Below are 57,671 nucleotides of genomic sequence, written 5' to 3'. Positions count from 1 at the left end.
TGGTAGGCGTGCGTCAGTGACTGGCCGTCCGGCAGGTGCATCTCCATCTCGTAGCTGGTCCCGTAGACGAACTCTCCGGTCAGCAACGGCAGGGTCCCGCAGAACATCACCGTGTCCGCCGTGAGCTTCGTGCCACTGGCCTCCAACTTGCCGAGCAGTTGCTGGGGCGTCAGCATCGCCGCCAGGCGGCCCTGCTGGTACGGCTGGCGATCGGTCCGGCACGTCACAACGATGTCGTCCCATCGCTCTTCGATGGACACCATCGGCACCACTGCGGCGCCCATCGGTTTGGGCGCCGCTGCCTTTGACTTGGCGATGCTCTGGGTTTCGAGTTCGCGGTCCGTGTGGTCACTGCCAATACCGAGGTAGAAGCGGCCCCCGTGGAACACCAGAACCGGTTCCACCTCCCCAGAGGTCTTGTCACCGGCCACGTCGACGGAGGCGTCCGTCGTTAGGAGGTCAGCGTTCAGCTCGTAGAACATCGGGACGCGTGGTGGCGGTGTGACGCCGATGTGGGCCAGTTCGTCAATGTGCGCTTGGACCGCTTGGCGGTCACGGCCGGTGTAGCCCGCCACGACGAGTCTGGGATCGGAGAGGTGGATCTGGTCGGCTGTGCCGGCGACTGTCAGAGTGATCAGGGGTGTGTCAGGCACGAAATGTCCTTCCCTCTGGGTTCGTGTAGACGAGATGGAAAGCTGTTCAGCCGAAGGTCGCCTGATTGCGTAGCCGGCGGTCTTCAAGCACGGGGAACTCGCGCCGTATTTCCGTGACTGCGGCACGGTCGATTTCGGTGTAGAGGACCTCCTCACCGGCGCCTGCTTCGGCCAGCACGCGTCCCCAGGGATCGACCACGACGCTGTGGCCGGCCAGCTCGACCTCGCCCTGCTTCCCGGCGGCGTTGCACGCCAGCAAGAACAGCTGATTCTCCACGGCACGGGTTCGGGTGAAGAGCTTCCAGTGCTCAAGGCGTGCGGCCGGCCAGGCGGCCGGCACGATGATGAGCTCCGCACCCTGGTCGACGAGGTGCCGGTACAGCTCCGGGAAGCGGAGGTCGTAGCAGGTCGTCATGCCGACCTGGCCGATGGCGGTGTCCGCCACGTCCGCCCGCTGACCGGCGCTGAGGAGTTTCGACTCGAGGGACTGATAGCCGAACACGTGGATCTTTCGGTAGTCCAACAGCACCTCACCGGTCGGATCGACGAGCACGGCGGTGTTGTGAAGGCGACCGGTTGGGTCCCGTTCGAGCACGCTGCCGGCGTGCAGGTGGGCCCCGAGCGCTCGGGCCCAGCCCCTGATCGTGGAGAGGAGCGGTCCGTCGAGGTACTGCGCAAGTTCGTCATAGCGGTCGAATGCGAAGTAGCCAGGGGCCCACAACTCGGGGAGGACCACCAGGTCGACGTCGGTGAGGCCGGCAACAAGGTCGCCGACACGCTCGATGCGGCCTTCGACCGGCTCGGTGAAAGGGCTGGCGACCTGCACCAAAGCTGTTTTCATGACCATCCACTCCGTTCGTCGTCGGCTGTTCTCATCGGAAACACCGTTCTTTGGCGCCGCGTCAGGCGGCGAGCTTCACGTGGACGCTCTTGGTTTGCAGGTAGCTCAACAACTCCTCCATGCACTCCTCCCGTCCAAGGCCGCTGTTCTTCCATCCGCCGAAGGGCGTGCCCCAGTAGTGGGTCGTGCTGTCGTTGACCCAGACGTAACCCGCTTCCACGTCATCGGCCAGTCGGAGCGCTTTGCGCACGTCATTCGTCCAGACGCTTGCGGTGAGTCCGTACTCGACGCTGTTCACGTCGCGCAACATCGTCGAGTAGTCGCTCCAGCGGAACACGGACACCACCGGACCGAAGACCTCCTCCTGCGCGATGCTCGAATCCGGCGCGACGTCAGTGAAGATGGCCGGAGCGACGAAGAATCCCTCCTGCGGAACCCGGGGGTCATCGAGTCCGCCCGAGACCAGGGTCGCGCCTTCCGCGGCAGCTCCCCTGATGAAGTCGCGTGTTCTGTCGGCGTGACGGGCGCTGATCAAAGGGCCCATGTCGACGGCGGGGTCGTACGCCGGGCCCAGCGTCAGGGCGGAGAACTCACTGGCCAACGCCTCGACGAACGCGCCGTGCACGTCGGCGTGGACGAACAGCCGTGACGTCGAGCCGCACGACTGGCCGGCGTTGGCGCGCAGATTCATCGCCTTCACGACCTCACGGGCGGTGCGCGCCACGTCAACGTCAGCGAAGACGATCATCGGGTTCTTTCCGCCCAGCTCCAGCGACACCGATCGCACGGCGTCTTCGGCGGCACGGCGCTGGATGAGGCGGCCTGTCGCTGGGCTGCCGGTGAAACCGATGCGGCGGACGTCAGGATGCGTCACCAGCGCGTCGCCGGTGTGCGCGTCGCCGGTGATGATGTTGAACACCCCTGGAGGGAAGATCTCCCGGACCAGGTCTCCGAGAAGCAGCGCCGACATGGGCGTTTGGTCGGCGACCTTCAGCACTACGGCGTTGCCCGCGGTGAGCGCTGCCAGGCTGCCTTTGACCGCGAACAGGAAAGGGTGGTTGTAGGCCACGATCTTGGCCACGACCCCGTAAGGCTTGTAGCGCGTGTAGTGCAGGGTGTCATCGTCGGGCAGGACATCACCTCGTAGCGCGCCCGCGAGCCCTGGCCAACCTCGCAGCGACCTCGTCGCCCCGGCGATATCGCCGAACATTCGCTGGACGGGCAGCCCGGCGTCGATCGCGTCCACCAACGCGATCTCGTGGGCGCGGTCCTCGATGGCCAGCGCGAGGCGCTCGAAGCAGCGACCTCGTTCACCGAGCGTCGTGCGGGCCCAGGATCGCTGGGCGTCCCTGGCCGCGTCGACCGCGGCGGCAACGTCGACCGGACCAGCGACGGCGTAACTGGCGAACTCGGTGCCGGTGGACGGGTTCAGTGTGCGACGCACGACTCCGGAGGAGGGCGTGACCCACTCGTTGTCGATCAGGAGACGCGGGGCCCGCGCCGCCAGCGAGCCAAGGACGTTCGACAGGTCGGGGTGCTGCGTCGGGTCGTGCATGCGTGCCCTCTCCGCCAGGACGTCGTACGGAGCGGGCCAGTGGGCCGGAAGTCCGTTGCGGCTGTATCCGCCGAAGTCCTTGACTCTAGGTACCGTACCTAGATTAACTAAATCACAACCGACCGAGGAGCGCGAGATGCGACTGGCTGTTCCCGACCTGATCTCGAACTCGTACTTTCCTGCTGTTGCGGCGGTGGAGCTTGGCCTCATGCGCGAGGAAGGCCTCGACGTCACGCTGGAGCTGCTCTTCCCGGTCACCGACGCGGCCGCCGCGCTGCGCGATGGCGAGATCGACTTCCTGGCGGGTGCCGCGCATGCACCGCTGTACGACGTGCGAGCGTGGGACGACACGACGCTCGTCGCCGCGCTGTCGAGCAACATGTACTGGTACCTCGTCGTGGCGGCGGACTCGCACATTGACGCCGGCTCGTGGACATCGCTGCGCGACGTGCGGATCGGCGCGGCACCCGGCCCTGACACAGGGCTCCGCCAGCTCCTGGTCGGTGCCGGCCTCGATCTCGACGAGGCTCGGATCGACATCGCTCCGGTTCCGGGCGCTGACGCCCCCAGCGTCTCGTTCGGCCTCACCGCCGCGCAGGCGCTCGAGCAAGGCCGCATCGACGCGTTCTGGGCCAACGGCATGGGCGCCGAGGTCGCGGTTCGCGACGGCATCGGCAAGGTCATTTTCGACGCACGGCGCTGCGACGGAGAAGCCGCTGGCTTCACGTTTCCTGCCCTCATGACGTCGCGGAGGCTGGCTGCCACGTCGCCAGAGGTCGTGTCCGCCGCCGTCCGCGCGATCGTCCGCGCACAGCGGGCCCTCCGGGAGGATCCGTCTCTGGCCGAGAAGGTCGCCGACGGCCTCTTCCCGCCAATGGAGACAGGGCTGATCGCGAACCTCGTAGAGCGAGACCTTCCCTTCTACAACCCCGCCATCAACGACAGCGCCGTCGCGAGCCTGCAGGACTTCGGGTGGCGCGCTGCCCTGCCAGGGGCCGGTGGCTCCTTCGCGCGAGCGGTCGCCAGGGAGTTCGCCCCCCTGTGGTCCTCATGAGGAGGCACCGCGCTGCTCCGCGGCGTTCCTGACCATCGCCCACCGTAGATACGGCCGAGAGGAAGACATGCCGAAGCCCGAGCTGGAGTTCGTCTCCATTGAAAAGACCGCGTTCACACCGTGTGAGGGCGTGGTACCCCAGCTGACCGAAAGAGTCCTCGCCCGCGACCCGGAGCGCGGCGTGGCGACGCGGATCCTCCGCTTCGAACCGCAGACGGACACGACGCCGAACGGTGTGCAGTCTCATGACTTCTGGGAGGAGGTCTACATCCTGGAGGGCTCCATCACCGACCTGCGGTTGGGGCAAACGTTCACCGCAGGGGACTACGCGTGTCGCCCGCCCGGCATGAAGCACGGCCCGTGGAAGTCCGAGGAGGGCTGCCTCACCTTCGAGGTCAGGTACGAGGCGTGAGCCGCGCCGGTGCCGAGGAGCGGCTGGACGCCCGAGGACGCCACCACTCCGTCCCCACGCCACCGAACAGCGTTGTCGTTCCCGGATCGCCAAAGTAGGTCACGAAAAATTCAACCGAAATAAGTTACCTGGCTTAACCACCCCCTAGGGAGTCCCCCGATGAAGCTGAGAGCCATCCCCCGCCTCGCAGCTGTCTTCGCCCTCAGTGCGGCCACGATGCTCAGTGGATGCAGTGCTGGAGCCGGCAAGGGCAGCGCGTCGAACGACACCACCTGGAAGGTGGGTGTCATGCCCTGTACCAGCGACTGCGGCTTCTTGCGCATGGCGCAGGCAAAGGGCTTTTACAAGGAGCAGGGCGTCAACGTCGAGTTCGTCGAGCTCAAGAGCGCGGAGCAGGTCTACCCGGCGCTGGCTTCCGGCGAGGTGGATGCCATCGAGCAGAGCCCCGGCGGACTCTACATCGCCGCGCAGCAAGGAGGTCTCAACGCAAAGGTGATCGGTTCCTCAATGGAGGGCAACCCTTTCGCAATCTTCGCTAACAAGAAGTACGACTCGATTTCGGACCTCAAGGGCAAGAGTGTGGGCATCTCGTCGCCGACAGGACTTCCAGCCCTCGTTGCCAAGCTGATGCTAAAAAACGCCGGCGTCGACTGGACGTCGGTCCAGAAGGTGAACGCGGGCGGCAACCCCGACCGGTACCGGGCCGTGGTGGCGGGCACGGTCGACGCGACGGCCGACGCCACGGACTACGTCCCGCGGGCCGAGAAGGACGGCGTGAACGTCCTCGGCCTCTCCGCCGACATCATCCCCGACTATCCGCGCTACATGATCATCGCTCGCGAGGACAGCCTCAAGAAGAAGGACGACCTGGCCACGGGGTACCTGGCCGGCCTGATCCAGGGTCTGCGGTACGCGTACGACCACCCGGACGAGGCCAGGAAGATCTCCGCGGAGGCGCTGAAGGTGAGCCCGGACGACCCCATGGTCACCTTCACCCACGACGTCATCGTCGAGAAGAAGCTGGTCGATCCCGACGGCGGCATCGACATGACCAAGCTCGAGTACCTGGAAAAGGTGCTGCAGGAGTCCGGTGATCTCAAGAAGTCGATCGATGTGAAGTCCCTCGTCGATGACTCGTACCAGCAAGCCGCGCTGAAGCGTTTGGAGGACTGAGACCATGCAGGCAAGCAGCACCGCCGGGAAGACGCAGGCGAGCCCTCCGACGACTCCACCGGCCCAGTCGCAGCCGAGGGTCGTCATCGACCGCGTCTCCAAGGACTTCACCGTCTCGGATCGCAAGGGAAGTCAGCCTCTGAAGGCCCTGGACCGGGTGTCGTTGTCGATCAACGACGGCGAGATCGTCGCCCTGACCGGCTTGAGCGGCTGCGGCAAGACCACCTTGCTGCGCATCATCATGGGGTTGGAGCGGGCGACCAGCGGCACCGTGACCGTGGGCGACAAAGTGGTCACTGGATGCGGTTTTGACCGCGGTCTGGTGTTCCAGCACGCCGAGCTCTTCCCGTGGCGGACGGCTCTTCAGAATGTGGAGTTCGGGCTCGAGGTGAAGGGCGTGCCGAAGGCGGAGCGTCGCCGGATCGCCCGCGAGAAGCTCGAACTCGTGGGCCTGGGCGCCGCGATGGACAGGCGTCCCAACCAGCTTTCCGGTGGCATGAAGCAGCGTGTCGGTCTGGCCCGCGCGCTCAGCATCGAACCGCAGGTGCTCCTCATGGACGAGCCCTTCGGAGCGCTCGACGCGCAGACTCGCGAGGGTCTTCAGCTCGAGGTGCTGCGCGTTCACCGCGAGACCGGCAAGACAATCATCTTCGTCACGCACGACCTGGACGAAGCCGTTCTGCTCGCGGACCGGGTCGTGCTGATGTCCCCGAACCCGGGCCGCGTGGATCACATCTTCGACATCCCGATCTCCGGGCCGCGCGAGGACCTGTTCGCGATCCGCGGTCTCGACGAGTTCGCTCACACGAGGTACGAGATCTGGCGCCGGCTCATGGCGCGGGTCCACGAGAACAGCGAAGCGGCGCACGGCATCGACCCGCAGGGCCGCGATCGAGGAGGGGACCGATGACTTCCCTAGCGCAGGAACGAACTTCCACCCGTCAGGGACCAGACCCCACCGCTGTCGCGAAGCGGCGCCGGGTCCTGCGCGGCCGACACACCTACACGCTGGTGACCATCGCCTCCCTGTTGGTCCTGCTCGTGGCCTGGGAGATCTTCGGGCGACGGATGAACCCCATCTTCGCCTCGTACCCGACGGCCATCGCCGTCTCGTTCCGCGACCAACTCGCCGACGGGACGCTCGTCACGGCACTGCTCGACAGCCTCAAGCCGCTGCTGCTCGGCTACCTGATCGCTGCTGTCGCAGGCATCCCCATCGGCCTGCTGTTGGGCCGGTACCGGGCCGTCGAGGCAGCCCTCGGCATCTACGTGACGGGCGGCTACGCCATGCCGATGGTGGCGTTCATCCCCCTGCTGATCCTCTGGTTCGGACTCGGCTTCGCCGTCAAGGTGGCGGTGGTCGTGGTCATGACGGTCTTCCCGATCGTGATCAGTACGTGGGCGGGGGTCAACGCCGTCTCGAAGCCCCTCCTCGAGGTCGGCAAGTCCTTCATGGCCAGTGAAACCGCCATCATGCGGAAGATCATCCTGCCCGCGACAGTGCCACACATCATGACGGGTCTGCGCCTGGGTATCGGACGCGCTGTCATCGGCATCGTGATCGCCGAGTTCTTCACCTCGATCGGTGGCCTCGGCGGCTTGATCATCAACGCGGGCCAGCGGTTTGACACGTCGGCGCTGTTCGTCCCGGTCGTCGTACTGATGGTGCTCGGCATCGGTCTGACGCGGGGGGTCGGCTGGCTGGAGTCGCGGGTTGCCCCTTGGTACGCCGGCGTCAGCGGCGGGCGGGACCCGGAGTGACCGCCGCGATCCACGTCGACGTGCTCGAAGGCCTGCTCGACGAGCATGAGCGCGCGGTCTTCGAGGCGGCGGGCTACGGGCAGCGCGCCGGCTTCGGTGAACGCCCGGTCCTGCTGGTCGTGGACGTCAACTACAACTTCTGTGGCGACCGCCCCGAGCCGATCCTGGACTCCATCAGGTCGTGGCGGAACAGCTGTGGCGAGCATGCCTGGGACGCGCTGCCGGACATCGGCAGGCTCACCGCTGCCGCTCGACGGCGCGGGATTCCGGTCATCTACAGCACGGGCCAGGATCCCCGTCCCGACGGACTCGACTCCGGACGCTGGGCGGACAAGAACCGCCGGCGAGCTGAGGACGCAGTCGTCACACGGGGGCGCGGCAATCAGATCGTGGAGCAGATTGCTCCTGAGGATCCCGACATCGTCATCTCGAAGCCGAAGCCCAGCGCCTTCTTCGCCACACAGCTCAACAGCCTCCTGGTGGAGCTGAAGGCCGACTCCGTCCTGGTGTGCGGCGCCACGACCAGTGGCTGCGTGCGGGCCACCGTCATTGACGGCTTCTCCAACAACTACCGGATGGCCGTGGTCGCCGACTGCACCTTCGACCGCGTGCAGCTGTCGCACCGGGTGAACCTGCTGGACATGCAGCAAAAGTACGCCGACGTGGTGACCCTCGACGAGACCCTCGAGTTCCTGGACTCGCTCCCGGACAGTCTCTTCCCGTGGTTCTCTCCGGCACGAACGAAAGAGTGTGGATGACATGGGGCACGTGATCGTCGTCGGTGGGGGACCGGTCGGTGTCGTCGCCGCCCTCGCCGCTGCACGAAGCGGCTTCGAGGTAACCGTGCTGGAGGCTGCGGAGCAGGTTCAGGACGACCCGCGAGCCTCCACCCTGCACCCCTCGACCCTCGAGATGCTCGACGACCTGGGCCTGGTCGACGAGTTGATCAGCGTCGGTCTGGTCGCCCGTCACTTCGACTTCTGGGACAAGCCGAGCCGGAGTCTCGTTGCACGGCTCGACCACGACGTCCTGCGTCACGAGACGAGGTTCCCCTTCGTCGTACAGACCGAGCAGCACAAGCTCGCCCGCATCGGCCTGCGCAGGCTCGCCGAGATGTCGAATGTCGAAGTACGGCTAGGGTGCACGTTCACGAGTCTGGAGCAGTCTGCCGACTCTGTCGTCGTCCATGGGCAGACCGCCGACGGGCCGGTCCGGCTCACGGGCGACTGGGTCATCGGGTGCGACGGCGGCCGCAGCGCCGTTCGCAAGGGGCTCGGCATCGAGTTCGAGGGCTACACCTGGCCGGAGCGGTTCGTGGTGCTGACCTCCCTCTTCGACTTCGCCGATGCCATGTCCTGCAGCTACCGCAGCTACTTCGCGGATCCGTTCGAGTGGTCCAACCTGTTCAAGGTCGCAGGTGAGGACCTGAAGGGGCGCTGGCGGGTGGTGCTTCCCACATCAGTCGGGGAGTCCGACGAACAGGCCCTGAGCGACGAGGCGTCCATGCAGCGGCTCGAGCGCATTTGCCCCGGCGCGTCGCAGGGGGAGATCTTGCACCGCAAGATCTACCGGGTGCATCAGCGCGTGGCGGCCCGGTTCAGGGTAGGCCGGGCCTTCCTTGCCGGCGATGCGGCCCACGTGAACAACCCGATCGGCGGCCTCGGGCTCAATTGCGGAATCCACGACGCCGTCGAGCTCCTTGAGGCGTTGGACGACTTCCGCGGCTCCCGAAACGAGGACGTGCTCGACGCCTACGAACGCCGCCGGCGGGACCTCAACATCCGCTATGTACAGCAGCAGACTGTGAGCAACAAGAAGCGGCTCGAGGAGAAGGACCCGGTCGTGCGAGCCCAGCGGCTCGACGAGCTACGTGCCATCGCGAGCAGCGAGGAGTCGCAGCGGGTGTTCCTGCGCAGGACGTCCTTGCTCGAGAGCGTGCGAGAGCCGCACGCGAGCGCATGAGAGGGCACGGCGGCAATCCGTCGACCGCCTATGAGCCGCTCCTCGCCGGATACCTCGCGCTGGGCATGGGGGTCGGTCCGCTGACGCACTATGCCTTGAGTGCACTGGGTCCCTTGGTCGTCTCCGACCTCGGGTTGTCGGCGACCGAGTTCGGCGGCCTCTGGCTTGTCGCCTTCGGTACGGCGGCCGCCTGCACCCCCGGATTCGGGCGGCTCACCGACCACCTCGGTGCCCAACGGATGCTTCGGCTCACCTTCGTCTGTGCGGGGGCGGCCATGGTGGCCGTGAGCATGTCGCACTCGCTGGTCCCACTGGTGCTCGGCGTGGGTCTCGCCGGCATGGCGGTCGCCACCTCCAACCCGGCGACGAACCTCGCGGTGGCCGGCTCGGTGACCGTCGGGCGACAAGGGCTCGTCGTGGGAGCGAAGCAGTCAGGGGTGCAGGCAAGCCAACTGCTGGCAGGTCTCGCCCTCCCAGGACTGGCCGTGGTGCTCGGCTGGCGCGTGGCGATTCTGCTCTGCGGGGTGTTGGCGGTCCTCGGGTTCGTGGCCACCCGATGGGTCGTGGGCCCCGCGGCTCCACGCGCCGCGCGAGCCGGCGCCCCCCGTGCGGCCATGGACCCCAGTGTGTGGTGGTTGGCCACCTACGCGCTGGTGACCGGTGCCGCCATCCAGGCGACGAACGTGTACCTGCCGCTCTATGCCCACGACGTGCTCGGCCACTCGGTGAGCGAGGCCGGGCTGGTCTCGGCCACGCTCGGCGGGACGGGCGTGCTGGCACGCCTTGTGTGGGGGCGGGTGATGGACCGCATCCTCGATACGCCGTCGCTCCTGACCGGGTTGGCGGTCCTGACGGGCGTGGGCTTGGCGGTATGCGGTCTCGCCGCTGCCGTCAGTGACCTGATGGTCTGGCTGGGCGCCGCGATCTTCGGAGCGAGTGCGTTGGCTGCGAACGTCGTGATCATGATGACGGTGGTGCGCACCGCGCCAAGTGGCTCGGTAGGCCGCGCCACCGGTTGGACCTCACTGGGGCTCTATGCCGGCTTCATGGTCGGGCCGCTCACTTTCGGCATGTTCGTCGACTCGGCGGCCGGCTACGACGGCGCGTGGTCGTACCTGTGCGCACTGACCGTACTCCTCGTCGTCATCACGGCCTGCTGGAAGCGGTTCGGTAGGCACGCCGATGACGTCAGTGGGTCCGAGGCCGCCCGGGCCGGTGCCGGCGGTGCGCGAGGAGCTGGCTAGAGCCGCTTTTTCACACAACGACGCACAACAATTTAGGAGCTACAGCTGTGAGCGCAGTACTTCTCGCGGTCCTCCGTCCGAAGGCCGATGACGTCGACGACTTTTTCACGTGGTACGAGGCCGAGCACGTCACCGGACGACTGGCGATGCCGGGCTTTCTCGACGCCCGTAGGTACGTCTCCGAAGACGATCACGACATGGGTTTGGTGATCTACGACCTCGCGAGTCTGGATGCGCTGGGCACGGAGGCGTACCGAGCCCTGCAGGCCAGGACGGCCGCGACCACGCAGACGCGGATGGGGGGACTGGACCAGTTTGTCAGGGTCACGGGGGAAGTCATCCAGGAGCACGGCGACGTCGAGGCTGCGGTACCCCTGCTCTTCGTCGTGGCGTTCTCGGCACCGCGGAGCGACCTGGACGACCTCGACGCGTGGTACCGCGAGGAACACGCACCCATGCTCCTCAAGGCCGCGGCCTGGCGCGGGGTCAGCCTGATCGATGTGACGGGATCCAACACTCCGTGGACCCGGGTGGCGATCCACCGGCTCGCCGATGCGTCTGCGCTCGAATCGCCGGAGCGCCGTGCAGCGGGGGAAGCGCCTCGGCGACAGCAGCTTGCTGCCCGACCCTGGTTCAACGCCGGCACCCGCTACAGAGTCAGGGCCGTGGATCGTCTGGACTCCGCCTCGAGGCGTCGCTAGACGGGTAGATGTTAACCGTGGGAGGCCTCCGATAAAGTCAGCAGGGCGCCCCAGGAGGCGAATATGACGCCTGGCCGCGCATTCGCGATCGCGAACGTGTATGGACACGTTCGCGACCGACCGGCCACGATTTCAAGAAGCGTAGGTATAGCAGTGGCTCGTCGATCAGTACGGAACCCAGGGCGCGTAGGCCGCGGCATCGCCGCCACCATCAACGCGCTCAGGGGCGGCCCTGGCGGAACCCCCGTCGAGGTGGATGCCTACTTCGAGGGTGTCGCACGTGCTCGCTACATCATCCGGCGCACCTTCCGGATCTTTGACGAGGTGGCCCGCAACTCGGACCTCGAGCCGCTTCAGCACCAGGCGCTCATCCAGATCCTCGGTGGCGGCGTCACCGAGGGAGCCCTTCCCGTGAGCCGGATCGCCGAGCGCCTCAACGTCACGAGTGCCTTCGCGTCGCGACTCGTTCAAGACCTCGAGGCCAAGGAGTTGGTCGTCCGGCGTCCCTCGGAAGTGGACCGTCGGGTCATCCTGGTGGAGGCGACTGCGCACGGTCGCCGGTGCCTCACGACGGTGTCCGACGGCGTCCGGCGCGACGTGGCCTACTTCCAGTCGCACTTGACGGAGGAAGACCGCGCGGCTGCCCTGACCGTCATGGCGTTCTACGTCGGCGTGCCGCTCAACGACGACGACCTGGAGTCCATCAGGAGCCTCGTCCAGTCGGCCATCCACGCACAGCGAGAGGCGGCCGCGAGATGAGTGTTCCGGCCTGAGACCTTGGGGAGTGGCTGGCGGCTGGTCGAGCGCCGAGTGCGGCGTGAGCCTGGCGTCGTAGGCGTGTAGCCGTGCGGGCATGGCGGCGCTCGGGGGGTCTGCGAGCGAAACGGCTTGGCGTAGGCCCCGTTCCAGCGGCGCCGGCGCGATCGCCCCTGCCCTGCTGACGCCCGCGAACGCGCCAGCCGCCGCTGTCGAAACGTTGCCGCGCGCGGAAGCTCGGCACGGCGTAGCGGGCCAGAGGCAGACGCTTCCGTTTCGCCGACCGGTGCCGCACACCCATCTCGCCGCTCCGCACCCCTTGACCCTCCACACCCAGATAGTTAATCTAGGTAACGTATAAAGGTCAGTGATTTCCTCCATAGGAGCGCTGGATGACCCATGCAACGAAAGACACCGAGGTTCTGATCGTCGGTGCAGGAGCGGGTGGCCTGATCCTCGCCCTCAGCCTCAAAGAGATCGGCATACGGTGCCGTGTGTACGACGCGGTGCCCGAGCTGACGGCCGTGGGTGTCGGTATCAACCTGCTTCCGCACGCCGTTCGTGAACTCGACGAACTCGGCCTGGTGCCGGCGCTCGACGAAGTCGGTATCCGCACCAAGGACGCGTCTTACTACAACCGGTTCGGCCAGCACATCTTCACCGAGCCCGCAGGTGAAGCGGCCGGCTACCCGTGGCCGCAGTTCTCTCTACACCGCGGTGACATGCAGATGGTGTTCCTGAAAGCCGTGCGCGAGCGGCTCGGCGAGGACAGCGTCGTCACCGGTCACCGACTCACCCGCGTCGACCTCGGTGACGACATGGTCACCGCCCACTTCGTCGGGCCGAACGGCGAGGACCTTCCCTCTGTCCGCGCCTCCGTCCTTGTCGGGGCCGACGGCATCAAGTCCGCGCTGCGCAAGCAGTTCTATCCGGACGAGGGCGATCCGCTCTACTCCGGCCTCACCATCTGGCGGGGCGCGACCCCCATGCCACCCTTCCTGAGCGGAGCCAACACCGTCCGCATGGGCTGGATGAGCGTCGGCAAGCTCATGGTGTACCCGATCAGGAACAACATCGATGGCCAGGGCAACCAGCTGATGAACTTCGTCGCGACCCTGGAGCGGCCTCGACCCGACTTGTACGACTGGAACGCCAAGGGCAGGCTCGAGGACTTCTTCCCGGTCTTCAAGGACTGGCACTTCGACTTCCTCGACGTGCCTGGCATGCTCCAGAAGACCGACCCGATCCTCATCTACCCCATGGTGGACCGCGACCCACTTCCCACGTGGACCTTCGGTCGCGCGACGTTGCTGGGTGACGCCGCCCACCCGATGTACCCGCGAGGCTCGAACGGCGCAGGCCAGGCGATCCTCGACGCACGGTTCCTCGCCGGCAGCTTCAAGCGCCATGGCGTGACCGACGAGGCACTCCACGAGTACGACGTCACGCGTGTCGAGGCGACGGGCAAGGTCGTCCGCATGAACCGGGCCAACCCGCCGGACGCCATCCTGCGCGAGGTGCACGAGCGCAGCGGCGACAAGCCGTTCGAGCGCCTGAGCGACATCGTCTCCGACGAGGAACTGCGTGCGATCACGGAGCGGTACAAGACCGTCGCGGGCTTCCAGGTCGACCAGCTCAAGCGGAGGCGGTCGCTCGTATGACAAGCACCGTCATGACCATCCCCGGTCTCGTGGTTCCCCCGCTGACCCCGTTCACCGCAGAGCTGACCGTGGACTACGACGCGCTGAAGCACGGTGTCGACTACGTGGTGAAGGACTGTGACGCTGCCATGGTGATCGCGGCGGGCGTCGAGGCGCAGGAGTACCAGTACCTCGACCTCCCGCAGCGGCGGGAGCTGATCCGCAGAACGATCGAGTTCGTCGATGGGCGCCGGCCGGTCGTGGTCGGCGTCTCCCACCCGTCGTTCAAAGTCAGCATCGACCTCGCTCACTTCGCAGAGGAGTTGGGCGCGAGCGCCGTGCAGCTGCTGGCGCCGCTTCGGCCCTTCGGTGGCGAGCCTTCACCCCGGGATCTGGAGCGTTACGTCGACGCCGTGGCCGGCGAAACATCGCTGCCGCTCATGCTCTACCTCAACGCCGGGGCCGGAGCCACCGTTTCCCCCGAAGCGACCATTGCGCTGGCGAGCCGGGACAGCATTCGGTTCGTCAAGGAGAGTTCGCGCGATCTCTCAAGGGTGTCGCGGCTGATCGAAGAAATCGACCAGGCCGGCCTGGCGCACTACTTCACCACCGTGCAGATGATGCTGATCAGCCTCCAGCTCGGCGGATCCGGTGTGACGCTGCCACCGCCCGTCGCGAAGATCGCATCGCTGATCCTGCAGTCGTTCCTCAAGGGCGACGTTGCCGAGGCCGTACGGCTGCAACGGCAGTTCTCGCTATATCCGACGAAGTGGATGCGATACGGCCTGACACCAACGATGAAGGCGTCGCTGAATCTTCTGGGCGTGCCAGCCGGTGCCCCATACCCGCCGTACTCGCCGGTGACCGGAGAGGACCTCGACGACCTGCGTGCCTTTCTCGCGACGACCGACCTAGAGATAGTGGAGGAACTCTGATGCTGACCGTCATAAGGCTCGGACGAGACGACGCCGCCGTACTCGTGGAGGGCGCGCGTCAGGCCGCCGTCGACCTGGGCATCCCGATGAGCATCGCGGTGACCGATGAGAGCGGGCACCTGATCATGTTCGAGCAGATGGACGGCGCCAAGGTGAGCAGCATCGCCACCGCGATCGACAAGGCCTTCACCGGTGCCACCGCTCGCAAGGGGACGCACATCTACAACCAGCTCTGCGTGCCCGGGGAGCCGACCTTCGGCATCCACAACACCAACGGCGGTCGTTTCTCCGTGATCGGCGGTGGACTCCCCGTCGTCGTCGACGACCAGGTGGTCGGCGGCATCGGCATCAGCTCCGGAACCGCGGGGGAGGACCTCGAGGTAGCCCAGACCGCCGTCAACCACTTCATGAAGTTCCATGCCGAGCGTGGTTGAGAGCGGCGGGGCCCAGCACTTAGTGGACGGTACCGCGGAGGCGATGCGCCGCCTTCTGTCCTCCGTGCCCACCGGGTCGTTCATCGACGGCCAGTGGGTGAGCACGGACGCCACGTTTGATGTGCGGAATCCGTCCACGGGCCAACCGCTCGCCGCAGTGACCGACGCCGGTCCGGACCACGGCATGGATGCCCTGGCCGCGGCGTCGCGAGCGCAGGACCGCTGGGCCGCCGTTCCACCACGTACCCGGGGCGAGATCCTGCTCCGGGTGCACGACCTGCTCCATGAACGGGCCGACGACTTCGCCATGCTCATGGCACTTGAGATGGGAAAGACCATCTCCGAGGCCCGGGGCGAAGTCGGCTACGGCGCCGAGTTCTTCCGGTGGTTCTCCGAGGAGGCCGTGCGTGTCGGTGGCGGATATGCGCAGTCGCCCACGGGCGGCAGTCGGATTCTCACCATACGACAGCCGGTCGGGCCGGTTCTCGCCATCACGCCGTGGAACTTCCCGCTCGCCATGGGCGCCCGCAAGATCGCGCCCGCGTTGGCGGCCGGATGCACCGTTGTGGTCAAGCCCTCCGAGCTCGCACCGCTGACCACTCTTGCGTTGGCGCAGGTCCTCGTCGAGGCCGGAGTGCCCGACGGCGTGGTCAACGTCGTGACAACCAGCCGGGCCGGCGGTGTCGCCGAGCCGCTCATTCGGGATCAGCGTCTGCGCAAGTTGACGTTCACCGACTCAACGGCTGTCGGCAAGCGCCTGATCGCCCAGTCGGCGGACTCCGTGCTGCGCGTGTCCATGGAGCTGGGAGGAAACGCCCCGTTCATCGTCTTCGACGATGTCGACCTGGACGCTGCGGTGGAAGGTGCCCTGCTCGCCAAGATGCGCAATGGCGGCCAGGCATGTACCGCGGCGAACCGCTTCCTCGTGCACGACGCCGTCGTCGAGCAGTTCTCGCAGCGCCTAGCCGACCGAATGAACGCTCTCCTCGTCGGATCAGCAACCGACGAGGAGACGCAGGCAGGCCCACTGGTCAGCGAGGCCGCGGTGCGGAAGGTAGAGCGGCTGGTCTCGGACGCGGCGACGGAGGGAGCCCGCGTTCTGACCGGGGGCTGTCGACTCGAGCGTGAAGGCTTCTTCTACGCGCCGACGGTGCTGATCGATGTGCCGGTCCACGCACGGCTGCTGTCGGAGGAGATCTTCGGTCCGGTCGCTCCGATTACCAGCTTTTCCGACGACGAGCAGGCGACAGCTCTTGCCAACGACACAGAGTATGGCCTTGCTGCCTACATCTTCACCCGCGACCTCAATAAAGCGATCCGGCTGGCTGAGCGGCTTGAAACGGGAATGGTAGGTATCAACCAGGGAGTGATCTCCAACCCGGCCGCGCCGTTCGGTGGTATGAAGGCGTCGGGCCTGGGTAGAGAGGGTGGAACCCAGGGAATCGAGGAATATCTCGAGAGCAAGTACGTGGGAATCGACTTTTCCTAGCCTGCCCGCGACGTCTCGTGTGCTCTGTCCGTGGACGGAGACGTAGGTGAAGCGGCTGGCTTGTGGACGACGGTGCCGGCCGGGCCTGATGGGAGCCCCGACCCGGCCGGCTGTCGGCTCAGGTCACAGTTTCAGGAGCGGTTGCCAGCCGTCGCGGTAGCGCACACCGCGAGGTCGCAATCGGACCGGCTCGTGCACCATTGCGGAGACCGGCTCGGTTCGGATCTCCTGGGGCCGGTCCACCACGACGCAGACGTCCTCGGCCGGCCACCACCAGCCGCAGGAGCGGGCCAGGTTGGCCCACGCGTTGAGGTGTTCGGCCTCGTTCGGCCCGTACCGGGCAAGACCAAGCCGATGCAGCGTGTCGTAGTAGGCGACCCAGGACGCGTCCTGTTGGCCGTACCAGCAAACGGGGACCGGACCGCCGCCGGCCATTGTGGCACGCACGGGTAGGTAGTACCCGTGCGCGAGGCTCCGGTGCAGTGCCGTGCGTACGCCTTGGTGCAGCACGACACCGAGCGAAACGCCGCTGTCGAGCGCGTGGAGCGGCGCCAGTTCGGGCCATGGTTCTTTGGTCTTGCCCGCGCGTATCGGTGACAGCTCCGGGTCGGTGTGAGTGACGCTCGCGCTCAGCGCGCCACGGAGCTGCGAGGTGACCATTGCGAGATCGCTCGCCAGTGGTGGTGTTCCGCGCGGGCGAGGGTCGCGGATCCACTCGTAGAGTTGGTCGAGGGTGGGCCATCCGGTGATCAGGGAGCGTGCCTTGTCGGGCGACTCGACCCATTCAAATCGGGGTTGCGGCCGCTTCATTCTGGCGTAAATGGCGGTCAAACAGCGTTCGGCGGTCGGCTTGTCAGCCGGTTCTGTGGACAAGGCGTGGCCAAGCCACTCCTGCCGAATCCCGACGGCCTGCTGCCACAGGTCACGAACGTTGTTGCTGTAGACGGCCTGTGCAGGCATCGCGGCGTCGTTGCGCCGCGCGGGGGCGCTCATCGCGCCTGGGCGTCGCCGCCCTTCCGTGAAGAGATCATGGGGTGACTATGGCCCACCACGCGGCACAGACGCAAGCGGCTTCGAAAGCCATCCGGGGGAGGACCGAAGTGATCGGTCTCGGCTCGATAGCCTTGCCGCAGCGCGTGACGAGCGAGCGGAACGCGCTGAGGCTGGTGGGCCAGTGGCGTCCCGCTCGGGTCAGAACGTCCCGGGCCCGAGGGCGGTCAGCGCCGATTCGTCGGGCAGCAGCGGACCGCCGTCGTTCGAGGCAGGCGCCGTCCGTGCGACGGATCGGCATGCCCGGGCTCGACAACGGCAGTCCACTGGCCGGCCCCGGTCGGAGCAACCAGGGGTGGTTCGATCAGAGCCCCAGGCTCTTCAGCCAGCTCACTTCGGCTTCGAGTACCGCCTCGGGGTTCTCGTTGAGGCTGTGGCTGCCGCCGGGGATCTCCACGAACTTGATGCTCGGGACCAGCGAGCCCTCGGAGTTGGCCTCGGCCAGCAGCCAGTTGGGCTCGAAGTCCCGGATGGTGGTGTCCTGGTCGCCACGCATCATGAGGATGGGGATGGGAATACGCTTGATCCAGTAGGTGCCGTCCGCGGCGCTGGTGGCCTCCCACCGGTAGGACAGGAAATGCTGCCCGGTCACCGGACCCGTCCGGCTCGGACTTCCGCCCCCACCGCGCATCTCGGTCGGCAGAATCTCGTCAACTCGTCCCGCCGCCAGGAACCGCATCGACTCGTCGAAGAGCTGGTTGTAGTTCTGCTCGTCCTGAGTGAGGAGATGACGCGACTTCCACGGCAGTTTGGCGAACATCGACGGCAGGATGACCCCGCGGATGCGGGGGTCCCAGTTCGTGGCGGCGTAGAACTGGACCTGGATGTTGCCGAGGCTGCGACCGTTCAGGACAATCTTCTTGTATCCCATATCGACGGCGGTGAAGAAGGCTGCCTCGATGTCCTTCCGGATGTCGAAGAAGTTGTCCGTCTCGCCGTTGTCGTCGTGTTGCCGGGTGTTGATCGCCAGTACGGCATAGCCCGCCGCCGACAACCCTGGCATCTCGAATCCCAGGTAGTTTCCGCCGCTGCCGTGGACCCTGAGCACCAGCGTGGTGTCGCTCGGCTTCCTGTCACGGGGTTCGAAGAGCACGGCGTCGACCTTGAACCCGTCGATGGCGTCGATGGTGAGGAACTGCTGCCGCGCGTTCTTCGGCGCCACGAAGTCGTCGGGCACCCAGCCGGGCCTGGGGGTCGTCCGGTAGGTGATCGCCGCGACGGACTTGCCGCCATGGCCGGCTGCGGCCACGTCCGCCTGGCCCTCGGGCTGGAGTTGGCCCTCGGCGACGCCACCCCCCGCCATCGCCGGGCTCGCGGTGGCGCCAATCGCTGCCGCCGTAGCCGTTCCCGCGGCCGCCCCGAGGAAACTCCGGCGGCTCAGATCGTGTGCTTTGCCCATTCTTCTCCTTCTTTCGTCCCTGGCACTCGCGCTCGCCTGTGCGGACGGGCGGGACCGGATCTACAGGCCAAGCTCTTTGGTCGCATCCGACGGCTGCGGATCGTCGTCGGCTTTGGCGATCGACTGCGGCCGTTGCCGGGCCTGAGGGCTGCCGGGTGGGTGCCGTGTTGTTCGGTCACCGGGGTTCCGCCGAGGTGTGGACCTCCATACGTAGATCCGATGGCGTAACTCTACACTCAAATACAGTACATAGGTCAATGACTTATATTGCCGACCTGGGTACGTTATTGGTTCAATGGTCGTCGTCGCCAGCCCTTCTCTGTCCCTTGCAAACGGTGACCGCACCTCGGTCGCGCAGCGGTGCTCGTGGGGCGTGGCCGACGCCGGCGGGGGGAGACTCCTGGCCTGCCGCCCGGGTAGTTGCCAACCGGGCAAAACATTGACGACGTCCGGAGAAGGTTCGTCGGCCCCGGCCGAGGCGTCCAGATGCAGGACCACGCCCGGGACCGGCAGACGGGGCGCGGTCCTCTGCGGCAGGCCGCTGCAGGTCTTGATCGGCCGCACTCGGCCCACCTCCCGCGCCGCAATACGAACCTGACCCAGCCTCGGAGCGCCACAACGTCCATCCCGGACATCAATCGCCAGGCGGTCGGGTCGGACGCGTCCGGCCCGAACAGCTCCTCCTGGCCACGCAGCACGGCCAGGTCCCACACGCCTCACCACCGTCGGCTCGTATCACCGCGGGGTCCACCGCGACCCGGCCCGGGTCGGGCACCCCATGCGGCCGCCGCAACCCCGAGGGGGAGTCGCTGCCCGGCCGCTGAGGTGGACGCGACTGCGGTCCAGCAGCTGCGGCCGCAGCTCGGCCCGGATGGCGCGCCGGTCCCGCAGTAGCGCACCGGACGCGAGTCAGCTCCGGGGGCGGCGAAGGCCACAGACACCCGTGTTGCCGGCGGGTGTCAGCAGCGAGTTCGTAATGTCCGCGGCGGAGGTTCTGCATGAACGTGTGGCCGGATGATCACTTGTGCCGTCTTATCCGTTCGTAGACCGCGCATCGGTCTCAACCGGTGTTTCAGCTGGCTGTGAGCAGCCTCGATCGGATTATTGGTGTACTGCTCGACGTCGTGCCACGCCGACGGGACCAGCTCATCCAGTAACGAGCGGCTCACACTGGACGGCTCGCGCAAGCGCCGATCAACCGCGACGCATCCTCGCGCAGGCGGCTGCCGGCCAAAGTGTTGACACCGCCGTGGAACATGCCCCAGAGTTACTGGACTAGTCCGGTATTCCGTGCGGTAATCCACATGAAGGTGGATCAAATGGCTACGAGATCGACAGTGAGAGCGGGGCTGTCGCTGCTAACGGTGGTGACTCTGGCGGCCAGCTTGCTGGCGCAGGTATCCGAGGAGGTCCAGGCCGCCGGCGTCCAGGCAGTCGGTGAGCAGACAGCCAGCGAGCAAACGGCTCACGATCAGTCCGGCTCTCGCGGTGATCTGACCTTGCCCGATGGCTACGTCGATCGAGTGAACGGCGCGCTGGAGCAGGGATCCGACCACTGGGGCGAGAAGTTGCTTGACCTGCCCGACGGTCCGACCATGACCAACGTCAAGCCGCTGCTGGTGCCGGCCAACCACGGTGGTACGACGGACGCCGCTTCGCCCTGGTACTACCTGCCCTTTACCTACCCGGCGCCGGACCCCAGTCGGTGGGCCGAGGAGCGGGACTTCTCGCTGCACGTCGCTGACGGCAGCGAGCTGATGTCGCAATGGTCGGACGCGCGGGCGACTCAGCGCGTCCGCTTTTTCGTCGGCGCGGGCGGGGCCGAGCGCTACGGCCAGGCCGAGGTGAGGTCGGGCGACCCCCGCCTGACCGGAGGATACCTGCCGATTCTCTCCAACTCCTATCGTGACGCCGCCGGGGTTCGCTACGAACGCGAGTCGTTCGTCACCGAGCTCACCCCGGGCGGCCCGGCAGTCAGCATGCTCCGGTTTGTCGTCAACGGGCCGGCGAAGGCGCACCCGCGGCTCCGGCTCAACCTGAGCCGCGACAAGGTCGCAGACGTCGTCGCCGAGCCTGGGCGGCTGACACTCGATGGAGAGGCCGTGGTCGCATTCAGCGGTGCAGCGACCTGGTCCGCGCCTGACCTGAGCTTCACGCCCGACTTGAGCCGCGGAAAGGCCGAGTTGTACCTGATCGTGCCGAACGAGCCGGCCGAGCTCACCACCGTACGTCCGTCGGCCGCGCTGTACGACGCCGCGAAGTCCCGCACGGGCGACTACTGGACGACGCAGCTTAACGCCGGCGCCAAGGTCCGGATCCCGGAGAAGTACGCCGCGGACGCCATGCGCAGCACGCTTCTGAACAACCTGGTGATGGGCTTCAATCTGACCGTCGGAAACGGCTACGAGTCGCTGGACAAGTCCTTCGCCTTCGTGCCGGAGATCGCGGCGACGGTCACCTCGCTCGGCGACTTCGGCTACCAGGATAAGGCGCGCGCGAACCTCACCGAGATGCTGCGACGCGGCCAGGGTAGCTTCTTCCTGTCCTGGGAGCGCGGGATCAAGCTGCAGACGGTGGCGACGTATTACCTGCAGAGCAACGACGGGTCGTTGCTGCAGGAAAACCTACCGATGTTCCGCGACTGGCTCGCCGACTTCAAGCGGCAACGCCTCGCGGACCCGAACGGTCTGCTGGCCAAGACCCGCTACGCCTCCGACATCCCGGAGCCGGTCTACGGCCTGCACCACCAGTCCGAGGTCTGGCGCGGTCTGCGCGATGTCGGTGTCGCGTTGCGGCTCTTGGGCCGTACCGACGAGGCGAAGCCGTTCCTCGATGAGGCGGCCGGCCTACGCTCGTCGCTGCTGGGCGCGGTGGAGAAGTCGAAGACGGTGTTGCCGGACGGCTCGATGTTCGTGCCGATCGCACTGCTGGACCCCGAGTCGTCGAAGCCGTACGACAAGGTAACCACCAACTTCCTCGGCAGCTACTGGAACCTGATCATGCCGTACGCCCTCGCGACCGGGCTGTTCGAGCCGGGCAGCGCGACAGCCACCGGACTGCGGGACTACCTCTACAAGCACGGGTCGCTGTTCCTCGGCCTCACAAGGTTCAACCTGTCGACCGCCGATCCCGGTGTCTGCCAGAACATCCCGCACAACCAATGGCCAGCGGTGCCTGGATACAAGTCCAGCGGCATCGACCAGCAATACGGCTACTCACTGATGCGGTTCCTGGCCGACAGTGCCGAGTCCGATCGCCTCGACCTGAGCTTCTACGGGATGCTCGCGCATGACCTCACGCCGCACACCTTCGTCGGCGGCGAGGGCGCCACGATCTCGCCGTGCCCGCAATTCGGTGAGTACTACCGGTCGCAGTACTGGCCCCCGTTGTCGCCGAACAACGCCACCTACCTGGAGGCGCTGCGCGGTCTGCTGGTCAGCGAGGACCTGGACGCCGACGGCATGCCGACCCGGCTGCACCTGGCGCCGGCTACGCCGCGGCCCTGGCTCGCGGACGGCGAGCGGATCGAGATCGCCGACCTGCCCACGTCCTTCGGCAACGTCGGGTTCGCCTCTTCGTCAAAGCTGACGGACGGCCGGCTGACCGTGCGGGTCGACCCACCCCGCGCGGCCGCCGGACGGGCGCCGCTGACGGACGTGGTGTTGCACCTGCGCGCGCCGCGCGGTCACCAGCTGACCGGCGTCACTGTCGACGGCCGACCGGTGACGTTCGACGCCGCGCGCGAGCTGGTCGACCTTGACCGGCCGACGACGGCGATCACGGTCCGGGCGACATACCGGGCGACGAAGGTGGCCGACGCACCGAGCGCGGAGGCCACGAAGGTGACAACTCCGCGTCCATTGCTGGAGCCGGGTGAGACGTTTGCGCTGGACCTGGAGGTCGAGGCGCTCGGGCTGGGCACGGTCAGCGGCACCGCCGAGGTCGGCGCTCCAGCCGGGTGGACGGTCAACGGCTCCAAGCTGCCGTTCAGCGTGAACAGCAACCAGAGACTGGCCTGGTCCGAACTCGCGACCTCCGTCCGGATCCCCACTGATGCGGCACCCGGGAACTACCGGATCGACGTGGTCACCCGACCGTCCGGTGGTACGGCGCGGACCTCCTCGCTGTCGGTCCGGGTCGCCCGGCCGGACCCAACGGACTATGCCGCGCTGGTGAAACGGGACGGGCCGGTGGGCTACTGGCGGCTCGATGACGCCCCGGGCCAGCCGGTGGTCGATGCCTCCGGCAACGGAAACACTGGTGCCTACCGTGGCAGCGTCGGCCGGTCCCAGCCAGGGGCGATCGCCGACTCTGCCGACACCGCAGTCCGGCTGGACGACGGCCATGCTGAGATTCCTGACAGCGCCTCGCTCAGCATCACCGGTGCCTACACGCTGGAGTCGTGGGTCAAGGACGCCGCGGGTGGACCGCAGGGCATCATCGAGAAGTACGACGGCAGCGACTGCCTGCCGTCGCGCAACGGCTACGGTTTGCGACTGGTCAACGGCAACAAGCTGCAGGCGCTCACCGCCGCCGACCAGGCGCAGTCCAGTGCGTCCAGCCCCCGCAGTGTCCAGCAGGGGCGATGGCATCACGTCGCGGCAGCGTATGACGGAACAACGCTGCGGACCTACATCGACGGGCAGCTGCAAGCGTCCACACCGATGGCCAACGCACCGACTGACGGCAAGGGCAGCCTCAAGCTGGGCGCCCGTGGAGACGACGCGTTGGACCGTTTCGTCGGCAGCTTGGACGAGGTCGCGATTTACAACAAGGCCCTGACCCCAGGCCAAATCGATTCCCACTACGTCAAGGGCGTGCTCGGCAACCCCGGCCAGTCGCTCCATGCACTGCAGTCCGATGGGACTACCGTGCGAAGCACCTCATCGTCGGCTCCGGCAGGCTCGGCACCCAGGCACACGTCGCCACGTCAGCAGCCGGCGGTCACCGGCCAGTCCTCCTACGCGGCACAGGTGCTGGCCGACAAACCAGTCGGCTACTGGCGGCTGGGTGAGCGATCCGGCACGAGCGCCGAGGACTCCTCCGGCACCGGCAACCCCGGCGCCTACACAGACGCAGTGACACTGGGCCGCCCAGGCGCGTTGACGGGCGACCCGGACACCGCCGCCGAGCTGACCGACGGCCACATCCCCGTACCGGACTCACCCTCGCTGAGCGTCAGCGGCTCGTTCACCCTCGAGGCATGGGTGAATCTCAATGACGTCTGCCGGCAGTACAGCGTGGTCGAGAAATACGATGCCCCCGCCTACAACGGCTATGTGTTGCGCGTCCTGCCCGGCGGCAAAATAGGCGCCCTCACGTTGGGCGTAGCCGGGCAGTTGGCGTCGGTCGAAGGGCAGACGGTCGCCACACCGGACGAGTGGCATCACGTTGCCGCGGTCTACGACGGGTCGACCATCTCGGTCTACCTCGACGGACGACTCGACGGCTCGGCCGCCACAAAGGTGAACCCGACCGACGGGGCCGGAAGCCTCAAGCTGGGGGCCCGTGGTGACGACGCCGGTACCAGGCTCGCTGGGCTGCTCGACGAGGTTGCCGTCTACGACCATGCCCTGACTGCCGACGAGATCGCGCAACACTACTCGGTGGGCACGCCGGGTTGATGGTGGCCCTTGACTTCGGCGTTGGGCGGGGCGCGGGCATGCCGGCCTTGGCAGGTGCACGCCATCCTCGATGAGGCGGCAGCCGCCGACCGGCCTCGTCCCTGCTGACGTCATGTTGGTCAGTCCTTGCGGTGGCTCCCTCACCGCACGCAACGCCGAGACACGTCCCGAACCACGGCTGGCCCAAATAGATTGAGTGGAGGTTTGATGTTTCTGTTGCGTTCGTCTCGTGGCTATCGCCGCACCGTTGTATTGGCCGGATCGGTCGCGCTCGTCATTGGCCTGGTGAACCCTCCGCCGGCAAGGGGCGAGGCCCAAGTTCCTGATCGGGTGGGCGTCGCGCGTATTCTTCCGGCGCCGCAGCGTGTGGAGCCGCGTCCGGGCTCTGTCGTCCTGTCCGACAACGTCGATGTCGTCGCGGGTGCGGCCGTAGATCCGGCGGCTAAGGCGTCTCTTGTGGACGTGCTCCACACGCGCGGCGTCACCGCCAGGGTCGTCGGCAGCGCGGAAACTGCGAAATCGCGTCCGGTGATCTTCCTCGGCGGTCCGAGCGAGACGTCGGCAAGCACCGCCGCGCTGAATGCTCTCGGGGTGGAGGGGCCGGCGGGGTTGCCCGGTGAGGGGTACGTGCTGGTGGCCGGGCACGATCGGCTCGGCCGACCGCGGATCGTCCTCTCGGGTGTGGACGGCGCTGGCACCTTCTACGCCGTTCAGTCATTGAGTCAGCTGCTCACGTCGAAAGGCTCCCGGGTGGCCGTAGACGGCGTGGCGGTGCGCGACTGGCCGGGTTACCGGGTCCGTGGGGGCATGGAGTCGTTCTACGGACCGGTGTGGTCGCAGGAGGACCGGCGCTCACAGATCGAGTTCCTGGCCCGGCACAAGATGAACCAGTTCTTCTACGGACCGGCGGATGATCTGCGTACCGGATCGCACTGGGACTCCCTGTACGACGAGGCGGAGCTGGGCCGGCTGAAGGAGATCGTCGACCTGGCGACGTCCCGCCATGTCGACTTTGTGTACCGGATCTCGCCGGAGGCGCCCCTGGCACCTGGCCAGGGGATCTGCCACGTGCGCGAGGCCGACCGGGCCAAGCTGCTGGCACGCCTGGCGCAGTTGTCGGAGATCGGGGTCCGCAGTTACGTCATCGCCTGGGACGACGTGTCCGGCAACTTCGCGTGCCAAGAGGACCGGGACGCCTACGAGGGCGATCCGTCGCCGCTCGCGGCCGCTCAGGCCGGGGTCACCAACCTGGTTCAACGGGAGTTCATCGAAAAGCGTCCCGGCGCCAGCCGGATGGTGGCCGTGCCGACGGAGTACTGGGGCATGACGCCCACGCCGTACAAGAACCGGTTCGACGAGTTGGTGAGCACCGAGGTCGACCTCTACTGGACAGGCCCGGAAGTGGTCTCGTCGAGCATCACGGAGGACGACCTCCGGGCCGCTCAGAACGCCTGGCCGCGGCACCGGATCATGATCTGGGACAACTACCCGGTCAACGACTACAGCCCCAACCGACTGCTGCTGGGCCCACTGGTGAACCGTGACGCCGGCATGGCGGACGACGTCGTCGGCATCTCGTTCAACGAACTCGTCCAGCACCAGGAGGCCTCGCAGATCCCACTCGGCACCCAGGCCGACTACGCCTGGAACCCCGGGGCCTACGACGCGGAACGCTCCTGGACTCGGACGCTTCAGATCGTCGGCGGCGACGCGTACGACGAGCTGCGGCTTTTCGCGGAGAACAACAAGGCCAGCGCTCTGGACAACACCGCACGGCCGCAGTTCGCCGCTCTCATCAACCGGCTCATCGCCGACTACTCGGCGGGCCGGACAGTAAACGCCCAACTCAACCAGCTCGACCGGGAGCTGCGCCGTCTGGAGGAACTCCCGACCACACTCCGGGCGCGACTCGACAACCCTCGGCTACTCGAGCAGATCGGGCCCTGGCTAGACCGGGTCGGCACGACCGGCCAGGCGGGTCGGGCGGCCCTGGGCGTGCTCCGGGCGCAGGACCGGGGGGACGGCGAAGCTGCCTGGCTGGCCCGGCGGGGGCAGGCGCGTGCCCGCGGCATCCTCGACGGGACGTCGCACCAGATCAGTCCCGGCCCGGTCGATGATCTCCTCAGCTTCGCGGCCTCTCAGAGCGACGGCTACATCGGTGACCGTTGGTACGGTGATCTCGAGACCCCCACGGGCCTACCGGCTGCCGCCCAAGGGTCCGCGCTGGGTAACCTGAGCGACCGGCGCGACGACACGGCTTACGTCGCGGCCGGCAAGCCGCAGGACGGCGATGCGATCACGGTCCCGATCGCCAAGCCGCACCGGCTGTCGGCGGTGACCGTGGTGCAGGACGCGGCCGCTCCCGCCGACGGGATGATCCAGGCCTTGGTCGATGGCGCCTGGGTGAATCTCGGACCGCTCACTGACGGGTTCACCAAGGTGCCGGCGGCGGACCTGGCGGCCAGCGCGGTGCGGATCCGGTGGGCGCCGGGCAGCGCGGCCCCGCGCGTCTACGAGATCGCCCCGCGCTACTCCGACGTGTTCAGCGGTACCGTTTCGGTCGATCCGCCGGGGTCGCTCATCGCGCCAGGCAAGACGAAGCGGTTCCAGGTCTCCTTCGAGGTGTTCGCGGATCACAAGGTCAGTGGACGGGTGACCGCCACGGGCCCGGACGGCTGGACTACCGACCCGGCGACGCAGGTGTTCCGTGCCCAGCCGGGTGGCCGGACCATCGTCGCGAGCGTGCCGGTGGAGGTCACTGTCCCGGCTGGCGCGGAGCCAGGGCGCTACCAGGTCACGGTGGCCTTCAACGAGGAAGGCGCGCCACCGGTGAAGGTGTCGCTGCCGATCCTGGTGGGGGAGCAGAGCTACCCGAATATCGTGACCGGGGCGGACCCGGCCGGCTACTGGAGGCTCGGCGACGCGGCCGTCTCCAGCACCGCCGCGGACAGCTCCGCCAGCGGGCAGGACGGGACCTACCTGGCCGGCGCGCATCCGGACGCCGAGGGTGCGATCACCGGTGACCGGGCGGCGGACCTCTCCGCCGGCTACATTGAGGCACCACGAAGCCCCCGGGCCGACCTTCATGGCGCTTTCACGCTGGAGGCGTGGGTAAAGCTCGACACGCTCGCCCCGGCACCCGGGCAGGCGGTGATCGAGAGTTACGCCGGGCCGGCGATCAACGGTTACGCCCTGCGGGTGACCGACGGCGTCCTGCAGGCGTGGTCGCTCGGCGCTGCCGGGAAGGGGTCTGGCCTCGTGACCGGCCGTACCCGGCTGACGGCTAAGGAATGGCACCACGTCGCCGCCGTCTTCGACGGGTCACGACTGACCGTGTACCTCGACGGTGTCGCGGACAACAGCGTCGCGACGTCGGTGTCGCCAGGCAGCGGTACGGCGAGCGTCAAGCTCGGTGGCCGCGGGGACGACACGGCCCAGCGGCTGCAGGGCGACCTCGACGAGGCGGCGATCTACGACCGTGCCCTGACCGCAGCCGAACTCGAGACGCACTACCTCACCGGTCTCGGCTGAAGGGCCGCCGGATGCGCGTCAGCCTCCCTGGGACGGGGGGCTGACGTGCATCCGGATGGCGTAGCGGTCGCCGCGGTAGAGCGACCGCCCGTACTCCACGACCTTTCCCATGTTGTCGACCGAGATGCGCTCGATCAGGAACGCCGGGGCGTCCTCGGCGACGTCGAGTCGGTTCGCCTCGGTGTCAGTCAGCCGGGCGATGGTGACGGTCTGCCGCGCCGATTCGAGCCGCACCCCGAAGACGCGGCCCAGAACCTCGTACAGCGAGTCGTCGCGCTCCATCACCTTGAGCAGGCTGGGGAACCGCGCCGCGGAGAGGTTCGTCCGCTCCAGCGCCATCGGGATGCCGTCCGCCGTACGGATCCGCTCGATGTAGTGGGTCGGGTCGCCCGGGGCGATGTCGAGGTTGGCGGCGACCAGGCGGCTGGCCGGGCGGATGCGGGCGCGGTACGACTTGGCCCCCGGTGTCATGCCGCGCATCCGCATGTCCTCGCTGAACGAGCGGAAGATCTCCGAGTGGGTCAGCGTGGGATGCTGCACGAAGGTCCCACGCCCGGGCACCCGCCGGACCATTCCCTTCGACTCAAGCGCATCGATGGAGCCCCGGACGGTCATCCGGGCGACTCCGAACCGCTCGGCAAGGACCCGCTCCGATGGGAGCAGCGCACCGTCCCGCGAGTTCAGCACCATGGTGGTGAGGACGTCCCTGATGTGCTCGCCCTTGCTGCCGGTGTGCTCCGCCAGCAAAGACTCAAGCGCCCCGTCGCTCGGTTCGTGTCGCGTCCTTGGCACGGACCGCTCCCCTTCCCACAACTTTGCCGTCATCGTACGGGCCAGCTCCCCGGATGGCTGGCGACGTCGGCGAAACCGTTGACCTCCGGTCTATACCAGTATTAACCTCGGCTCGTTCGCCACGTTCAGCGGGTGGCGGCCACGACGATCGGAGATGCGATGCCCAGAAGACGCGGTGTGTTGGGGGCGGCGGCGCTGCTTGCCTTCGCCCTAACTGCGTGCGCGCCAGGCGGCGGGGGCGGCAGCGACGCCGTCAACCTAAAGGTCTGGGGCTGGCGACAGGAGGATGTCGCGGCGTACAAGAAGATCTTCCAAATTTACGAGAAGGCTCACCCGGGCGTGAAGGTGGAGTACCTCCCCTACAAGAACACCGAGTACGACACGATCCTCAAGACCGGCCTCACCGACTCCAGCGGCCCTGACGTCGCGCAGCTTCGCTCCTACGGGCTGCTCCAGCCGCTGGTCGGCGCCGGCAGCCTGGTGCCCCTCGACGGCCCGGTCGACAAGCTGAGCGGTTTTCCGAAGCAGATCCTCGACGGCGCGAGGGGCGAAAAAGACGGGCGCATCTACGGCGTCCCGTTCGCGCTCCAGACGCTGCACGTGATCTACAACAAGAAGATCTTCGCCGACAACGGCATCGCCGCCCCCACCACGTGGGCGGATATGATCGCGGGCTTCGACAAGCTCAGCAAGGCTGGCGTCATCCCGCTGGCGAACACCGTGACCGATAAATGGATGCTGCCGATCGAGCAGGAGATTTTCGGTGCCACGATGTACGGCGGCCCTGACTACCTCACCAAGATGCTCAACGGCTCGGCGAAGTTCACCGACGCGCCCTGGGTGAACTCCCTCGAGACCTGGAAAAGCACCCAGAAGTACTGGCCGGCGCAGGCGTCCGGGGTGAGCTACACGGACGCGCTGGCACTGTTCACCTCCGGCCGGGCCGCCGCGTTCCCCGGTGGTGTGTGGGAGCTCGCTGGGCTTCAGAAGGCTAACCCGCAGCTCTCCCTGGGCATCTTCAACGCCCCGCCTGCGCCCGGTGCGGCGGTCGACAAGACGCTGGTGCCCGGCTATGTCGACGGGTCGTTCGGCGTTTCCGCGAAGTCGCCCCACCGGGACGCGGCTCTGGACCTCGTGCGGTGGATGGCGACCGAGGAGTTCGGCCGGGCCCTGTCCACAGAGCTTCGTCAGATCTCTCCGGTACCGGGCGTCGAGCCGCAGGACGAACTCCTGGCCCAGGCGCTCAAGGAATACCAGGCGAACCCGAGCCCGTACGTCACCTACGCGTACTTCTCCGGCGGCACACCCACCGCCTGGGACCTCGCCTCCGAGGCGCTCTCCAACTACGTCCTCGGCCGAGGCAACGCCGCTGACGCGGCCGCACACATCCAACGAGGGGTCGATCAGTGGTTCCGGCCCAAGAACTAACAGTCCGTCCTGCCCGGCGCACACGCCGCCGGGCAGGACGGGTCTCGGCAGGGTGGATTACGACCTTCTGCCTGCCGGCGTTCGCGCTGTACGGCTTCTTCGTCGTGGTACCGCTCGTCACCGCCTTCTACTACGGGCTGTTCGAGTGGGACGGCACCCGCCAGGGAACGTTCGTCGGAATCGGTAACTACCAGGAGATATTTACCCGCTATCCGTTAGGCGACGAGATCCCGGCCGCCCTGGGGCACAATGTCCTCTTCTTCGTCGGCACCATGGCGATCCAGAACACCGTCGGACTGGGCCTGGCGGTGCTCCTGCACCGCAATCCCTGGGGCAAGCGGCTGTTCCAGACGCTCTTCTCGCTTCCCTACCTGATCAGCCCGCTGATCGTCGGCTACATCTGGTCGCTCCTGCTGAGTCCCACCTTCGGCCCGATCAATTTCGCGCTCAGAGCAGTCGGCCTGGACGCGTGGGCGCGGCCATGGCTCGGTGAGCCCGACCTCGCGCTGCCCGTACTGATCCTGGTCAACGCCTGGCAGTGGATCGGCGGACCAATGCTCATCTTCGGCGCCGCCCTGGCCGGTATCCCTCGTGAATTGGAGGAGGCGGCCGCGATGGACGGCGCGTCAGCGACCCGGGCGTTCTGGAGCATCCGCTTCCCGCTCCTGATGCCGGCGGTCGGCGTGATCACCGTGCTGACGTTCATCGGATGCTTCAACATCTTCGACCTTGTCTACGCGCTGGGTGGTTCCGACGGAGGCCCCGGCGGCGCCATGGACGTGCTGGGCCTGCTCTATTACCGAACCGCCTTTCAGGGCGGCAGCAACGCGATCGGAGAGTCGTCGGCGTTGGCCATGCTGATCTTCGTGCTCATCTTCGGGGTTTCCCTGGCCTTGGAGCGGGCGCTGCGCCGCCGGGAGGTCCACTAGATGAAGACACTGCACGCCGCCCCTCGCGCGGCATGGAAAGCCAGGGCTGACCTCCCACCTCCGCGCGGCACCCGCCAGCGTCCGCTACTCCACACCGCCGGCCGCCAGCTCATCCTGTGGGCCTACGCCGCGGTCGCCTTCGGCCCGCTGCTGCTGGTGCTGATCGGATCGCTGCGGCCCAACGCGGATATCCTCCGGGCACCGGTCGGGCTGCCCAGCTCGTTCGACCTGAGCAACTACACGCGCGCGTGGCAGACCGCGTCGATCTCGACGTACTTCATCAACTCGCTGACCGTCACCTGCGCTTCGGTGGCACTGTGCGTCAGCGTCTCGGCGATGGCCGCCTACGCCCTGTCCAGGTGGAAATTCCGGGGCCGCGCCCTGCTGGCGGCGTTCTTCCTGTCCGGGTTGATGATTCCCGCGAAGCTCGGCCTGCTACCGGTGTTCTACATGTTCCAGTCGATAGGTCTGATCGACAGCCGGATCGGGTTGGTACTGCTCTACGCGGCGAGCGGGATCCCGTTCTCGGTTTTCGTGATCATGGGTTTCATGCGGGGACTGCCCGGCGAACTGGAGGAGGCCGCGCGGATCGACGGGGCACACGAGGGCCGGCTGTTCGTGTCGGTCGTCCTGCCCCTGATGCGGCCGGCGATCGCCGTGGCCACGGTCTTCCAGTTCGCGCCGACCTGGAACGACTTCTTCTATCCGTTGGTGCTGCTGCGGAGCGGGGACAAGTACACCATCCCGGTCGGGCTGACCCGGTTCTTCGGCGAGTTCGCCGCCGATCGCGGCACCCTGTTCGCCGGACTCGTGATCGCCCTGGTGCCGCTGGCCGTGGTGTTCGCACTCGCGACCAAGCAGATCGTCGCGGGCCTGACGGCAGGGATGTCGCGTTGACAACGACGATCACCATCGACGGCGGCAAGTCGGAGCTTCGGCTTCTGCTACATACCCCGGCGGGCCGCCACCTCGGTGTTGGCCCGGGCTTCTCCTACCGGCCACATGAGGACGGCGTGGACCGGATCCTGGCCGCAGTTCGTGGCGCCGCAGCGACGATCCCCCTTCCCGCGCAGGTGTCGGGCGTGGTAGCCGGCCTGACCGGCGTCCCGGGGGAGCACGCTGAGCGCCGGCGACTTGCCGTCGCCCTCGAACGGGAGTTCCGCGGCCCGGCCGTGGTCGTGGAGGACAGCATCCTCGCGCACGCCGGCGCTCTCGGCGGTCCCGGCGTACTGCTATGTGTCGGGACCGGAACGACCGTGCTCGCGGTGGACACCGACGGCGCACACGCCCGGCTCGACGGCTGGGGTCCCCATCTCGGGGACCGCGGCAGCGCGTACGCCATCGGACTGGCCGGGATGCGCGCAGCGGCCGCGTCGTACGACCAGGTCGGGCCGGCAACCGTGCTGGTCGACCCCCTCGTCGCGGCGCTGGGCGGCGTCGACCTGGCCTCGCTTCAGAGGTACTACCGGGACCCGGCCATGATCTCGCGTACGGCGGCCTTCGCCCGCGAGGTGAACGACGCAGCCGCCCAGGCCGACCCGGTGGCGTGCCGGATCTGCGTCGAGGCCGCGACCGATCTCGCCGACGCGGCGCAAGCGGCAACCGACCGACTCGGGCTCAGCGGGGCAGCACGCCGGGTGTCCTTCAGCGGACGGCTGCTGACCCCGGGCGGCGCTCTCTACCAGGCACTGTCGGCCGTACTCGAGGCCAAAGGGCTGCCCCTGGTCACGCCCAGAGCGGAGCCGCTCGACGGCGGTCCGGTGCTCCTGAACGGTGCCGCCCCGTATGCACGCCTACTTGGATGCCAGGAATCCGGTGGCGACGCATGAGGGCCGGACACGGGGTGGCACGTCTCGAGGTCGTGCCCGGAGAACCCATGGGTGGGTACGTCGACCGCTCCGACGGCGTCCAGAACGTGCTCGACCCGCTGGAGGTCCATGTCGTGACCTTCGCCGACGAGGGCCACCGGTTCGCGTTGGTGGTCGCGGACCTGATCTGCGTCAACGTCGACGTCGTCGACCGTATTCGGACCGCCCTGCGCGACGTCGGCGTGCAGTCCTGCTGGGTCGCCGCCACGCACACCCACGCCAGTCCCGAGGCGGGCTGCAGTCCCGGCGGCGACGCCACGCCACGGCACCTCGCCGACCGGCTCGAAGCCGCATCGCTCGTGGCCGCGCGATCCGCCATAGCTTCCGAGCGTGCCGCCAGACTCGACTCCGCCCGCACGTTGGTCCCCAAGCTGGCGGGTCATCGCAACATCGCTGACCCGGGTCCCCTGGACATTCCCGTCGACACCATTGTGGTCACCGCAGGTACCGACGTGGTGGGGTTGGTCGTGGTCTCGCCGGTCCACCCGACCATCCTTCCCGCCGACAACAATCATGTGAGCGCGGACCTCAACGGCGGCATCCGCCGGGCGCTGTCCACGCCTGACAGGTGGGTGGTCGTCGCCACCGGTGCGGCCGGTGACATCAGTACCAGGCACACCCGTCAGGGGCGGGGGCTTGACGAGGTGGATCGGCTCGGCGTCTTGCTGGCGGACCGGGTCGAACCGGTGTCGCCACGCGTCAGCAGGGGTACCCCGACGCCGGTACGTCCGCCGGTCTCGCGAACAGTGGCGCTTGCGCCGAAACAGCGAGCTGAGCTTGACGTCGCTGTGCGTCGGGCCCCGCCGCCAGGGAACGAAGACGAACGTATCCACCGGGTTCTGCAACAGGGACTGCGGATCGCGGAGGAACAGGCCGCCCGCCAGCGCACGGAACCGTATGTGATCGACGTAGAGGCGGTGGACCTCGACGGGGTCACGGTGGTGGCCGTTCCCGGCGAGCTGTTCCTGGAGCTGGGCGAAACGATCCGTTCCGCAGCGGCGGACCAGGTTAGGGACATTGTGGTCCTCGGCTATGCGAACGGCTACCTCGGCTACCTACCCACCCGTGACACGCAACCCTGCTACGAAACCTATGCCAGTCCCGTCACCTCGGGCAGCGGCGAGATCATCGTCGAGACCGCCGTGGAGACGGCCGTAGAGGCCGTCCGAAACCGTGAACAACCCAGGAGGATCAGTGCCTGAGCCCGCCTACGCCAACATCGCCCGGACCGCACTCGAACAGGTCCTGGCAACACAACTCGACGCCATCGAGGCAGCGGCCGGGCTCGTCGCCGACGCCATCACCGCCGGGGGTGTATTACAGGCGTTCGGGACCGGCCACTCGCGAATCGTCGCCCTCGAACTCGCGGCGCGTGCCGGCGGGCTCGCCGCCGTCAGCATGCTCGCGGTCAAGGATCTCGTGATGTTCGGTGGCGCCGAACCGGGGCCGATCCTTGATCCGACGTACGAGCGCGAGTCCGGCCTGGCCGAGCGGATCTACCACCTCGCCGCGCCCTCCGAGCACGACGCCTTCCTGATCGTTTCCAACTCCGGCATTAACGCCGCCGTCATCGAGATGGCGGCGCTGGCCCGCAAGCACGCGCATCCGATCGTGGCGGTCACCTCACTGGCACACACTCGCTCGGCCGGTGCCCGTTCGACACACGGACCGCATCTCGCTGACTTGGCGGATGTGGTCATCGACAACCGCGCCCCGGCGGGGGATGCGGCATTGGAGATCACCCCAGGAGTTCGGATAGGGGCGGTTTCGTCGCTCACCGGAGTCCTCATCGCGCAGCTGCTCACCGAACTGATCTGCGGTCAGTTGCTGGGCCGCGGCATCGATCCACCCGTCCACGTGTCCGCGAATCTCGCTCAGGGCGACGCGCACAATCGCGTCCTCTATGAGCGGTACCGCGATCAGGTCCGCCCGATTGAACCCTGACCCGCCACGGACGAAGGCCTCCAGGCGCCGGGGGAGGAGGTGAGACGCTCGGTCGGGATGGCCGAGTCGACGTGTGCTCCCAGAGAACACCGAAGTAGTCACGTCGCCAGCGACCCAAAAGATTGTCTACGCTGCCGGCCCCGCTCGCCGCGTTCTGTTCGAGGTCGAGTTGGCCTTTCAGCATGTCGTTGACCGACCCGGTGAGCTGCAGATTGTGTTGAATAGGTGCTTGTCCGGGCGTCGGGTGCGTTTGCTACGACCGTCGTAGCAAACGCACCCCACGCCCGGCTGTCAGTCGAGTCCGCCCCGGCGTCGGCTGAGTAGTAACTCCGTGAATAGGACCGTTGAAGGGCCTCGGCCGGGCAAAGGCCGCAGCGGTGGCCGTCGAAGTGAGCACCATCCAGGTGCAGCATCTGCTGGCCGCGACGACACCGGCTACGAGCCGGCAGTCGGTCTCTGCCTCGTTACGGCTTAGCCGGGCAGATCGAAAAGGTCGCCGAAGCGAATGCGAGCGCCGAGGGGACGTCTCGTAACCCGGCTGCTATCCCATGAGGACGGTCATCGAAGATGTCGTGGTGTAGGTGATCTCCTCAGCCGGCCGGAGTGGATCTTCCCGTTCACCGGTCTGCAGCCCGCCCAGTTCCGTAAGCTGGTGCGCTTGGTTGCCGAGCGTGGCGGGGACGCCATCGCTGACGGTTGGTCGGAACGGCAGTGGGCCGTCGACCTGCCCGACCGGGTACTGCCGGTCGCGGCGTACTGGCGCACCAACCTGACGATGCGGCAGATCGGGCCGCTGTTCGGGGTGTCCACTCCGCCGCCCACCGGGTCATCGACACCTTGGGTCCGCTGCTGGCCCTGGCCCCGGTCCGCCGGTGCCCGGTCGATCAGATCGCGATCGTCGACGGCACGCTGATCCCTACCAGGGACCACCGGCTGGCCGCGCGGAGCAAGAACTACCGCTACTCGACCAATCTGCAGGTCGCCATCGACGCCAGCACCCGCCTGGTCGATCCGCAGCCAGGCAACAGGAAATCGCCACCTGGCAGCGGTCCTCCTCCGTCCCGTTGACCGCGACCCGGCCGGACGGTCCTGACCGGTTGGCACTGCTGGCAGGGCGGGTCAGCCCTGGTATGGCGGTGCCACACCCCAGCCCCACCGCGGCACGGGCGCCTCCCGCGCCGGGTTCGCGCCGGGCTGCGAGTTGCTCAGTGCGAGCCGGGTGCCCCATTCGACGTAGCCGGCGAACGCCGCCCGGAATTCGGGGTCGGCGGGCAGGCCCACCTCGTCGGCGGCGTCCATCATGAGGTTGACCCAGCGCCGGCGTTGCGGCTCAGTGATGGCCTTGCCGAGGTGGTGGTTCAGCATGGTCGGATAGCCGCCGCGCTCGGCGCTGTACGTCGCCGGGCCGCCGAACACCTCGGCCAGCCACGTCGCCACGTGCCTGGCATGGTCGGGGTCTATGTGCGCGAATAGCGGCGCCAGCAGGTCGTCGGCGACCACCAGCTGGTAGAACGCGTCGCACAGCCGCACGAACGCGTCCGTGCCGCCGGCCCACACGTACAGCATGGGTGGTGCGCCGCCACCGGGTCCGGCGACCGGCGTCGGTGCGTAGTGGGTCATCTCCTCGATGTCCTGGACGTAGGGGCGGATCTCGGCGAAGAACGCGCCGAAGTGCGGCCCGCCCCGGAAAGCGCGGAGGTGGTCGTCCGCGGACGTCCAGGTGATGCGCAGGATGTACCGGCAGGGATCATCCATGCTGCGCATGAGCTCGTAGTCGACACATTGCGGCGCGGCGCGTAACGCGGCGGCGGCCCGATCGTATGCGGCCTCGAAGCCGTCCAGCCGCTCCTGCGGCAGGCGGTACCTGATGTACTCGGTCACCATGGGGAACAGCCCAGCACACCCGGATGTGATGATCAAGTACGCACCATTGGGTGCGTGCCCGGCGCGGAGGTGACGATGGCCGAGCGGTATCGCTGCCCGGTGGAGCTGACCGTCGACCTGCTAGGGGGCAAGTGGCGCACGGTGATCTTGGCGCACCTCAAAGAGGGCGTGCACCGGTATGGGGAACTGCGCCGGCGCATGCCCGGCGTGAGCGAGAAGATGCTCACCCAGCGGCTACGAGAACTTGAGGCGGACGGCCTCGTCGCACGGCAAGATCACGGGACCGTCCCGCCGCACGTCGAGTACTGCCTCACGGACGAGGGCCGCAGTCTGGCGCCGGTCTTGCAGGCGCTCTATGACTGGGGCGCGGAACGGGCCACCCGTTCCGGCATGCAGATCGACGACCATGGCTCAGTGGTCGACGTCGCCCCTCGGACACAATTAGTACATGATCCACTTGGGTGGGCCTGAGCGAATATCGGATCGGCGGACGTGAGGCACAGACCCTCACCGGAGGGCGCTGTCGAGGATGCGCCGAGGCAGGTTCAGCCACCACGATGCCGCGGCTCGGGGTTCGGCAGGAAGGGTGGCGTCGTTCCGCACGAGCTGAAGCATCCGCTCGTTGCGTGCGATGCCCAGCGCGTAGACCAGTCCAATCAAGGCGGTCGCGTGGGTGTTGCTCCGGTTCTGTCGCCACCGGCGGGTGTGGTGCTCTATCGCCTGTCTCCAGTAGTGATCGCTGCTGCGGCCACCGATGTGCCCGATCGCCTGAGTGGCGGCGAGGGCGATGACCGAAGGGAGCCCGGTTGCTGTGGTCAATCGTTCGATCATGGGGCGCTGCTCCGACGTACCGACGATCCGGAGCGCCTCGATGATGGTCAGCGCCTCTTCCGTCGGGCCGCTGGCGGCGCTGATGGCCAGCTCGGAGGCGAGCGCCGCGGCGAGAGGCTGACGATACGGCGTGCCGGAGAGCAGCATTGCGGCGTACATCCGGACGTCGAAGACCGGGCTGAACAGCATCTCGTCCAACAACGCCGGGAGCAGCCGGTCGTGGAAATTGGGCACCACGAACGGTGTCCGGACCAACGTCGCGCCCACGAGCCGGGTGACCAGTACCCGGGCTGCGTCCTCGTCGGCAGGGCGTTCGGCCTCCAGCGCCGGCCGGGCCGGGGCGAGGGTCAGCGCCCGGCCGAGTTGCGCCGTGGGCCGTGCGGAGTCCGTTGGCAGCCGCCGTAGCAGCTCGGCGGCGAGCGGCTGCGCCCTCTCGTAGGTGGCAGGGTCGAGCACCAGGTCTTGGACGACCGGTAGGAGCCGCTGTAGCTGCGGTCTGGTGAAGTGTCCGTACCGCAGCTTCCGGACGCAGCCGAGCAGGGCTCCGTACTGAGCCCGGTCGTTGGTGGGGTTGGCGAGTTGCGCGAGTAGGTGCCGGCTCGCGTCCGGATGAGAGCTGCCGTCGAGGATGCTCACCGTCTCGACGAAGACCTGACCCGTTCGGTCGGCCGCGAGGTCGGCGCAGGCGGCGATGGCGGCCTGTTGGCCGACGGGGTGAGCCAGGAGTCGATTGAGCGCTTCGTGACGCTGCATCCATGCCAGCCCGTCGGCGATGATCATCTCTGACAGCAGTCGCTGCGCCATCTCGCGCCAGGCCGAGTGTGGCGTGATGACCTGGCGGGGGGCCGCAGCCAGCTGTGTGGTCAGCTCGTCCCATTCCGACCCGGTCACGATGCTGTCCGAGAGGATGAGCTCCAACAGTTGCTCAATGCGCGCCAGCTTTTCGGTGGCGTGCGGATTTGCACCTCTGGCTAGCAGGGGAGAAGCGCTGACATCCGGTGCGAAGTAGCGGTAAATGGTGTCAAGAAGTGCAGTGAGACTGCCGTCAGGAAGGTCGAGCAACTGCTCGTAGCGCCGTACGGCCAGGAACGGAACACGTACCGCAGCCGTTTCCCAGCGGGAAATACGGTAGACGCTGGTGCGTTCCTGCCAGCAACCGCCCTGGAATGCGTCCGCGAACCCGGTGGCTGCCGCCCAGTCTCGTTCCTGCCCATGCAGCCGGTTGACGCGGAGCAGCCATGCGGCCCGGTCCTGGTGCGGTGGCCAGCCGGGTCGGACGGGTGTCTGGCGCGGTGAGCGGGGCGGTCGGCCTCGACGCCCAGTGAGTCGACTCCGCTCCCCACAGCGCATTTATTGCACGCCGTTCAGCGGAGTGTAACAGCGCAGCCACGAACTGACACTGAACGTACCTTTGACTGACCGCCCAACCAGGACCGCCAATATCCGAGTGAAAGCTCCAGGTCGAGTCGCGGTCATTTCGCCATGGATTCGGTGTTGGTTGGCAAGGGGTGGCCCGGACGTCAGCAGGGAGGACGGATGGAGATCATTCGCACCAGGAAGGTATCCGAGCTGGTCGCACCGGCCGGGTCGATGTCCCGTATCCCAGCGCAGCGCGGCGACACCGAGGGCGTGGGTCCCGAGCCGGTCCAGTCACCGCGTATGCCGTCGCTAGTGCAGGCGATCCGGACCGTGCCGGTGCCGGGGGCGCCGCCCCCGCTGTCCCGCGAGGGGGCCGCCGTAGGTCTCGCCTTCCTCGACATGGCGTTGCGGCAGAACCACATTCGCCGGCTCACCGAACGGCTCTCCTTCGTCGAGCACGGCGTGGCGAGCAGGACCACCGAGGTGGACGTCCGGTTGAGCCTGCTGGACCCGAGCCAGCGCGAGGCCAGCCACCTGTTCCAACGCCTCAGCAGCCGCAGCGCCCGCGACCCGGAACAGGAGCAACCCGCTACGCCCACCATCTGGGTACCGGTGACGCGCATCTCGAGGTTGAGCGTCTCGCCGATCGACGTCGTTGACGCGGCCGGGAACAAACTTCCCCGACTGACCCAGTACGAGACGTCCCGACTGCTCGCGTCGGGTCTGTACCGACTGTTGAAGGGCATCCTGTCCAGCCGGCCGGAGTCGCGCCAACCGTCCAACGTGAGCCGGCTACTCCGCGAGGAACAGGCCCGATGGCTGCTCCAGGCCGCCCTGCTCGCGCTCTTGACCGAACGCAGCAGGCCGTTGGGTGACGTCGAGCAGGGCGAGCACCGCATCCTTCGGCCCCCGCCAGCCGGCGCCTCCGAAGCCCACGACTGCCGAGAACTCGTCGTGTCCGTGCTGCGCCAGTACGAGCCGCAGCTCGAGTCGTACGCGGACCTGCTCGACGTGGCCCTCAACAACTACCTCCTGGTCACCGCCCTCGACCTGACCAAGGACGACCACCTGCTGAGCTACGACGCGCCGGTACATCTGAGCGAGCAGGGCCGCGCCGCCGACCGCGCCAGCGTCTGGTCCCGCTCGACTTCGGCCCGTTACCGCATCCAGTACCTGGCGCGGATCCCCGCGAGCCTGCGCTCCTACCATGTGGTCGCCGAAACCGAGCCCGGCGTCCATATCGAGGCGATGTCTCTCGTGACCGACGTGGACGAGGCGAACGCGACGGAGTTGACCGCGGATCTGCGCGCCCTCGCGGACCGGCAACGCAGGCACAAGCCGGGGCGGCAGACCGAGGCCCGCCTGCTGGAACTCGAACTGCAGTCAGCGCTGGGTCGCCTCTCCGAACTTCTCCGATCCCGGCGATGGGACGCCAGCCAGGCTGGGCTGGAGATGACGGACGCCGCGCTTCGGGGCAGCAGCCGGTTGGCGGACCTCTACCTGTCGGCTGAGCCGCTGGTCAACGAGCAGGACAGGATCGAGGCGCCCCTGCTGACCAACCCCACCCTGACCGCCGACAATCTCGATCAGGCGGCCGACGAGATCGAAGCACAGCAGCTCGGTTCCGACTTCTCCGTGGAGAACGACCAGGCGAGCAGCCGGGCGCACGCCTACTGGCGGCGCACCTCACCCCGATCGTCCGACGGCGAACACACCTCCGTGACCTGCACGCTGACCCTGCGAGACGCGACCGGGGTGCGCCCAGGCAGCGTCATCGCCTTCGCGCTCGCCGTGGCCACCACGATCTACCTCGTCGGCGCTCTGCTCGCGGGAAGTCCGTGGCCCTACGGCCGTTTCGCCAACGGTTCCTCTAACGCGGACGCGGTGGTCGCGGTACTTCTGCTGGTGCCCGGATTCCTCTACACGAGGCTCGACCTCCCGATGCGACACACGATTCTCGGGCACCTTCGACGACAGTCCCGGCGCCTGGCGCACCTGTCCATCGCGTCGGCCGTGGGAGCCTCCGCGGTCATCGCCACCGACGTCCACGGCTCCGCGCTGGGCGGGATGCTCGCCCTGACGACGGCGCTTCCGCTTCTGGCGGCGGCAATCCTGCACCGGCGCCTTGCCAAGCACCGCGACCTCGCACCCGCGCGCCTGTCCGCTCCGAGATGGCTTCTTACGCCGGCCGCCAAGCCAGTGCCGACGGACGCCGTTTTCCAATCGACTGGATGGCATCATGAGTGACGAAGAAGAAGCCTCCCCCGCCGCGTTGGCCGATCTCGCCCGAGCTGGATTTCTGATGGCGAGGCAGTCCCTGATGCAGGTGAACTTCGAGGTGCACCACGTCCTGGATCGGGGCGGCTACCTTCGTGACCTGTTCGACGACCGGGTTGCTGCCGGCCGGTCTCCGCTACCGCAACCCGACCATGGCGTGGCGAACGGCAGCCGCGAAGCGCCGCCACCACCGGGCCAGACTCCGCGCGAGACCCTCTCCGCCGCCGCGCACGGGGTCGGGCTGGTCATCGGGACGTACGTCGGCGCACTCCCGCAGGGTATGCAGCGTCGGCGCCGGGGCAGCGATCTTCCGGTGGCACTCAGAGTCGATGACCGGTCGTCCGACTCGTGGGTCTTCCAGGGCACCGCGTGGCCCAACCCGACCTTCATCTACGAGTCGGGGCAGAAGTTCGAGGGCCTCATCCTGATTCAGGAGAAGACCACCCGGCGGTCGAGCTTCCAGAGTCGGGCGATCGCCGAGTTGATCGCGGAGGTATCGAGGATCGCCGCCGAGCACAAGGCACCTCTACTGTCCGTGCAGGGCCCGGTTCAGCTGCCCGCTCGGCCCGACGACGGGGAATGGCCGGTACCGTCCGTCGTCGCGGTGCGTTTCGCCATGGCGCTCCGACGTGCCGGCGCCGAACGGCGCCTCAAGCTCTCCGAGGCGTTCGCGGAGTTCGCCGGCAAACGCGGTTACGGGTTCTGGCGGGCCGACATCCGGCCGGGCCACCGGCAAGGCAACTGGTATCTGGTCCGCCCGCACGACCGGTCGAGGGCCGAGAAGTACGCGGCCCGGGCCCGATGGGACGACGTGGAACCGCGGTGTTCCCTGCCCATCACCTTCGTCGGACCCGCCCGCGTCGGATCGACCAGCGCGATCATGTCGTACCTTCGCGAGTTCCCCGAACTGGGCGTGCTGGCCTGCTCGATCATCTCGCTGGACGACCTCGCCTTCATCCACCTGCAACTCGCCGTCAACCGGCTCCCACCCGGAGGAACCCAGGAGTTCGAGAGCGACCTGCGCCGTCGTGTCCGATCGGCGGGCGGGGACGACATGGAGGGCCGGACCAGTGCTCCGCAGGAGTTGCTCCCCGAGATCCTGCCGCTGGTGACGGGAAACGGCAATGGCAAGCCCGGCCTTGACAAGCTCACCGGCCTGACTGACCGCGCAGGCGACTATCAGGTCCTCACCGGGCCGACCATGCTCGTTCGACACGAGGGGAATGACCGCATCCCACTCTGGTTCTCCTGGCGGGCCGCGGGCACCGACGACGGTCTCGCCGCACCCCTGATCGCCTTCATGGACGCACTCGCGGTGACGGGCCTAGCTCCCGCCCGCGGGGGAGCGAAGGAGATCGGGGCCCAGCCGAATCTCGACTACCTGGTGTGCCGGGATGTCGGCGAGTCGACCCTGCGCGGGCGAGGGAAGATCACTCTTCCCCGCCGTGTCCTCCGTCAATTCGCGGACACCAGACCCGACGTCATCGGCCCCCGGATATCCACCAACCTGGAGGATGCCTGGCGCGTGGAACTGGGCCGATACGCGCTACCGGGCGGCGTGGAAGTCTCGGTGGCGTGGATGGAGTACCGCCTCAACAACTCGACAACCTTGATGTGATCCCAGCCGGTGCGGACATCAGGGCATGGTTGTCGGGGTTGCCGCGCCGACGGGGCCGCCGAAGACCACCGCGCCATGACCAGCGCATCCGCTGCGGTGACCTCTTCGGCGGACCCGAAGGGGTCGGCTATCGCCGTCACGTGACTGGCCCTGACGCACCCTATGCCGATGAGCGTGCGTTCAGTCGAGCCAGCAGATCACCGCATCGCCGTCTTTGGCGGCTGCGGCGAAGAAGCTTCGGGCGCCTGGCAGATAGTGCGCCACCCACGCCAGCTCGCCGGGTTTTTCCCAGGTTCCAGGGTAAATCTCGGCGCGCTTCAACTCCTGCGGGTCGACGCCGCGGATGAGATCGTCTTCGGTGAGTGCGGCCAGTTGCGAGGCAGCACCCGCTACCTGGACCGGTGTCAGATAGGAGGGCGGCCCGTAGCCCCAGTCGTCCTCGAGGTTTTCGAGGAAGTCGAACATCTCGTCGCTGTCGGGTTCGACGTCTGGCAACTCCACGAACCTCTCGGCTCCCAGGACCAGCGGAATCCCGAAGCCAAGCCGGTCGAGTAGGAAGTCGAGCCCGTTCCATGCCTTGTCGGTGGCGGTCCAGCGTCCGGAGTTGTCGTCCCGTTCCGTCATCGCGATCTCGTAGGCCCAGCCGAGGTTGGTCCTGGCACATTCCAGTTCGTCCGGGGAAACGCGCATCCAGTTGCCGTTCATGCTCACGACGCCAGCCTAGAATCCGGCTGCGACAGTTCCCGCAACAGCGGGCGCGGCGAGGAAACGCCGGACCTGCTGCTGCGTGGCGCGGATGAACCGAGCTGCCGCGTCATGGTCGCCCCGACCCGCCGCGAGGGCCCACGCGGTAATTTCGTCACCATCCGTCACCTGGTACCTCCGTGTCCGGTGCCGCCGGCGTCAAGGGCTACGACATCCGCGGCCAAACAATACGACGGGTTGTAGTAGGTGTTCGGGTGAGCGTACGGGACGCCTTTCGCGGCCCCCGGTCACCGGTACGCGCGAATGGTGTCGCTGGATCAACCCGGTGCCGGTCAGCGACACCTCGAATGGCCTGGTCGCTGCCCGGGTCTGCGCCGGTGGCGGCGCGGCCGCGGCGTACGCGCCAGGTACGTGGTGGTCGACGCCCAGGACGAGGGGCAGTTGCGTGCGGTCAAAGAAGACCACGAATTTGAATATCTTCATCATGTGGATGACGACGCCCGCTCTGCCTCGCGGTCGCGTTGGTTGGGCTGCGTCGCGGACCCGCTATGCTCCTGACGGCGCTGGTTCGCCCGGTCGTGACTGGCTGGGCGTCGTAAGAGGGAACCCGGTGTGAGTCCGGGACTGCCCCGCAGCGGTGAGTGGGAACGACCGCCGTCATCAGCACTGGGCCAGAGGCCTGGGAAGCGACGGCCAGTAGGAGACCGGCGCAGCCGGCCATGCCCGCGAGTCCGAAGACCTGCCCGTGCCGCGTACACAACCGTGTGCGCTGCCGTCGGCCTCGCGGGTGGGCTGGGCGGGTGACGTGCCGCGCGCGCTGTGCGTGGGTGCGTGCTCGTCAGCGTGTGTCCGCGTTCCGACGGTGTGGTTTCCCGAGGGACGGACTACCGCTGTGCACGACACCGCCACGATCGCCGGCCGAGCGCCGTCGGCGTCACACCTGACCCTGTCGCAGATCATGGATCAGCACCACACCAACCTCATGGGTACGGTGCACGGTGGCCGGATCCTCAACCTCATCGACTCCGTCGCCGGGGTGGTCGCCGCCCGCCATTCCGACGGACCGGCCGTCACCGCCGCCATCGACGAGACCGCGTTTCTCCGGGCGGTCCGGGTTGGCGACGTGGTCCATGTGGACGCTCGCATCACGTGGGCCGGGCGCAGCTCGATGGAGGTTGCGGTCAAGGTGACCGCTGACCGGTGGGACCGGGCGGTGCCGCCCACCGACGTGGCCACCGCGCACCTGGTGATGGTCGCCATCGATGACAACGGCCAGCCGCGTACGGTGCCGCCGCTGCTGCCGGAAACCGACGGAGACCGGCGCCGGTACCGAGAGGCGGAGATCCGCCGGGAGCACCGGTTGACTCTGAGGCGGGCGCTGCTTGACGGCGCCGGGGAGGGCTGAGACGTGCTCGGCCTCTCCGTGCCGGCATTGGCCGGCTACCTGGCCGCGATCGTCGTCCTCATGGTGACTCCCGGCCCGGACATGATGTTCGTGCTGGCCAACGCCACCCGCTACGGCACTCGCGCCGGGGTGGTGGCCGCGCTCGGCGTCGCCGCGGGGGAGGCGGTGCATGTGGCGGCGGTCGTCTGCGGTCTCGCCGCGGTGATCTCAGCCTCGCCGGTGCTGTTCACGGCAATCCGCTGGCTTGGCGCGGCATACCTGATCATCCTCGCGGTGCAGGCCCTGCGTGGCGCCGGCACTTCGGCTTCCGATGCGTCGCAGCCCGGTGGTCGTGCCGGGCGCGCCTTCCTGCGTGGACTGGTCACCAACCTGCTCAACCCCAAGATGATTTTGTTCAGCGTGGCGTTCCTGCCCCAGTTCGTCGATCCGGCGGCGGGCAACACCACCGCCCAGCTGGTGCTCCTTGGCGCGCTGTTCGTCACGGTGCAGCTCACGGTCGACATCGCCTTGGGCGCGGGCGCCGGGCGACTCGCCGGCCGCCTCGCCGACGGCCGCTGGCCGCGGCGGATCAACCGAGTCTGCGCGGTCGCGTTCGTCGCGCTCGGACTACGACTGGCGGTCGGCTCGTAGCGGCGGCAGCCAAGTGGCCGGCGGATTCGGCTCGTCGTCCCCGGGGTCGCCGTCGGACGATGTCATCGGGCAGCAGCACGCGGCTGACGAGCCGGTCGAGACGACGTTGCGCGGGCCGGACGACGCAGGTACCACTCGGCCACGGCAAGGTTGATCAACCAACCGGCGAGCACCAGGCCGGCGCGAACGTTCCCATCGGGCTGTTCGCCGGTCGCGACAAGGTACGGCGCGTGCGTGAACGCCTGGGTGCCGGCGCCGAGGCCGATCGCGTAGCCGCGCACCATCCAGCGGCGGTGCTGGGCGAAGTGCCGGCGTAGCGCGGCGGCGAGGCCGAGCAGGATCGAGCCGGCCATGGCCGAGCCGAAGACGAGCCGCATGCCGGCGAGCACGTCGTTGTCATGGGCCGGAAGGTCGTACGCGAACGCCATCCAGACGCCGGAGAGCGCGACCGTCAGTCCGCAGGGGACAAGCACCCGGCCGGCGAGGCGGTGCCAGCGGCGACGGCGCAGGCCGGGTACGAACTGGAAGGCTCCGAGAGTCGTGTAGACCACCGCGCCGACGATGTGCAGCACCACCGGCAGCGGGTCGGCGACGAAGCGAGCGTTCGCCGGGGTGACCTCCGGTCCGGTGCCCAGCTCGGTGAGCCGTCCCGCACCAGCGATCATCGGTATCAGGCCCAGCAGGATCAACGCGGCCGGTAGCCGCCACTCGCGCATCGTCATGCCATCGATGGTGGACGCGGCACCCGCCCCGGCTCATCGGCACATGGGCCGCAATCGGGCCGGCCCATGGTCGTACGCGGTCGTCGTACTTGTGCCGGTCACCAACGCGTCCGACGGCGGTTGGTCTCGTACGCCCACATCGCCACCTCGACCCGGTTACGCACACCGAGCTTGGTCATCAGGCTGGTGATGTGCGACTTGACCGTGCTCAACGTGATGTAGAGCTCGTCGGCGATCTCCTTGTTGGTGCGTCCCCGCGCGACGGCGACCAGTACCTGCTCCTCCCGGTCGGTGAGCGCCTCGATGGGCTGCTTCGGCGGCGCGGCTGGACCCGCGTCGGCGAACGCCTTCAGCAGCCGCGTGGTGACGCTCGGCGCGATCAGCGCATCCCCGTTGGCGGCCGCGTGCACGGCCTGGCTGAGCAGGTCGGGGCCAGCCTCCTTGAGCAGGAAGCCGCGGGCGCCGGCACGCAGTGCCGCGTACACGTACTCGTCGAGGTCGAAGGTCGTGATGACGACCACGGCGAGCGGCTCCGGGACCGATGGCCCGGCGAGCGCCCGGGTGGCCTCGATGCCGTCCATGCCGGGCATGCGAATGTCGAAGAGACACACGTCGGGGCGGAGTCGCTGGGCGAGCTCGACCGCCTGACGGCCGTCGCCAGCCCCACCGACGACCTCGATGCCGGGCTGAGTGTTCAGGATGATGGTGAGGCCGGTACGGACGATCTCCTGGTCGTCCGCGACGAGCACGCGTACCGTCACGCGCCGGCCCCCTCGCGCGGGAGCACGGCCGTGACGGTCCACCCACGGTCGCGATTGGGGCCGGCCTCGCAGGTGCCGCCGAGCAGGTCGGCGCGCTCCATCATGCCCACCAGGCCGAAACCGGGCGAGCCGGTCGGGCGGGCGGCGCCGGCGTCGCCGTCGTCGCTGACCCGCAGGCGTACGGAGGTGTCGTCGGCCGCGACGCTGACCTCGATGCGGGTAGCGTGGCGGGCGTGGCGACGGGCATTGGTGACCGACTCCTGAGCCAGGCGGTAGAGCGCGGAGCCGACCGTGGGCGGAAGGTCGCCGAGATCGCCGCGGAAGTCCACGTCGACGGCCGGCCCGGTGCGGAAGCGGCCGGCGAGCCGCTCGATGTCGGCGACCTGCGGGCTGGGTCCCAGGTCGGCGGGCTGGTTGCGGCGCAGGACGCGGACCATCGCGCGCATCTCGGCAAGCGCACGGGACGCCTCGGCCTCGATGACGCGGAGCGCCTCGACGGCGGCGCCGGGCTGGCTCGCCGAGGCGGCGATGCCGGCCTGGGCGCGGATCGCCATCGCCGACACGTGGTGGGCCACCGTGTCGTGCAGGTCACGGGCGAGCCGCTCGCGCTCCAACAGCTTCACCTGATCGAGCTCGCGCAGCAGGGCGGCGGCGCGGAAGCGGATCGCGGTGCCCAGCGTGGCGGCGGCGAACATCACCGCGAAGCCGGCGACCAGTTCGCCGCCATTGATAGAGCCGGCCAGGCCAGCGGCGACCACCTTGGCGACCACGAAGAACGAACCGATCACGGCATCCCGGCCGGAGCCCCAGCGGAACATTGCGGAGACCAGCAGGACCAGGAAGCTCGCCGTGAACATCTGGCAGGCATCGCCGGGCAGCACGAATGGGCCGACCGTCGTGAAGCCGAACGCGATCGCCACCATCGCGAGCGGCTCCGTACGCCGCCACAGGAGTGTGGGCAGCAGCGCGAGCGCGACGACGACGCAGCCCACCCGCCACGGCAGATCAGGCCAAAAGACCCCTTCCACCACGATCGCCGGAGCCAGGACGGCGATCAACGCCCAGTCGCGCCACACACGGGACGGAGCATGTGGCACACGTGGCTCGGCCAACACAGCGTGCAGGCGAGAGTGCATAGGACCATCGTACGAACGGTGGTGCGACTCCAGATCGGTCCAAAGTACGACTGATTTGTGACTTCTCATCGGAGGCCGGCTCGTCTCTCGCGGCCAGCTACACCGGCCACGGTGGCCGCGGGCCTGCACGGGCCGGTCAGCCCGGGTTGCCGCGCGGGATGACCAGCCCGGTCTCGTAGGCGACGACGATCGCCTGCGCCCGGTCCCGCAGGCCCAGCTTGCCCAGCAGCCGGCTCACGTGCGTCTTGACGGTCTCGTCGCCCACCACGAGCCGCTCCGCGATCTCCGGGTTGGACAGGCCTTCGGCGAGCAGTCGCAGCACCTCGGTCTCCCGTGGGGTGAGCACGCCGAGCGGGGTGAGGGGCCGGGGCGGTCGCGGGCGTATCCGCGCGAACTCGCCGATCAGCCGCCGGGTCACCGTCGGCGCGAGGAGCGCCTCGCCGGCCGCGACGACCCGGACGGCGTCGAACAGTCGCTCGGCGGTGACGTCCTTGAGCAGGAAACCGCTCGCCCCGGCGCCGAGGGCGTCGTAGACGTGCTCGTCGAGGTCGAACGTGGTCAGGATGAGGACACGGGGTCCGCCGGCGGCGGCGAGGTGCCGGGTGGCCTCGATGCCGTCCATCACCGGCATCCGCACGTCCATGAGAACCACGTCGGGCCGCCGCTCCCGGCAGATCCGCACCGCCTCCGCGCCGTCGGCGGCGCTGCCGACCACCGTGAAGTCCGGCTGTGTGTCGAGGAGTGCGGCGAAGCCGGCCCGGACGACCTCCTGGTCGTCGGCGACGACGACCCGCACCGGCCCGCTCATCCGTCCGCCCCGGCCGACTCGACGACGGTTGCGGCGCGTCGGTGATCCGCACCCGGGACCGCGGTCGCCTCCTTGGGCAACGGCAGTACCGCGTCGACCAGGAAGCCGCCGCCGGTCGGCGTCGGACCGGTCCACAGCTCGCCGTTGACGGTGGCGACCCGCTCGCGCATGCCGAGCAGGCCGTGTCCGACCTTGGCGGCCCGTCCGGGGGCCGGCCCGGGGCCGTTGTCACGGACGCGCACGCGCAGCGCATCGCTCGTGTACGCCAGTTCGACGTCGACGGCGGCGCCAGGCGCATGCCGGCGGACGTTGGTCAACGCCTCCTGCACGATCCGGTACGTGGTGAGCTGCACCCCCGGATCGAGCGGGATGACCCGGCCGCGCACGAGCAGTCGCGCGCCCGCCCCGGTCGAGTTGCGTGCCTCGTCGAGCAGTTCGGTCAGCTGCCGCAGGCCGGGCTGAGGGGTGCGGGGCTGGCCGGTCACCCCGGGCTCCTCGGTATCGTCGCGCAGGACCCCGAGGAGCCGACGCATCTCGGTGAGCGCCGCCCGCGCCGTGTCGCCGATCGCGAGGAGGCGTTTCGCTCCGTCGGGCGGCAGGCCCGGTGTGGTCAGCCGAGCCGTCTCCGCCTGCACCGCGATCATCGATATGTGGTGAGCCACGACGTCGTGCAGCTCGCGGGCGATGCGGGCGCGTTCGCCCCGCGCCGCGTACGCGAGCAGGGCCTTTTCCGTCGCCTGGCTGGACTCGTCGCGGACCGCGGCCTCAGCCCGGGCCCGCACGGCGGCACCCGCGCCGGCCGCCCCGACTGTCGCCGCCGCGACGGCGAAGGCGAACATCCGCCCGTCGACGCCGCCGCCCGGCGGGCCGAGGAGCGCGTAGACGGCGAACGGCGGTAGGAACCAGCCGGACACGGTGGCCCGACGGCGCCGCCCTACCAGGTACAGCGCGGCGACCTCGGCGACGAGCACCGCGATCGGCGGCCGCGGGTACAACGCGAGCGTGAGCGTTGCCGCCGCCGTTGTGATCACGGTGGCCGACACCGGCCGACTCCGCAGTAGTGCCACCGGCGCGGTGGCGCAGACGGCGAGGAGTAGCGCGGCCGGCAGCAGGGCACTGGAAACCGCGTCGCGCAGGACGGTCTCGACCATCGCGGCGAAGCCGAGCAGCGCCGCGGCGGCCGCCGGCAACTCGGGCAGGCTGGTGACCCGTCCGACGAACCACCCGACGGCGGCAGCCGTCCGCCCGTGCGTTTCGCCCCGCATGCCACCATTCTCGCCGCCCAGCCGATCCACCGCGTCCCCCGGTGTCCGTCCCCCGCGCGGGGGAGCCGCCGCCGCGATGTCACCCGGGCCCGGTCCCGGAAGACGGCTCCGTACGGGGACGACCGGGCCGCGCCGGCCGCCTAGCGTTACTGCCATGACCGAGTCTCCCCCGTGCAGCCCCGGCGTGACGATCGAGGTGCGTGGGCTGCGCAAACGGTACGGCTCGACGGTGGCCGTCGACGACCTGTCGTTCACCGTCGAGTCCGGCATGGTGACCGGGTTCGTCGGGCCGAACGGCGCGGGCAAGTCCACCACGATGCGGATCATCCTCGGCCTCGACACGGCCGACGAGGGCACTGCGCTGGTCGGTGGCCGGCCGTACCGAACGCTGACCAGGCCGCTGCGCACGGTCGGCGCGCTGCTCGACGCGTCCGCAGCGCACCCGGGGCGTAGCGCCCGCAACCACCTGCTCTGGCTCGCCCGGTCCAACGCCATCCCGGCTCGGCGCGTCGACGAGGTACTCGACTTGGCCGGGCTCGCGACGGTCGCGAAGCGGACGGTCGGCGGGTTCTCCCTCGGCATGCGGCAGCGTCTCGGCATCGCCGCCGCGTTGCTCGGTGACCCGGCCGTGGTCATCTTCGACGAGCCGATCAACGGACTCGACCTCGAGGGCATCCAGTGGATCCGCGGCCTGCTGCGGTCGCTGGCCAACCAGGGCCGCGCGGTCCTGATCTCCAGCCACCTGATGAGCGAACTGGAGGACACCGCCGATCACCTGTTGGTGGTCGGCCGCGGCCGTCTGCTGGCGGACACGACCGTTCGGGAGATGGTCTCTACGGCGTCCGGGGACCGGGTCGCGGTACGGACGGGCATGCGCACCGAGGCCATGACGACGCTCGCCGACGCGGGCGCGCTCGCCGCCATCACCGACGGGGAGACGGTGATCGTTTCCGGGCTGCCGGTCGAACGCGTCGTCGAGTTGCTCACCCGCCGCGGGGTGACGTTCACCGGCGTGTCCGCGCACCGGGCGTCCCTTGAAGAGGCGTACATGGAACTGACCCGCGACGCGGTCGAGTTCGGGGCCGCCACCGGCGGACGTGACGGGCGGGATGCCCGATGACCACTGTGCACCACGGCGCGGACCCGATACCGGGCCCCGGGCACCCCGGCTTCGGACGGCTCCTGCTGTCCGAGTGGACGAAGCTGCGCTCGGTCCGTCGCTGGACGCTCGCCCTGCTGGCCGCGCCGGTGTTGACCGTTCTCGTCAGCCTGCTGGCCGCCGCGGGCAGCGGACCCGGCAACCCGGACTCGATCGTCGCGGGCCCTGACGGCACCTGGGTGCAGGACCGGTTTCACTTCGTGCACCGCCCGCTCACCGGCGACGGCAGCGTGACCACCCGGGTCAGCGAGACATCCCTCGACTTCCGTGCTTCTCAGGATGACGCACAGGACAAGCAGATCGAGCTGCCCACGTGGACCAAGGCAGGGCTCATGATCAAGGATGGCGTGCGGCCCGGAGCGCGCTACGCCGCGGTGATGGTGACCGCCGGGCACGGTGTCCGGCTGCAGTCGAACTTCACGACCGACGTCGCCGGCCCCGCCGTCGGCGCGCCGACCTGGCTCCGGCTCACCCGGGTCGGCGCGACGATCAGCGCGTTCCAGTCGGCGGACGGCGTTTCCTGGACGCCGGTCGGGACGGTGACCGTGGCCGGCCTGCCGCAGACCGTCGAGGTCGGGCCATTCGTCACCTCACCGCCCGCGTTCCTGGTGCAGCGGCAGTTCGGCAGCGGCAGCGTCGTCCAACTCCCGACCTTCACCCGAGCGATGTTCGAGCGGCCCACCCTGGAGCCCGTCGGCGCACCAGGCGCCGAGCCCGGCGAGCCGGGGCGCGGCTGGCAGGACGACGAAATCAACGACGCCCCCGTACCGGACATCAAGGAGTCAACGGCCACGTCGCCCGGCGCCGCATGGGTCGGCGACCGGTTGACGCTCACCGGTACCGGCGACGTCGCGCCGCGAACGACGTCGGAGGACACCGTCGCGCAGGGCCTCACCGGCATTCCCGTCGGTCTGGTCGCGACCGTCGCGGTGGCGGTCCTGTTCGTCACCGCCGAGCACCGGCACGGCATGCTGCGCACAACGTTCATGGCAACTCCGGGACGAAGGCGGGTCCTGGCAGCCAAGGCGCTGGTCGTCAGCGCGGTCGCGTTCGTCCTCGGACTGGTGGCCGCGGTCACCGCGCTGCTCGTCGTCGGACCGATCCAGCGGCGGAACGGTTACCTGCCCCCCAGGTATCCGGACTGGTCACTGACCGATCCAGCGGTGCTGCGGGCGGTCATCGGCACCGCCGTCGTGCTGACCGCGATCGCGGTCTTCGGCCTGGCGCTCGGCACCGTGCTGCGTCGTGCCGCGGGCGCGGTCGCCACCGTCATCGTGCTTCTCCTCCTGCCGCAGCTGCTCGCCACCGGCCTGCCGGGAGCGGTTGGAACATGGCTGATGCGACTGACACCGGCCGCCGGGTTCACGATTCAACAGACGACCCCGCACTACGACCACGTGTCGCGCATCTGCCTGCCGCAGGACGGCTGCGCCTACGACCAACCCTGGGCCGGGCTCGCCGTCGTTTGCGCGTACGCGGTGGCGATGCTGGTCGTGGCGCTGTGGCTGGTCCGCCGGAGGGACGCATGAGCACGCTGGACGCGGTCCGCGCGGAATGGACGAAACTGCGGACGGTGACGAGCACGGTCTGGCTGGTACTCGCCGCCGTCGGAGGTACCGTCGGCATCGGCGCGGTGGTCACGGCCGCGGCCAGCATCACCAGGTGCCCGACGCCGTCGACCTGCTTCGAGGACCTGCCCAAGCTCAGCCTCACCGGTGCCGGGTACGGCCAAATCGCTGTGGTCGTGCTGGCCGTCCTCATGATGAGCGAGGAGTACGGCACGCGCACGATCGGCGCTACCCTGGCTGCGGTGCCACGCCGGTGGCGGGTGTACCTGAGCAAGGCGGCCGTCCTCACCGGCGTGGTGGTCGTCCTCGGCGGGCTCGGCGTCCTCGGCGCGCTGCTCGTCGCCCGGCAGGTCCTGCCCGGCAACGGCTTCAACGCCGCCAACGGCTACCGTTCGCTTTCGCTGGCCGATGAGCCGACGCTGCGGGCGGTGTACGGCAGCATGCTGTACCTCGCTCTGGTGGCGCTGCTGAGCTACGGCGTCGCCGCAGTGTTACGCGACACCGCCGGGTCCATCGCCACGATGCTCATCCTGCTGTACACCGGGCCGATCCTGAGCGCAGTGGTCACGGACGCCCAGTGGCTGAAGCGCATCGACCGGATCTCACCGATGTCCGCCGGCCTGAAAATCCAGGCGACGAGGGCACTGGAGTCGCTGACGATCGGACCTTGGCAGGGCCTGGGCGTCCTGGCCCTGTGGGCGGCGGGCGCACTGCTGATCGGCCTGCTGTCGCTGCAGCTGCGCGACGCGTGATCCGACGGGTGGTCGCCCGCTCGGCGCTCATCCGCCCTCGAGTCGGGTGACCAGGATCCGGCCGCCCTCGTACACGCCGCCATCGATGGCGAGGACGCGGCCGTCGGCGTACCGCAGGGCCTCGCGCACCTCGTCGGGGGCCACCCCGAAGTGCTTGGTGAGCGTGCTGTGCCCGTGCACCAGCACCTCGCCACCGTACGTGCCGAGCATGGTGGCCACCGGGTCGTCGGGCTTGGCCGGCTCGCTGTCCCGGAACGCGCCACGGTCGCTGATCTGCCGGCAGAACGCCAGCCAGCCGGCGGCGTCCCGGTTGGCGAGCGCCTCCGCGATCCCGGTGTTGACGGCGGCGACGCTGTCGCCGAACTCCAGGTAGCGGGTGGTGTCGGAATGCACCAGCAGGTAGTTGTCGACCACCGCCATGGCCGGCCGGGAGACGATCCACGAGATGTGCTCGTCGCCGAGCCGGCGCAGGTCGTCGTCTCGACCGCCGAATCGCGCCCAGCCACCCCGGAAGCCGTCCCGCTGCGGCCAGCCGGGCACGGTGGTGGTGTCGAAAAGGTACGCCGCGAGCAACTGCACCTCGTGGTTGCCCAGCAGTGCCTGCACCTGGCCGCCGACGGCGGCGGCCTGCCCGGTCAGCCGCCGTACGTCGTCGATGACCCCGATGCCGTCGGGTCCGCGGTCGACGTAGTCACCAAGCAGCCACAGCCGCGCGTCTGCGCCGGACCAGTGCCCGGCCGCGTCGGTGAGGCCGGCATCGTGCAGCGCGTTCCGCAGTTCGGCACGGTGGCCGTGCACGTCGGCGACCACGAAGAGCGGCGTCCGGTCGACAGTCACCCGCCGAACCCTACCCGCGACCGACCGGCGGGCGAGGGCGGTGAGCGGGGTGGGCCGCGGAGCATCAGGTGACGCTAGGTTGTGCGGATGACACGCATCGGATTTCTTGGCCTCGGCCGGATGGGCTCCCTGATGGCCGGTCGACTGGTCGCTGCCGATCACGAGGTGACGGTCTGGAACCGTACCGCCGACAAGGCGGCGGCACTGGTTGCAGGCGGGGGCCCGGGTCGCCGCGACCCCCGCCGAGGCGGTCGCCGGCGCCGAAGTGGTGATCACCATGCTGACCGGCCCGGCCGCCGTGGACGCGGTGCTCTTCGGCGACCACGGTGTCGCCGCGGCGCTCGACCCGGACGCGACGCTGGTCGACATGTCGACCGGCGGCCCCGACCACATCGCCTCGCTGCACGATCGACTGCCCAACTTGGACCTCGCGGACGCCCCGGTCAAGGGCAGTTTGCCCGCCGCCGCAGCCGGCGAGTTGGCGATCCTCTTCGGTGGCAGCGACAAGACTCTGGCCCGGGTGAGCGAGGTGCTGGAGGTGCTCGGCAAGGTCCAGCATGTCGGGCCACTGGGTGCGGGCGCGGCCGTCAAACTGGTGGTCAACGTGGCACTGTGCGGCTCCTTCGTGCTTGTCGGTGAGGCGCTGGCGCTGGGCGATCGGCTCGGGCTGTCCACCGAGACCACCTTGGCGGCGCTGAGCGGCACCGCGCTCGGCTCACTCGTGCCGCGGGTGCGCGCCCGGCTGGACAGTCCCGAGGCGCCCACCCAGTTCTCGTACGGATTGGCCGCGAAGGATCTGAAGCTGGCGCTCGAGGCCGGCGCGCCGGCGCAGGGAGTGATCGCCGCCGCGCACCAGCAGTTCGCCACCGAACTGCCCCGGCTCTCCGAGAGCGACATCGGGGAGATCGTCGCGGTGCTGCGGCGGGCCGCGACCCGCTGAATGGAGGGCAGCAGGACACGTTGGTGCGCTCGGGTACGCCCTGCGCCGCGCGTTGTCCCGTTGCGGGGTCGTCAATCGGTCCGGGCGCGGAGGCTCCGCGCCAGGGTCGGGATCATCACCGTCGCGGGGACGAGGTGTAGCCCGAGGAGAGCGGTGGTGGTGGCGGCGTTCGCCCCGGCGAGGAGAGGCGGGATCAACGAGATCGCGGTCAGCGACACTGCCGCCCACACGAATCGCTCGGCAGGACGAGCGCTCCAACGAAGAAGAGCGACGGCAATGACGACGCCCACGACCGAGAAGAAGCCGGTCACCACGGCGAACCCGGACAACGGGATCGTCTCGCCGCCATCAGGGATCTCGAAGTCGACGCCAACGGCCTGGGCGAGCGCAGCGGCGAGGGTGGTGGCCACCATCGCCGCGAGCGTGGCAAGGAAGCCGGTGACGGCGAGCCCGCGGAGTCGGCGGGTGCGGCTGGTCCGGCCCGATGCCGGGCCTGCGACGACGCTGGTGTCATCCATGCTGTTCATGTCGTTCCTCATCGGGACTACTCCGTGCCGTCAGCCGGCAGGCGCTCCGGCAGCCCGAGCCGCGGGAACTGGTCGTCGTGGAAGGTGATGATCTCGGTGATCGCCCCGCCGGTGACGCGCAGCACGTCGACCGTCAGCGGCAGATACGCGCCCTCTCGCTTGCGCCAGAGGTAGAAGGCGATGGCGGGCTGCCGGTTCACGGAGGTGGGGACGCCGCGCAGGCCCTTCATGCCCACGAAGCCGTCCTCGACCCAGTCGTTCACCACCGCGTCGCGGCCGACGAACAGGCCCGGCGTGGGCGGCATCGAGCAGCGGACGTCGTCCCGCAGCATTGCGGCGAGCCTGTCGATGTCCGTGGCCACGCTGGCGTCGGTGAAGCGGCGCACCAGCTCGCGCGTCCCGGCGTCCATCTCGTCGCCGGTCCAGTCCTGCCGCTCGGCGGGCAGGTGCTCCCGCATGCCGGCGCGGGCCCGCTGCAGCGCGCTGTTCACGGAGTTGACGGAGTCCCCGAGCAGCTCAGCGACGTCCTTCGCCGGCCAGCCGAGCACGTCCCGCAGAATCAGCACGGCCCGCGGGCGCGGCGCGAGGTGCTGGACTGCGACCAGGTACGCCAGCTCGATCGTCTCCCGCGCGACGGCGACGGTCTCCGGCTCGTCCGCGTTGCCCGCGGGCAGCTCGTCGAGCAGCCGGTCCGGGTAGGGCTGCAGCCACAGCACCTCGCCGCCGGTCGCGGGCTCCGGGCGGCACTTGGCGAGCAGGTCCAGGCAGGCGTTGGTGGCGATCCGGTACAGCCAGGCCCGGAACGTCGACCGCCCCTCGAAGGTCTCCCGCCGCCGCCAGGCACGCAGGAACGTCTCCTGCACGGTGTCCTCGGCGTCCTCGAACGACCCGAGCATGCGGTAGCAGTGCACGTGCAGCTCCCGCCGGTGCCGCTCCGCCAGCCCCGAGAACGCCCGCTCATCGACCTCGCCCAGCCCGCTCACGCCCAGCCCGCTCACGCCCAGCCCGCTCACGCCCAGCCCGCTCACGCCCAGCTCCTCCAGCCGCGTGTCCGCACCCATCACGTCATCCTTCCGCCTCGTCGTGTCCCGTCATAGGTGTGACGGGTACGGGCGCGACAACTCATCACCAGGGTCGGTCGGCATGGCTGATCCAGAATGCTTCTCATCCTTGAGCGTTGTCATGGGTAGACGCTGACGCCGTCCGAACTCGTGCAAGTCGGCGGCCACTGAAATCGGCGAGACACCCAAGCCGTCCTGATCGTTGAGCCAATGCCCCCGAATCGAGGCTGCTGCTGAACTGGAGGACATCG

The 57,671-nt window shown here is 68.5% G+C and carries 50 protein-coding genes, 4 pseudogenes and 1 riboswitch (2 of these 55 cut by a window edge); of the genes and pseudogenes, 34 read left to right on the top strand and 20 right to left on the bottom strand.

The window, feature by feature from the left end; genetic code table 11:
- The 3 genes in view from ABZU69_RS20400 to ABZU69_RS20390 are tightly spaced (at most 55 nt apart) and all read right to left on the bottom strand, a layout consistent with a single transcriptional unit that may run on beyond the window.
- On the bottom strand, positions 1-653 hold the 5' portion of the coding sequence (locus tag ABZU69_RS20400; RefSeq protein ID WP_354965901.1) for a DUF2848 family protein. The gene continues 22 nt to the left of window position 1, outside the view; only the first 653 of its 675 coding nucleotides appear in the window; the start codon lies at positions 651-653; the stop codon falls past the left edge of the window.
- 46 nt (positions 654-699) lie between these two features.
- A complete protein-coding gene (locus ABZU69_RS20395) occupies positions 700-1,500 on the bottom strand; it encodes a carbon-nitrogen family hydrolase (RefSeq protein ID WP_354965900.1) in 801 nt (266 codons plus the stop codon).
- Between the two features lie 55 nt (positions 1,501-1,555).
- A complete protein-coding gene (locus ABZU69_RS20390; protein ID WP_354965899.1) occupies positions 1,556-3,049 on the bottom strand; it encodes an aldehyde dehydrogenase family protein in 1,494 nt (497 codons plus the stop codon).
- A gap of 136 nt (positions 3,050-3,185) precedes the next feature.
- On the opposite strand from ABZU69_RS20390, the gene ABZU69_RS20385 reads away from it, so the two are divergent.
- The 14 genes from ABZU69_RS20385 (at position 3,186) to ABZU69_RS20320 (ending at position 16,610) form a co-directional block, all read left to right on the top strand.
- Positions 3,186-4,103: an ABC transporter substrate-binding protein gene (locus tag ABZU69_RS20385; RefSeq protein ID WP_354965898.1), complete on the top strand. Its 918-nt coding sequence runs from the start codon at positions 3,186-3,188 to the stop codon at positions 4,101-4,103.
- 67 nt (positions 4,104-4,170) lie between these two features.
- Positions 4,171-4,515 carry a cupin domain-containing protein gene (locus ABZU69_RS20380; protein WP_074308873.1) on the top strand — a complete coding sequence of 115 codons (345 nt, stop codon included), beginning with the start codon at positions 4,171-4,173 and terminating at the stop codon, positions 4,513-4,515.
- Between the two features lie 159 nt (positions 4,516-4,674).
- Positions 4,675-5,688 carry an ABC transporter substrate-binding protein gene (locus tag ABZU69_RS20375; RefSeq protein ID WP_354965897.1) on the top strand — a complete coding sequence of 338 codons (1,014 nt, stop codon included), beginning with the start codon at positions 4,675-4,677 and terminating at the stop codon, positions 5,686-5,688.
- A 4-nt stretch (positions 5,689-5,692) separates the two neighbouring features.
- Positions 5,693-6,598, top strand: a complete 906-nt coding sequence (locus ABZU69_RS20370) for an ABC transporter ATP-binding protein (protein WP_354965896.1) — start codon at positions 5,693-5,695, stop codon at positions 6,596-6,598.
- Positions 6,595-7,449, top strand: a complete 855-nt coding sequence (locus ABZU69_RS20365) for an ABC transporter permease (RefSeq protein WP_354965895.1) — start codon at positions 6,595-6,597, stop codon at positions 7,447-7,449. Before ABZU69_RS20370 ends, ABZU69_RS20365 begins: the two co-directional genes overlap by 4 nt.
- On the top strand, positions 7,446-8,207 hold the full coding sequence (locus tag ABZU69_RS20360; protein WP_354965894.1) for an isochorismatase family protein: 762 nt from the start codon (positions 7,446-7,448) through the stop codon (positions 8,205-8,207). The genes ABZU69_RS20365 and ABZU69_RS20360 overlap by 4 nt, the downstream gene beginning before the upstream one ends.
- A gap of 1 nt (position 8,208) precedes the next feature.
- A complete protein-coding gene (locus ABZU69_RS20355; RefSeq protein WP_354965913.1) occupies positions 8,209-9,411 on the top strand; it encodes an NAD(P)/FAD-dependent oxidoreductase in 1,203 nt (400 codons plus the stop codon).
- On the top strand, positions 9,408-10,655 hold the full coding sequence (locus ABZU69_RS20350; RefSeq protein ID WP_354965893.1) for an MFS transporter: 1,248 nt from the start codon (positions 9,408-9,410) through the stop codon (positions 10,653-10,655). The genes ABZU69_RS20355 and ABZU69_RS20350 overlap by 4 nt, the downstream gene beginning before the upstream one ends.
- 47 nt (positions 10,656-10,702) lie before the next feature.
- Positions 10,703-11,356 (top strand): hypothetical protein, encoded by a 654-nt coding sequence (locus tag ABZU69_RS20345; protein ID WP_354965892.1) that lies wholly within the window; start codon positions 10,703-10,705, stop codon positions 11,354-11,356.
- Between the two features lie 252 nt (positions 11,357-11,608).
- Positions 11,609-12,115 carry a MarR family winged helix-turn-helix transcriptional regulator gene (locus ABZU69_RS20340; RefSeq protein ID WP_074308883.1) on the top strand — a complete coding sequence of 169 codons (507 nt, stop codon included), beginning with the start codon at positions 11,609-11,611 and terminating at the stop codon, positions 12,113-12,115.
- A 389-nt stretch (positions 12,116-12,504) separates the two neighbouring features.
- On the top strand, positions 12,505-13,773 hold the full coding sequence (locus tag ABZU69_RS20335) for a flavin-dependent oxidoreductase (protein WP_354965891.1): 1,269 nt from the start codon (positions 12,505-12,507) through the stop codon (positions 13,771-13,773).
- Positions 13,770-14,687, top strand: a complete 918-nt coding sequence (locus ABZU69_RS20330) for a dihydrodipicolinate synthase family protein (RefSeq protein WP_354965890.1) — start codon at positions 13,770-13,772, stop codon at positions 14,685-14,687. The genes ABZU69_RS20335 and ABZU69_RS20330 overlap by 4 nt, the downstream gene beginning before the upstream one ends.
- Positions 14,687-15,121, top strand: coding sequence for a heme-binding protein (locus tag ABZU69_RS20325; protein ID WP_354965889.1), 435 nt, complete (start codon positions 14,687-14,689; stop codon positions 15,119-15,121). The genes ABZU69_RS20330 and ABZU69_RS20325 overlap by 1 nt, the downstream gene beginning before the upstream one ends.
- Positions 15,114-16,610, top strand: a complete 1,497-nt coding sequence (locus ABZU69_RS20320; protein WP_354965888.1) for an NAD-dependent succinate-semialdehyde dehydrogenase — start codon at positions 15,114-15,116, stop codon at positions 16,608-16,610. The genes ABZU69_RS20325 and ABZU69_RS20320 overlap by 8 nt, the downstream gene beginning before the upstream one ends.
- Positions 16,611-16,733: 123 nt before the next feature.
- Here the strand turns inward: ABZU69_RS20320 and ABZU69_RS20315 are convergent, their stop codons facing one another.
- The 4 genes and pseudogenes from ABZU69_RS20315 to ABZU69_RS20300 all read right to left on the bottom strand — a co-directional run bounded on the left by ABZU69_RS20315 (position 16,734) and on the right by ABZU69_RS20300 (position 20,228).
- Complete coding sequence (locus ABZU69_RS20315) at positions 16,734-17,603, bottom strand: DUF6745 domain-containing protein (RefSeq protein ID WP_354965887.1); 870 nt, start codon at positions 17,601-17,603, stop codon at positions 16,734-16,736.
- 361 nt (positions 17,604-17,964) lie between these two features.
- Positions 17,965-18,909 carry an alpha/beta hydrolase gene (locus ABZU69_RS20310; protein WP_354965886.1) on the bottom strand — a complete coding sequence of 315 codons (945 nt, stop codon included), beginning with the start codon at positions 18,907-18,909 and terminating at the stop codon, positions 17,965-17,967.
- 758 nt (positions 18,910-19,667) lie between these two features.
- Positions 19,668-19,870: pseudogene (locus ABZU69_RS20305) on the bottom strand (IS1380 family transposase); the annotation flags it as partial.
- Between the two features lie 148 nt (positions 19,871-20,018).
- Complete coding sequence (locus ABZU69_RS20300) at positions 20,019-20,228, bottom strand: DDE-type integrase/transposase/recombinase (RefSeq protein WP_354965912.1); 210 nt, start codon at positions 20,226-20,228, stop codon at positions 20,019-20,021.
- 87 nt (positions 20,229-20,315) lie between these two features.
- On the opposite strand from ABZU69_RS20300, the gene ABZU69_RS20295 reads away from it, so the two are divergent.
- Together ABZU69_RS20295 and ABZU69_RS20290 are read left to right on the top strand one after the other, a co-directional pair.
- Positions 20,316-24,683: a LamG-like jellyroll fold domain-containing protein gene (locus tag ABZU69_RS20295; protein ID WP_354965885.1), complete on the top strand. Its 4,368-nt coding sequence runs from the start codon at positions 20,316-20,318 to the stop codon at positions 24,681-24,683.
- 126 nt (positions 24,684-24,809) lie between these two features.
- Complete coding sequence (locus ABZU69_RS20290) at positions 24,810-28,214, top strand: beta-N-acetylglucosaminidase domain-containing protein (RefSeq protein ID WP_354965884.1); 3,405 nt, start codon at positions 24,810-24,812, stop codon at positions 28,212-28,214.
- An 18-nt stretch (positions 28,215-28,232) separates the two neighbouring features.
- On the opposite strand, the gene ABZU69_RS20285 is transcribed toward ABZU69_RS20290, so the two are convergent.
- Entirely contained in the window at positions 28,233-29,006 is a 774-nt protein-coding gene (locus tag ABZU69_RS20285) for a GntR family transcriptional regulator (protein WP_354965883.1), read from the bottom strand.
- A gap of 159 nt (positions 29,007-29,165) precedes the next feature.
- Here ABZU69_RS20285 and ABZU69_RS20280 point away from each other — a divergent pair, with 159 nt between their 5' ends.
- The 7 genes and pseudogenes from ABZU69_RS20280 to ABZU69_RS20250 form a co-directional block, all read left to right on the top strand.
- Positions 29,166-30,434, top strand: coding sequence for an extracellular solute-binding protein (locus tag ABZU69_RS20280; protein WP_354965882.1), 1,269 nt, complete (start codon positions 29,166-29,168; stop codon positions 30,432-30,434).
- Positions 30,435-30,538: 104 nt separating this feature from the next.
- Entirely contained in the window at positions 30,539-31,363 is an 825-nt protein-coding gene (locus ABZU69_RS20275) for a sugar ABC transporter permease (RefSeq protein WP_354965881.1), read from the top strand.
- On the top strand, positions 31,364-32,260 hold the full coding sequence (locus ABZU69_RS20270; RefSeq protein ID WP_354965880.1) for a carbohydrate ABC transporter permease: 897 nt from the start codon (positions 31,364-31,366) through the stop codon (positions 32,258-32,260). It begins immediately after the preceding gene.
- A complete protein-coding gene (locus ABZU69_RS20265; RefSeq protein ID WP_354965879.1) occupies positions 32,257-33,192 on the top strand; it encodes a BadF/BadG/BcrA/BcrD ATPase family protein in 936 nt (311 codons plus the stop codon). Before ABZU69_RS20270 ends, ABZU69_RS20265 begins: the two co-directional genes overlap by 4 nt.
- A 47-nt stretch (positions 33,193-33,239) precedes the next feature.
- Entirely contained in the window at positions 33,240-34,433 is a 1,194-nt protein-coding gene (locus ABZU69_RS20260) for a hypothetical protein (protein WP_354965878.1), read from the top strand.
- On the top strand, positions 34,426-35,175 hold the full coding sequence (locus tag ABZU69_RS20255) for a sugar isomerase domain-containing protein (protein WP_354965877.1): 750 nt from the start codon (positions 34,426-34,428) through the stop codon (positions 35,173-35,175). Before ABZU69_RS20260 ends, ABZU69_RS20255 begins: the two co-directional genes overlap by 8 nt.
- A 607-nt stretch (positions 35,176-35,782) precedes the next feature.
- Positions 35,783-36,183 (top strand): annotated as a pseudogene (locus ABZU69_RS20250) (transposase family protein); the annotation flags it as partial.
- Positions 36,184-36,294: 111 nt separating this feature from the next.
- On the opposite strand, the gene ABZU69_RS20245 reads toward ABZU69_RS20250, so the two are convergent.
- Entirely contained in the window at positions 36,295-37,059 is a 765-nt protein-coding gene (locus ABZU69_RS20245; protein ID WP_354965876.1) for an antibiotic biosynthesis monooxygenase, read from the bottom strand.
- A gap of 54 nt (positions 37,060-37,113) precedes the next feature.
- Between ABZU69_RS20245 and ABZU69_RS20240 the strand changes: the two genes are divergently transcribed.
- Positions 37,114-37,530, top strand: coding sequence for a helix-turn-helix domain-containing protein (locus ABZU69_RS20240; protein WP_354965875.1), 417 nt, complete (start codon positions 37,114-37,116; stop codon positions 37,528-37,530).
- Positions 37,531-37,566: 36 nt separating this feature from the next.
- On the opposite strand, the gene ABZU69_RS20235 is transcribed toward ABZU69_RS20240, so the two are convergent.
- The gene (locus tag ABZU69_RS20235; protein ID WP_354965874.1) at positions 37,567-38,952 is read right to left on the bottom strand and encodes a hypothetical protein; all 1,386 of its coding nucleotides are present in this window, start codon (positions 38,950-38,952) and stop codon (positions 37,567-37,569) included.
- A gap of 474 nt (positions 38,953-39,426) precedes the next feature.
- On the opposite strand from ABZU69_RS20235, the gene ABZU69_RS20230 reads away from it, so the two are divergent.
- Positions 39,427-41,496: a hypothetical protein gene (locus ABZU69_RS20230; RefSeq protein ID WP_354965873.1), complete on the top strand. Its 2,070-nt coding sequence runs from the start codon at positions 39,427-39,429 to the stop codon at positions 41,494-41,496.
- A 55-nt stretch (positions 41,497-41,551) separates the two neighbouring features.
- On the top strand, positions 41,552-43,144 hold the full coding sequence (locus ABZU69_RS20225; protein WP_354965872.1) for a hypothetical protein: 1,593 nt from the start codon (positions 41,552-41,554) through the stop codon (positions 43,142-43,144).
- Positions 43,145-43,324: 180 nt separating this feature from the next.
- On the opposite strand, the gene ABZU69_RS20220 is transcribed toward ABZU69_RS20225, so the two are convergent.
- Entirely contained in the window at positions 43,325-43,849 is a 525-nt protein-coding gene (locus ABZU69_RS20220; RefSeq protein ID WP_354965911.1) for a YfbM family protein, read from the bottom strand.
- 51 nt (positions 43,850-43,900) lie between these two features.
- Positions 43,901-44,017, bottom strand: a pseudogene (locus ABZU69_RS20215) (RNA polymerase subunit sigma); the annotation flags it as partial.
- A gap of 379 nt (positions 44,018-44,396) precedes the next feature.
- Positions 44,397-44,611: riboswitch (cobalamin riboswitch) on the top strand.
- Between the two features lie 130 nt (positions 44,612-44,741).
- Here ABZU69_RS20215 and ABZU69_RS20210 point away from each other — a divergent pair.
- Positions 44,742-45,254, top strand: a complete 513-nt coding sequence (locus ABZU69_RS20210; protein ID WP_354965871.1) for an acyl-CoA thioesterase — start codon at positions 44,742-44,744, stop codon at positions 45,252-45,254.
- Between the two features lie 3 nt (positions 45,255-45,257).
- On the top strand, positions 45,258-45,884 hold the full coding sequence (locus ABZU69_RS20205; RefSeq protein ID WP_354965870.1) for a LysE family translocator: 627 nt from the start codon (positions 45,258-45,260) through the stop codon (positions 45,882-45,884).
- 62 nt (positions 45,885-45,946) lie between these two features.
- Here the strand turns inward: ABZU69_RS20205 and ABZU69_RS20200 are convergent, their stop codons facing one another.
- The 5 genes from ABZU69_RS20200 to ABZU69_RS20180 all read right to left on the bottom strand — a co-directional run bounded on the left by ABZU69_RS20200 (position 45,947) and on the right by ABZU69_RS20180 (position 50,576).
- Positions 45,947-46,606 carry a DUF2306 domain-containing protein gene (locus tag ABZU69_RS20200; RefSeq protein ID WP_354965869.1) on the bottom strand — a complete coding sequence of 220 codons (660 nt, stop codon included), beginning with the start codon at positions 46,604-46,606 and terminating at the stop codon, positions 45,947-45,949.
- Between the two features lie 98 nt (positions 46,607-46,704).
- Positions 46,705-47,367, bottom strand: a complete 663-nt coding sequence (locus ABZU69_RS20195) for a response regulator transcription factor (RefSeq protein ID WP_354965868.1) — start codon at positions 47,365-47,367, stop codon at positions 46,705-46,707.
- Positions 47,364-48,443, bottom strand: a complete 1,080-nt coding sequence (locus tag ABZU69_RS20190; protein ID WP_354965867.1) for a sensor histidine kinase — start codon at positions 48,441-48,443, stop codon at positions 47,364-47,366. Before ABZU69_RS20190 ends, ABZU69_RS20195 begins: the two co-directional genes overlap by 4 nt.
- A gap of 196 nt (positions 48,444-48,639) precedes the next feature.
- Complete coding sequence (locus ABZU69_RS20185; RefSeq protein ID WP_354965866.1) at positions 48,640-49,311, bottom strand: response regulator transcription factor; 672 nt, start codon at positions 49,309-49,311, stop codon at positions 48,640-48,642.
- Positions 49,308-50,576 (bottom strand): sensor histidine kinase, encoded by a 1,269-nt coding sequence (locus ABZU69_RS20180; RefSeq protein WP_354965865.1) that lies wholly within the window; start codon positions 50,574-50,576, stop codon positions 49,308-49,310. Before ABZU69_RS20180 ends, ABZU69_RS20185 begins: the two co-directional genes overlap by 4 nt.
- A 154-nt stretch (positions 50,577-50,730) precedes the next feature.
- Here ABZU69_RS20180 and ABZU69_RS20175 point away from each other — a divergent pair, with 154 nt between their 5' ends.
- The 3 genes from ABZU69_RS20175 to ABZU69_RS20165 are packed head-to-tail and all read left to right on the top strand — an operon-like array spanning position 50,731 to position 54,055.
- Positions 50,731-51,696 (top strand): ATP-binding cassette domain-containing protein, encoded by a 966-nt coding sequence (locus tag ABZU69_RS20175; protein WP_354965864.1) that lies wholly within the window; start codon positions 50,731-50,733, stop codon positions 51,694-51,696.
- Positions 51,693-53,264 (top strand): hypothetical protein, encoded by a 1,572-nt coding sequence (locus ABZU69_RS20170; RefSeq protein ID WP_354965863.1) that lies wholly within the window; start codon positions 51,693-51,695, stop codon positions 53,262-53,264. The genes ABZU69_RS20175 and ABZU69_RS20170 overlap by 4 nt, the downstream gene beginning before the upstream one ends.
- Positions 53,261-54,055 carry an ABC transporter permease gene (locus tag ABZU69_RS20165; RefSeq protein WP_354965862.1) on the top strand — a complete coding sequence of 265 codons (795 nt, stop codon included), beginning with the start codon at positions 53,261-53,263 and terminating at the stop codon, positions 54,053-54,055. Before ABZU69_RS20170 ends, ABZU69_RS20165 begins: the two co-directional genes overlap by 4 nt.
- A 27-nt stretch (positions 54,056-54,082) precedes the next feature.
- On the opposite strand, the gene ABZU69_RS20160 is transcribed toward ABZU69_RS20165, so the two are convergent.
- Complete coding sequence (locus ABZU69_RS20160) at positions 54,083-54,892, bottom strand: metallophosphoesterase (protein WP_354965861.1); 810 nt, start codon at positions 54,890-54,892, stop codon at positions 54,083-54,085.
- Between the two features lie 87 nt (positions 54,893-54,979).
- On the opposite strand from ABZU69_RS20160, the pseudogene ABZU69_RS20155 reads away from it, so the two are divergent.
- Together ABZU69_RS20155 and ABZU69_RS20150 are read left to right on the top strand one after the other, a co-directional pair.
- Positions 54,980-55,054 (top strand): annotated as a pseudogene (locus ABZU69_RS20155) (NAD(P)-binding domain-containing protein); the annotation flags it as partial.
- Positions 55,055-55,100: 46 nt separating this feature from the next.
- Positions 55,101-55,832 carry an NAD(P)-dependent oxidoreductase gene (locus ABZU69_RS20150; protein ID WP_354965860.1) on the top strand — a complete coding sequence of 244 codons (732 nt, stop codon included), beginning with the start codon at positions 55,101-55,103 and terminating at the stop codon, positions 55,830-55,832.
- Between the two features lie 71 nt (positions 55,833-55,903).
- Here the strand turns inward: ABZU69_RS20150 and ABZU69_RS20145 are convergent, their stop codons facing one another.
- Together ABZU69_RS20145 and ABZU69_RS20140 are read right to left on the bottom strand one after the other, a co-directional pair.
- Entirely contained in the window at positions 55,904-56,350 is a 447-nt protein-coding gene (locus ABZU69_RS20145) for a DUF6069 family protein (protein ID WP_354965859.1), read from the bottom strand.
- Between the two features lie 26 nt (positions 56,351-56,376).
- Entirely contained in the window at positions 56,377-57,420 is a 1,044-nt protein-coding gene (locus ABZU69_RS20140; RefSeq protein ID WP_354965858.1) for an RNA polymerase subunit sigma-70, read from the bottom strand.
- A 250-nt stretch (positions 57,421-57,670) separates the two neighbouring features.
- Between ABZU69_RS20140 and ABZU69_RS20135 the strand changes: the two genes are divergently transcribed.
- Position 57,671, top strand: partial view of a DUF427 domain-containing protein gene (locus ABZU69_RS20135; protein ID WP_354965857.1) — a 1-nt sliver only. 764 nt of this gene lie beyond the right edge of the window; a 1-nt sliver of its 765-nt coding sequence is all that appears in the window; the start codon is cut by the window's right edge — 1 of its three bases falls inside, at position 57,671; the stop codon falls past the right edge of the window.

The organism is Micromonospora sp. NPDC005206, from assembly GCF_040608175.1.
Classification (GTDB): Bacteria; Actinomycetota; Actinomycetes; order Mycobacteriales; family Micromonosporaceae; genus Micromonospora.
The sequence above is the reverse complement of the archived record's forward strand: the minus strand, read 5'-3'. Positions and strand labels throughout refer to the sequence as shown.

Bases quoted from the DNA above. Each gene is read 5' to 3' on its own strand.
- ABZU69_RS20170 (WP_354965863.1), top strand. From the start codon at position 51,693: ATGACCACTGTGCACCACGGCGCGGACCCGATACCGGGCCCCGGGCAC.
- ABZU69_RS20385 (WP_354965898.1), top strand. From the start codon at position 3,186: ATGCGACTGGCTGTTCCCGACCTGATCTCGAACTCGTACTTTCCTGCT.
- ABZU69_RS20165 (WP_354965862.1), top strand. From the start codon at position 53,261: ATGAGCACGCTGGACGCGGTCCGCGCGGAATGGACGAAACTGCGGACG.
- ABZU69_RS20225 (WP_354965872.1), top strand. From the start codon at position 41,552: ATGGCGAGGCAGTCCCTGATGCAGGTGAACTTCGAGGTGCACCACGTC.
- ABZU69_RS20315 (WP_354965887.1), bottom strand. From the start codon at position 17,603: ATGAGCGCCCCCGCGCGGCGCAACGACGCCGCGATGCCTGCACAGGCC.
- ABZU69_RS20395 (WP_354965900.1), bottom strand. From the start codon at position 1,500: ATGGTCATGAAAACAGCTTTGGTGCAGGTCGCCAGCCCTTTCACCGAG.
- ABZU69_RS20175 (WP_354965864.1), top strand. From the start codon at position 50,731: ATGACCGAGTCTCCCCCGTGCAGCCCCGGCGTGACGATCGAGGTGCGT.
- ABZU69_RS20270 (WP_354965880.1), top strand. From the start codon at position 31,364: ATGAAGACACTGCACGCCGCCCCTCGCGCGGCATGGAAAGCCAGGGCT.
- ABZU69_RS20295 (WP_354965885.1), top strand. From the start codon at position 20,316: ATGCCCCAGAGTTACTGGACTAGTCCGGTATTCCGTGCGGTAATCCAC.
- ABZU69_RS20145 (WP_354965859.1), bottom strand. From the start codon at position 56,350: ATGGATGACACCAGCGTCGTCGCAGGCCCGGCATCGGGCCGGACCAGC.
- ABZU69_RS20260 (WP_354965878.1), top strand. From the start codon at position 33,240: ATGGGTGGGTACGTCGACCGCTCCGACGGCGTCCAGAACGTGCTCGAC.
- ABZU69_RS20365 (WP_354965895.1), top strand. From the start codon at position 6,595: ATGACTTCCCTAGCGCAGGAACGAACTTCCACCCGTCAGGGACCAGAC.
- ABZU69_RS20185 (WP_354965866.1), bottom strand. From the start codon at position 49,311: ATGAGCGGGCCGGTGCGGGTCGTCGTCGCCGACGACCAGGAGGTCGTC.
- ABZU69_RS20370 (WP_354965896.1), top strand. From the start codon at position 5,693: ATGCAGGCAAGCAGCACCGCCGGGAAGACGCAGGCGAGCCCTCCGACG.
- ABZU69_RS20245 (WP_354965876.1), bottom strand. From the start codon at position 37,059: ATGGTGACCGAGTACATCAGGTACCGCCTGCCGCAGGAGCGGCTGGAC.
- ABZU69_RS20375 (WP_354965897.1), top strand. From the start codon at position 4,675: ATGAAGCTGAGAGCCATCCCCCGCCTCGCAGCTGTCTTCGCCCTCAGT.
- ABZU69_RS20330 (WP_354965890.1), top strand. From the start codon at position 13,770: ATGACAAGCACCGTCATGACCATCCCCGGTCTCGTGGTTCCCCCGCTG.
- ABZU69_RS20280 (WP_354965882.1), top strand. From the start codon at position 29,166: ATGCCCAGAAGACGCGGTGTGTTGGGGGCGGCGGCGCTGCTTGCCTTC.
- ABZU69_RS20140 (WP_354965858.1), bottom strand. From the start codon at position 57,420: ATGGGTGCGGACACGCGGCTGGAGGAGCTGGGCGTGAGCGGGCTGGGC.
- ABZU69_RS20380 (WP_074308873.1), top strand. From the start codon at position 4,171: ATGCCGAAGCCCGAGCTGGAGTTCGTCTCCATTGAAAAGACCGCGTTC.
- ABZU69_RS20220 (WP_354965911.1), bottom strand. From the start codon at position 43,849: ATGAACGGCAACTGGATGCGCGTTTCCCCGGACGAACTGGAATGTGCC.
- ABZU69_RS20355 (WP_354965913.1), top strand. From the start codon at position 8,209: ATGGGGCACGTGATCGTCGTCGGTGGGGGACCGGTCGGTGTCGTCGCC.
- ABZU69_RS20230 (WP_354965873.1), top strand. From the start codon at position 39,427: ATGGAGATCATTCGCACCAGGAAGGTATCCGAGCTGGTCGCACCGGCC.
- ABZU69_RS20200 (WP_354965869.1), bottom strand. From the start codon at position 46,606: ATGACGATGCGCGAGTGGCGGCTACCGGCCGCGTTGATCCTGCTGGGC.
- ABZU69_RS20350 (WP_354965893.1), top strand. From the start codon at position 9,408: ATGAGAGGGCACGGCGGCAATCCGTCGACCGCCTATGAGCCGCTCCTC.
- ABZU69_RS20325 (WP_354965889.1), top strand. From the start codon at position 14,687: ATGCTGACCGTCATAAGGCTCGGACGAGACGACGCCGCCGTACTCGTG.
- ABZU69_RS20390 (WP_354965899.1), bottom strand. From the start codon at position 3,049: ATGCACGACCCGACGCAGCACCCCGACCTGTCGAACGTCCTTGGCTCG.
- ABZU69_RS20335 (WP_354965891.1), top strand. From the start codon at position 12,505: ATGACCCATGCAACGAAAGACACCGAGGTTCTGATCGTCGGTGCAGGA.
- ABZU69_RS20180 (WP_354965865.1), bottom strand. From the start codon at position 50,576: ATGCGGGGCGAAACGCACGGGCGGACGGCTGCCGCCGTCGGGTGGTTC.